At 45.9% G+C, this 57671-nt stretch carries 58 protein-coding genes and 1 riboswitch (1 of these 59 running past the window's edge); of the genes, 10 read left to right on the forward strand and 48 right to left on the reverse strand.

Going from position 1 to position 57671, the window contains the following annotated elements; translation table 11 throughout:
• Positions 1-248: hypothetical protein (locus ACSNJE_RS11490; protein ID WP_495252706.1), on the forward strand; the 248-nt coding region annotated here is incomplete at its 5' end.
• Between the two features lie 346 nt (positions 249-594).
• Here ACSNJE_RS11490 and ACSNJE_RS11495 read toward each other — a convergent pair.
• Positions 595-852 carry a hypothetical protein gene (locus ACSNJE_RS11495; protein WP_052216836.1) on the reverse strand — a complete coding sequence of 86 codons (258 nt, stop codon included), beginning with the start codon at positions 850-852 and terminating at the stop codon, positions 595-597.
• 131 nt (positions 853-983) lie between these two features.
• Here ACSNJE_RS11495 and ACSNJE_RS11500 point away from each other — a divergent pair, with 131 nt between their 5' ends.
• Genes ACSNJE_RS11500 through ACSNJE_RS11510 form a run of 3 tightly spaced genes read left to right on the forward strand, consistent with a single transcriptional unit; the run spans position 984 to position 2027 of the window.
• Positions 984-1253 carry a hypothetical protein gene (locus ACSNJE_RS11500; RefSeq protein ID WP_052216837.1) on the forward strand — a complete coding sequence of 90 codons (270 nt, stop codon included), beginning with the start codon at positions 984-986 and terminating at the stop codon, positions 1251-1253.
• Positions 1250-1486 (forward strand): hypothetical protein, encoded by a 237-nt coding sequence (locus ACSNJE_RS11505; RefSeq protein WP_013120980.1) that lies wholly within the window; start codon positions 1250-1252, stop codon positions 1484-1486. The genes ACSNJE_RS11500 and ACSNJE_RS11505 overlap by 4 nt, the downstream gene beginning before the upstream one ends.
• Positions 1487-1493: 7 nt before the next feature.
• Positions 1494-2027, forward strand: coding sequence for an Hsp20/alpha crystallin family protein (locus ACSNJE_RS11510; RefSeq protein WP_052216838.1), 534 nt, complete (start codon positions 1494-1496; stop codon positions 2025-2027).
• A 161-nt stretch (positions 2028-2188) separates the two neighbouring features.
• Here the strand turns inward: ACSNJE_RS11510 and ACSNJE_RS11515 are convergent, their stop codons facing one another.
• Both ACSNJE_RS11515 and ACSNJE_RS11520 read right to left on the reverse strand, forming a co-directional pair.
• Positions 2189-2629, reverse strand: a complete 441-nt coding sequence (locus tag ACSNJE_RS11515) for a hypothetical protein (protein ID WP_474774319.1) — start codon at positions 2627-2629, stop codon at positions 2189-2191.
• A gap of 181 nt (positions 2630-2810) precedes the next feature.
• Positions 2811-3587: a cell wall hydrolase gene (locus ACSNJE_RS11520; protein WP_474659178.1), complete on the reverse strand. Its 777-nt coding sequence runs from the start codon at positions 3585-3587 to the stop codon at positions 2811-2813.
• A 6-nt stretch (positions 3588-3593) separates the two neighbouring features.
• A riboswitch (cyclic di-AMP (ydaO/yuaA leader) is annotated at positions 3594-3743 on the reverse strand.
• 257 nt (positions 3744-4000) lie between these two features.
• Between ACSNJE_RS11520 and ACSNJE_RS11525 the strand changes: the two genes are divergently transcribed.
• Positions 4001-4240 carry a MoaD/ThiS family protein gene (locus ACSNJE_RS11525; RefSeq protein WP_052216840.1) on the forward strand — a complete coding sequence of 80 codons (240 nt, stop codon included), beginning with the start codon at positions 4001-4003 and terminating at the stop codon, positions 4238-4240.
• 36 nt (positions 4241-4276) lie between these two features.
• Here the strand turns inward: ACSNJE_RS11525 and nrdG are convergent, their stop codons facing one another.
• Positions 4277-4789 carry an anaerobic ribonucleoside-triphosphate reductase activating protein gene (gene nrdG, locus ACSNJE_RS11530; RefSeq protein WP_474774318.1) on the reverse strand — a complete coding sequence of 171 codons (513 nt, stop codon included), beginning with the start codon at positions 4787-4789 and terminating at the stop codon, positions 4277-4279.
• 98 nt (positions 4790-4887) lie between these two features.
• Here nrdG and ACSNJE_RS11535 point away from each other — a divergent pair, with 98 nt between their 5' ends.
• Entirely contained in the window at positions 4888-5133 is a 246-nt protein-coding gene (locus ACSNJE_RS11535; protein WP_052216841.1) for a hypothetical protein, read from the forward strand.
• A gap of 348 nt (positions 5134-5481) precedes the next feature.
• On the opposite strand, the gene ACSNJE_RS11540 is transcribed toward ACSNJE_RS11535, so the two are convergent.
• The 29 genes from ACSNJE_RS11540 to mraZ form a co-directional block, all read right to left on the reverse strand.
• Entirely contained in the window at positions 5482-7509 is a 2028-nt protein-coding gene (locus ACSNJE_RS11540; RefSeq protein ID WP_052216842.1) for an anaerobic ribonucleoside triphosphate reductase, read from the reverse strand.
• A 24-nt stretch (positions 7510-7533) separates the two neighbouring features.
• Positions 7534-7989, reverse strand: coding sequence for a transcriptional regulator NrdR (nrdR, locus tag ACSNJE_RS11545; protein WP_013120988.1), 456 nt, complete (start codon positions 7987-7989; stop codon positions 7534-7536).
• Between the two features lie 215 nt (positions 7990-8204).
• Entirely contained in the window at positions 8205-8732 is a 528-nt protein-coding gene (locus tag ACSNJE_RS11550; protein WP_495252707.1) for a YpiB family protein, read from the reverse strand.
• Positions 8733-9030: 298 nt separating this feature from the next.
• A complete protein-coding gene (gene cooS / locus ACSNJE_RS11555) occupies positions 9031-10944 on the reverse strand; it encodes an anaerobic carbon-monoxide dehydrogenase catalytic subunit (RefSeq protein ID WP_495252708.1) in 1914 nt (637 codons plus the stop codon).
• Between the two features lie 257 nt (positions 10945-11201).
• On the reverse strand, positions 11202-11462 hold the full coding sequence (locus tag ACSNJE_RS11560) for a YlmC/YmxH family sporulation protein (RefSeq protein ID WP_083436747.1): 261 nt from the start codon (positions 11460-11462) through the stop codon (positions 11202-11204).
• A gap of 53 nt (positions 11463-11515) precedes the next feature.
• The gene (locus ACSNJE_RS11565) at positions 11516-12349 is read right to left on the reverse strand and encodes an SDH family Clp fold serine proteinase (RefSeq protein WP_474774314.1); all 834 of its coding nucleotides are present in this window, start codon (positions 12347-12349) and stop codon (positions 11516-11518) included.
• A 91-nt stretch (positions 12350-12440) separates the two neighbouring features.
• Complete coding sequence (gene spoIIR / locus ACSNJE_RS11570) at positions 12441-13208, reverse strand: stage II sporulation protein R (RefSeq protein ID WP_474774313.1); 768 nt, start codon at positions 13206-13208, stop codon at positions 12441-12443.
• Between the two features lie 58 nt (positions 13209-13266).
• Positions 13267-14040, reverse strand: a complete 774-nt coding sequence (gene sigG, locus ACSNJE_RS11575; protein WP_013120994.1) for an RNA polymerase sporulation sigma factor SigG — start codon at positions 14038-14040, stop codon at positions 13267-13269.
• A gap of 627 nt (positions 14041-14667) precedes the next feature.
• The gene (sigE, locus tag ACSNJE_RS11580; RefSeq protein ID WP_052216846.1) at positions 14668-15396 is read right to left on the reverse strand and encodes an RNA polymerase sporulation sigma factor SigE; all 729 of its coding nucleotides are present in this window, start codon (positions 15394-15396) and stop codon (positions 14668-14670) included.
• Positions 15397-15411: 15 nt separating this feature from the next.
• Positions 15412-16344: a sigma-E processing peptidase SpoIIGA gene (locus ACSNJE_RS11585; protein ID WP_495252709.1), complete on the reverse strand. Its 933-nt coding sequence runs from the start codon at positions 16342-16344 to the stop codon at positions 15412-15414.
• A 205-nt stretch (positions 16345-16549) separates the two neighbouring features.
• Positions 16550-16837 (reverse strand): anti-sigma factor family protein, encoded by a 288-nt coding sequence (locus tag ACSNJE_RS11590; protein ID WP_495252710.1) that lies wholly within the window; start codon positions 16835-16837, stop codon positions 16550-16552.
• Positions 16838-17053: 216 nt separating this feature from the next.
• Entirely contained in the window at positions 17054-18109 is a 1056-nt protein-coding gene (ftsZ, locus tag ACSNJE_RS11595) for a cell division protein FtsZ (protein WP_013120998.1), read from the reverse strand.
• Positions 18110-18172: 63 nt separating this feature from the next.
• The gene (ftsA, locus tag ACSNJE_RS11600) at positions 18173-19369 is read right to left on the reverse strand and encodes a cell division protein FtsA (RefSeq protein WP_495252711.1); all 1197 of its coding nucleotides are present in this window, start codon (positions 19367-19369) and stop codon (positions 18173-18175) included.
• Positions 19370-19507: 138 nt separating this feature from the next.
• Positions 19508-19837 (reverse strand): small basic family protein, encoded by a 330-nt coding sequence (locus ACSNJE_RS11605; protein WP_013121000.1) that lies wholly within the window; start codon positions 19835-19837, stop codon positions 19508-19510.
• Between the two features lie 2 nt (positions 19838-19839).
• Complete coding sequence (locus ACSNJE_RS11610; protein WP_052216851.1) at positions 19840-20544, reverse strand: DUF881 domain-containing protein; 705 nt, start codon at positions 20542-20544, stop codon at positions 19840-19842.
• 36 nt (positions 20545-20580) lie between these two features.
• A complete protein-coding gene (locus ACSNJE_RS11615) occupies positions 20581-21327 on the reverse strand; it encodes a cell division protein FtsQ/DivIB (protein ID WP_160315516.1) in 747 nt (248 codons plus the stop codon).
• Positions 21328-21426: 99 nt separating this feature from the next.
• Positions 21427-22683, reverse strand: coding sequence for a UDP-N-acetylglucosamine 1-carboxyvinyltransferase (murA, locus tag ACSNJE_RS11620; protein ID WP_052216853.1), 1257 nt, complete (start codon positions 22681-22683; stop codon positions 21427-21429).
• Positions 22684-22703: 20 nt separating this feature from the next.
• Entirely contained in the window at positions 22704-23612 is a 909-nt protein-coding gene (gene murB / locus ACSNJE_RS11625) for a UDP-N-acetylmuramate dehydrogenase (protein WP_474774309.1), read from the reverse strand.
• On the reverse strand, positions 23613-24992 hold the full coding sequence (gene murC, locus ACSNJE_RS11630; protein ID WP_474774308.1) for a UDP-N-acetylmuramate--L-alanine ligase: 1380 nt from the start codon (positions 24990-24992) through the stop codon (positions 23613-23615).
• 132 nt (positions 24993-25124) lie between these two features.
• Positions 25125-26231: an undecaprenyldiphospho-muramoylpentapeptide beta-N-acetylglucosaminyltransferase gene (murG, locus tag ACSNJE_RS11635; protein WP_474774307.1), complete on the reverse strand. Its 1107-nt coding sequence runs from the start codon at positions 26229-26231 to the stop codon at positions 25125-25127.
• Positions 26232-26242: 11 nt separating this feature from the next.
• Positions 26243-27346 (reverse strand): stage V sporulation protein E, encoded by a 1104-nt coding sequence (spoVE, locus tag ACSNJE_RS11640; protein WP_013121007.1) that lies wholly within the window; start codon positions 27344-27346, stop codon positions 26243-26245.
• A gap of 4 nt (positions 27347-27350) precedes the next feature.
• Positions 27351-28715, reverse strand: coding sequence for a UDP-N-acetylmuramoyl-L-alanine--D-glutamate ligase (gene murD, locus ACSNJE_RS11645; RefSeq protein ID WP_495252712.1), 1365 nt, complete (start codon positions 28713-28715; stop codon positions 27351-27353).
• Between the two features lie 13 nt (positions 28716-28728).
• A complete protein-coding gene (gene mraY / locus ACSNJE_RS11650; RefSeq protein ID WP_083436752.1) occupies positions 28729-29697 on the reverse strand; it encodes a phospho-N-acetylmuramoyl-pentapeptide-transferase in 969 nt (322 codons plus the stop codon).
• A gap of 21 nt (positions 29698-29718) precedes the next feature.
• Entirely contained in the window at positions 29719-31095 is a 1377-nt protein-coding gene (locus ACSNJE_RS11655; RefSeq protein WP_495252713.1) for a UDP-N-acetylmuramoyl-tripeptide--D-alanyl-D-alanine ligase, read from the reverse strand.
• An 11-nt stretch (positions 31096-31106) separates the two neighbouring features.
• Positions 31107-32594: a UDP-N-acetylmuramoyl-L-alanyl-D-glutamate--2,6-diaminopimelate ligase gene (locus ACSNJE_RS11660; protein WP_495252714.1), complete on the reverse strand. Its 1488-nt coding sequence runs from the start codon at positions 32592-32594 to the stop codon at positions 31107-31109.
• Between the two features lie 196 nt (positions 32595-32790).
• Positions 32791-34911 (reverse strand): stage V sporulation protein D, encoded by a 2121-nt coding sequence (locus ACSNJE_RS11665; RefSeq protein WP_495252715.1) that lies wholly within the window; start codon positions 34909-34911, stop codon positions 32791-32793.
• Positions 34912-34935: 24 nt separating this feature from the next.
• Positions 34936-35475, reverse strand: a complete 540-nt coding sequence (locus tag ACSNJE_RS11670; protein WP_052216859.1) for a septum formation initiator family protein — start codon at positions 35473-35475, stop codon at positions 34936-34938.
• 2 nt (positions 35476-35477) lie between these two features.
• Positions 35478-36437: a 16S rRNA (cytosine(1402)-N(4))-methyltransferase RsmH gene (rsmH, locus tag ACSNJE_RS11675; protein WP_495252716.1), complete on the reverse strand. Its 960-nt coding sequence runs from the start codon at positions 36435-36437 to the stop codon at positions 35478-35480.
• A gap of 23 nt (positions 36438-36460) precedes the next feature.
• Positions 36461-36898, reverse strand: a complete 438-nt coding sequence (gene mraZ / locus ACSNJE_RS11680; protein WP_013121015.1) for a division/cell wall cluster transcriptional repressor MraZ — start codon at positions 36896-36898, stop codon at positions 36461-36463.
• Positions 36899-37513: 615 nt separating this feature from the next.
• On the opposite strand from mraZ, the gene ACSNJE_RS11685 reads away from it, so the two are divergent.
• Complete coding sequence (locus tag ACSNJE_RS11685) at positions 37514-38068, forward strand: NYN domain-containing protein (RefSeq protein ID WP_495252717.1); 555 nt, start codon at positions 37514-37516, stop codon at positions 38066-38068.
• A gap of 432 nt (positions 38069-38500) precedes the next feature.
• Positions 38501-38650, forward strand: coding sequence for a hypothetical protein (locus ACSNJE_RS11690; protein ID WP_495252718.1), 150 nt, complete (start codon positions 38501-38503; stop codon positions 38648-38650).
• A 306-nt stretch (positions 38651-38956) separates the two neighbouring features.
• Here the strand turns inward: ACSNJE_RS11690 and ACSNJE_RS11695 are convergent, their stop codons facing one another.
• The 5 genes from ACSNJE_RS11695 to ACSNJE_RS11715 all read right to left on the reverse strand — a co-directional run bounded on the left by ACSNJE_RS11695 (position 38957) and on the right by ACSNJE_RS11715 (position 44631).
• Entirely contained in the window at positions 38957-39919 is a 963-nt protein-coding gene (locus ACSNJE_RS11695; RefSeq protein ID WP_052216862.1) for a metal-dependent hydrolase, read from the reverse strand.
• Positions 39920-40021: 102 nt separating this feature from the next.
• Positions 40022-40825 (reverse strand): histidinol-phosphatase, encoded by an 804-nt coding sequence (locus ACSNJE_RS11700; protein ID WP_052216863.1) that lies wholly within the window; start codon positions 40823-40825, stop codon positions 40022-40024.
• 2 nt (positions 40826-40827) lie between these two features.
• A complete protein-coding gene (locus tag ACSNJE_RS11705; protein ID WP_495252719.1) occupies positions 40828-42267 on the reverse strand; it encodes a VWA domain-containing protein in 1440 nt (479 codons plus the stop codon).
• Positions 42257-43396 carry an AAA family ATPase gene (locus ACSNJE_RS11710; RefSeq protein ID WP_052216865.1) on the reverse strand — a complete coding sequence of 380 codons (1140 nt, stop codon included), beginning with the start codon at positions 43394-43396 and terminating at the stop codon, positions 42257-42259. Before ACSNJE_RS11710 ends, ACSNJE_RS11705 begins: the two co-directional genes overlap by 11 nt.
• 158 nt (positions 43397-43554) lie before the next feature.
• Complete coding sequence (locus ACSNJE_RS11715; RefSeq protein ID WP_474774662.1) at positions 43555-44631, reverse strand: uroporphyrinogen decarboxylase/cobalamine-independent methonine synthase family protein; 1077 nt, start codon at positions 44629-44631, stop codon at positions 43555-43557.
• A gap of 168 nt (positions 44632-44799) precedes the next feature.
• Between ACSNJE_RS11715 and ACSNJE_RS11720 the strand changes: the two genes are divergently transcribed.
• On the forward strand, positions 44800-45162 hold the full coding sequence (locus ACSNJE_RS11720; protein ID WP_052216867.1) for a diacylglycerol kinase family protein: 363 nt from the start codon (positions 44800-44802) through the stop codon (positions 45160-45162).
• Here ACSNJE_RS11720 and nagA read toward each other — a convergent pair.
• The 4 genes from nagA to ACSNJE_RS11740 form a co-directional block, all read right to left on the reverse strand.
• Positions 45159-46343, reverse strand: coding sequence for an N-acetylglucosamine-6-phosphate deacetylase (nagA, locus tag ACSNJE_RS11725; protein WP_052216868.1), 1185 nt, complete (start codon positions 46341-46343; stop codon positions 45159-45161). The genes ACSNJE_RS11720 and nagA overlap by 4 nt on opposite strands.
• A 1-nt stretch (position 46344) precedes the next feature.
• A complete protein-coding gene (gene sfsA, locus ACSNJE_RS11730; protein WP_474774661.1) occupies positions 46345-47055 on the reverse strand; it encodes a DNA/RNA nuclease SfsA in 711 nt (236 codons plus the stop codon).
• Between the two features lies 1 nt (position 47056).
• Positions 47057-47383 carry a hypothetical protein gene (locus ACSNJE_RS11735; protein WP_152908953.1) on the reverse strand — a complete coding sequence of 109 codons (327 nt, stop codon included), beginning with the start codon at positions 47381-47383 and terminating at the stop codon, positions 47057-47059.
• A gap of 95 nt (positions 47384-47478) precedes the next feature.
• A complete protein-coding gene (locus ACSNJE_RS11740) occupies positions 47479-47724 on the reverse strand; it encodes a hypothetical protein (RefSeq protein WP_013121024.1) in 246 nt (81 codons plus the stop codon).
• A 486-nt stretch (positions 47725-48210) separates the two neighbouring features.
• Between ACSNJE_RS11740 and ACSNJE_RS11745 the strand changes: the two genes are divergently transcribed.
• Entirely contained in the window at positions 48211-48819 is a 609-nt protein-coding gene (locus ACSNJE_RS11745; protein WP_013121025.1) for a YdcF family protein, read from the forward strand.
• A gap of 3 nt (positions 48820-48822) precedes the next feature.
• Here the strand turns inward: ACSNJE_RS11745 and ACSNJE_RS11750 are convergent, their stop codons facing one another.
• The 6 genes from ACSNJE_RS11750 to ACSNJE_RS11775 all read right to left on the reverse strand — a co-directional run.
• The gene (locus tag ACSNJE_RS11750) at positions 48823-51243 is read right to left on the reverse strand and encodes a sugar phosphate nucleotidyltransferase (protein WP_495252720.1); all 2421 of its coding nucleotides are present in this window, start codon (positions 51241-51243) and stop codon (positions 48823-48825) included.
• A 95-nt stretch (positions 51244-51338) separates the two neighbouring features.
• A complete protein-coding gene (locus ACSNJE_RS11755; RefSeq protein ID WP_495252721.1) occupies positions 51339-54173 on the reverse strand; it encodes a 1,4-alpha-glucan branching protein domain-containing protein in 2835 nt (944 codons plus the stop codon).
• A 32-nt stretch (positions 54174-54205) separates the two neighbouring features.
• A complete protein-coding gene (locus tag ACSNJE_RS11760) occupies positions 54206-54700 on the reverse strand; it encodes a DUF4912 domain-containing protein (RefSeq protein ID WP_474773656.1) in 495 nt (164 codons plus the stop codon).
• A 690-nt stretch (positions 54701-55390) separates the two neighbouring features.
• On the reverse strand, positions 55391-56374 hold the full coding sequence (locus ACSNJE_RS11765) for a CBASS cGAMP-activated phospholipase (RefSeq protein ID WP_495252722.1): 984 nt from the start codon (positions 56372-56374) through the stop codon (positions 55391-55393).
• Positions 56375-56520: 146 nt separating this feature from the next.
• On the reverse strand, positions 56521-57159 hold the full coding sequence (locus ACSNJE_RS11770) for a LysE family transporter (RefSeq protein ID WP_013121030.1): 639 nt from the start codon (positions 57157-57159) through the stop codon (positions 56521-56523).
• 37 nt (positions 57160-57196) lie between these two features.
• Positions 57197-57671, reverse strand: the 3' portion of a protein-coding gene (locus tag ACSNJE_RS11775) for a beta-class carbonic anhydrase (RefSeq protein WP_495252723.1). 92 nt of this gene lie beyond the right edge of the window; only the last 475 of its 567 coding nucleotides appear in the window; its start codon lies beyond the right edge, outside the window; the stop codon is at positions 57197-57199.

Genomic DNA, 57671 nt, shown 5'->3' on the forward strand with positions numbered 1-57671 from the left:
GGGGCCGGCTTCGCTTCTACGGCGGGCGCTGGCTGTACCTCTTCGGCCGGGGCCGGCTTCGCTTCTACGACGGGCGCTGGCTGTACCTCTTCGGCCGGGGCCGGCTTCGCTTCTACGGCGGGCGCTGGCTGTACCTCTTCGGCCGGGGCCGGCTTCGCTTCTACGACGGGCGCCGGCTGCGCTTTCTCATCTGGTGCCTGCTTGGCCTCGTCAGCAGCTTTCTGCTTAGGGTCGCCGGTCGAAGCTGACTGAACTTGGTCCGCAGAATCAGATAGTGTTATACTTTCGTGCACTGGCACCGGATGATTAATACCCATCGCTTCTGCCTCAGCGGCAAAGGTTTGGGGCATTATGGTCTGCGGCATGACACCATAACCCATAACTACCAAACCTAACGCCAGTACAGTGGTCAACCTTTTCAGTTTTCACTCCCCCTTTCCGCAAAAATTTTTTCGGGATGCGGGGCAATAACAAAACCTTAGCATATATCATTATAACTTAGGCAACTAGGCCTTTTCAGCAAGTAACATCTGTATGCTCTAGCATCTAACCTCCAGTCCGGTAAAATATTAACAGAGAACTGCCAAAGGGTCTTTAGATAACTTCAATGATTGAAGGTCCTACAGGAGATTTCAACCCTGCATCGGTAATAACGGAATCAATCAAATCTACATCATTGATCAGATTGACCCCCGTTGGGAATGTGTTCAGGTTACCGGCCACCTGTCCAACACTAATATTTGCTTTAGCCATATATGTCCATGAATCAAAAACGCCTTTACCTTGTGATAAGTTAGCATTATTGCGCAACTGGTTTATTTGATTAAAACCTGTAATAATGGCTACAGCCATAGGTCTTTCCCTCCCTAAAATTAATGAACCTAATTATAGTCTATGCCGGTAAAATTATATTGTGCTTTAGACCCAATCACGAATTTAGTATTTCAGACATAACTTAATAAATAAAAGGCAGGTGATAAACTATGATGGTGGGTTCCCTGCAAATTAATATCAATACATTACGAATAGCTGATGTCGATACCGGTTCTGCTGTAGCAATTGGCAGCAATTATTTTAATGACTGGCGAACCCATAGCAAGGTGAACAGCGGCTTCGGCAGGCTATCCGGAGACTGTAATGCTTTTCATGATCTTATAGCAAGTGTCGAAGACCCAGATTCTGTTGATATGTTCAGCAAAGAGTTTATAGGCGAATCTTACGGACACCCATTATTAGAAAGGAGCCAAAAATGAAGACGGAAATATATATAGGCAACTCTCATTTAACAGTTGCTCAGAATAATGCCGTACTAAATTACGGCGAAAGCAGCCTTCAGGGATGGCGAACACGGTCTAAAACCAATTATTCTTTTGGGCGGGTTAACGGAGACGGCAACTTGATTGGCAGCCGCCTCAATTTACTGAGTGACCCGGATATCTTCGACATGACTGTTAAACCGCTAAATTGTCAGGTGAAAAAGGGGTAATTTGCCTATGAACAGTTTTAATCCTTTTGATGGTCAAAATTTTAATCCCTTTGATGTATTAAAGGAAAGAAATATACCTAGTGTTTCTATGTGGTTTGAACAAATGAAACAATTCCCATGGCTGGAAAAATACATAAACGATATACTGGGACCCAATTTTTGGCGTCAAATTACCGGAGGAAAACAGCAATCTTTTTCCTCCAAAACAGAAGTATTCGAAACTTCCGACGAAGTTATTGTTAAATTACCGATACCGGGTCTCGAAAAAACGACGGATATAAGGGTTAAGTTAAGCGGAGTAACTTTGTGGATTGAAGCAAGTCCACCGGCAAATATTGTTGAACTTGACCATGACAGGATAAAACTGCACAAGGATGCCGAACCTGTCTCGCCGCGGAAAATATCGCACACTGTGAAATTACCGGCACCGGTAAATTATCTTGATGCTAAAGCCATCTATAAATCCGGCACTCTGGAAATTAGATTGCCTAAGGAATTCAATTCGGAAGACACGCATGATATCAGAGTAAATTTTCTGTAACACAGGTAAGAAGGAAAAAGTTCACCCATTTAAAAATTGGTGAACTTTTTCCTGTGCAAAATACTGTCGCTCGCTGGCCAGCTACTGTAATGGTGAAACAAGGCAACGATTGTTTCACCATTACAGTAGTCATCACTGGCCATGGCAACCGGTCATAAATTTTATTGAGCCCTGTAGCTCATTCTCACTTTTGGAATATAATTTTTTTTGACCTCCATTCCCTGCACTTGCTCCGCTTCTTTATTTTCCCCTTGTTTAACTGATTGCTTGTTTTCATGCAGCGCCTTTTTTTGGCTTTCCCCCTCTTGAGATTCCATTTTAATCACTTTGCCGCCGTAATTTAGTCCCACGCTTAGCACTCCGCTCAATTCTTTAACATCAATTGCATCCAGGTTTATTTCGAACTTATCTGTATGCATATGTTCTATTATTACCTTCTCTATGGTCCAGCACTTATTTTCTATGACATTACGTAATTTCTTTTGTTCCTTTTCCAAGTCAGTTAATCTTTCACGTAGTTCGGCCAGGCCATTTGCTTTGGAAAATGCGGGTGAATTGTTTTTATGCGGTTTAAATATGTTGTTTAAGTAATCCCAGAGCAAAAAACAACCCCCCGAATTAATTTTTAACTACCAATATTTTGCCTAAAATAGCAACTTCTTCGGCACATCTTTTATTTCTTTTACATATTATATAGTATGCACTTTTGAGAAGTATGTGCTCATAACCTACCAGAGAAAATAAAAGAGACCCTTGCAGGTCTCTTATGTATTGGAGCTCAAATTATTTTGCAAAAACATGGTTACCGATTTTTTTGGTGATTATACGTGACCAAACCCATTTACTTGTTGCGGTAGAAGGATTCCAGTAATAAAGAGCCCCACCCGTTGGATCCCAACCACTCAAAGCATCCTGAGCCGCTTTATAGGCCGTCTGGTCCGGACGCAAATTGATCTGCCCGTCAGCCACACAACTGAAAGCCAGTGGTTCATAAATAACTCCGGCTATTGAATTGGGGAAGTTTGGGCTTTTTACCCTGTTCAGAATAACTGCAGCTATAGCCACCTGCCCCTCGTAAGGTTCGCCCCTTGCTTCAGCATAAACAACTCTGGCCAGCAGGTCCAGGTCAGAACGTGATGCACTCCTGGATACGGTAACGGTAGGACGGCTGAACCGCTGAGGAATTGTTAAAACTTGTCCCACATATAAGGTATCCTTCCAGTAATTGCTGGCAGACTTAATCGCCTCAACGGTGGTACCAAATCTTTTGGCAATCAGATACAGGGTATCACCTTTCTGCACCACATAGCGGTTACCGGAACTAACTGACGAACTAACAGGTATGTTTAACCTCTGGCCAGGGTAAACGGTATTACTGGTTAAACCGTTACTGGCTTTAAGAGCTGCAGCCGATACGCCGAAGCGTTGCCCTATCAAGTAAAGGGTATCACCCTTCTTTACCGTATATGACACGGCTGCCTCAGCTTTGAATACAAAAAAGCCTCCCAATGTAACCGCCAACAACAATACTGCTAAAGTCAACGCAACAGACCGTTTCATAAAATTTCCTCCTTTCTTAACGCCTCCGGAGTTAGCTGACGGGTTCGGGTGGAAAGGACAACCCTACACATAAGTGAACCTTATGCGATTCACCCCTGGCTGGAATAGCCTTAACTGGTTCCTCCGTACCTAAAATGGATTCGGCTTGACAGGGACAAGTTAATTATACCCTCTTTTGGCAGGGAACAGGATACCTTAAATATTCCCATAATAGCCAACAAATACCTTACAGCCAAAAAATAAAGAATTAGCTATTTAAACTGAGGAAAAGGGTTTCGTCTGAATTTTTGTTCTTCTTTTCATTTTGAAACTTTCTCCGACTAACCACCGTCAGTAAACAGTATAATATCTTTAAAGGCCGGAAACATGCTATAATAAGACTAAAATGATAGTTTTGAAGGAGGAAGTGTATTATGGAATTGGAAGTCAGGCTCTTTGCAGGGTTGCATAGATATGTGGAGGGTACGAAAAGCGGCGAACCTTTTACTGTCCATGCAGGCGAAAACGCTACCATCACTGATCTGCTTAAGCAACTTGGCATACCGGAAAAAGCGGCCTTTGTTACCCTGGTTAACGGAAGCGCTTCGCCCGCCTCAACAGTTTTAAAAGATAGAGACAGGGTGGGCATTTTCCCGCCTGTAGGAGGAGGTTAAAGTACAAAGTAAATCTGTTTTACCGGAACTGCAACGTCAATTAAGTTCCATTTCAACTATTTTATCGCTCTCCAGGCTTTTCTTCACGTCAATAATGCGCTGGTTTCGTGAACCACGAAAAGCCAGGTTCAAGTCTTTTTCCGCCTCAATAAAGGGGCCGTCAATAATGATATCTGAAAGCTCGATTAATTTTTTCACATTTTTGTCGCGTTCCGATAATGCAAGCAATTCTTCCCAAGTGTAACCGGTAAAGGTTAATATATTTAACCCCCGGTCTTTTAATTTACCTGCCAGTGCGGCAAAGCCGGCTGCCTGTAAAAAGGGGTCACCCCCTGAGAATGTTACCCCTTTGACCAAGGGGTTTTTAACTATCGTGGATACTATTTCATCAATATCAACTTCTTTCCCTCCATCGGGATCCAGAGCGTCGGGATTATGGCAACCGGGACATCTTCTCGGACAGCCCTGGGCAAAGACTACCGACCGCAGGCCCGGACCATCGACCACACTTTCCTTTGCCAATCCTGCCAGACGTATTTTCATAACCATTTGTCACCTCTTTGCTTGTTACCATCCATTAAGATATAATAAATATACGTGCAATTATAAATAAAAGGCGGCAAGAAACACGCAAACGGAGGAAAATTATGCTTACAAAATTTGTTTTACCTACGGCAATCATTTTAGGGCTAATAACTTCTTTCTATCAGTTACGCAAAACCAGGGACAGGTCCTTCCTGCCCAGCCTGTTGATTTTTATTGTCCCCTTTGTCGTTGATATATTGTCCGGGGAGCTCGATATGCCGGCAGACAGACGTCTGATACCTGTAAAATTAGCCTTTATTGCCGCCGGGTGGATAGCTTGGACAATCCCTTACCTGAAAAGAAAATAAATCACAAGGGTTTAAACTTTTTCAGAGTCATTGGTGCCAAAAGCCCGATACAAAACTGCCCGGCTTTTTACCGGGTAGTTTTATTTTGTCTTAAAACATTTGTACAGGGAAAAGACCGTTGTACAACGTGCACACTTTTTTTGTACGCCGCATAATATACAACATCAAAAATTAGAAATTGATCAAAACTCAAAGGAGGGATAGTCATGGTAGACGGTTGCGCAGGGTGGAACCCCAGAGCAGCTTTTATCCTTTTCCTCATTTTAATCCTGTTGTTCTATGGTAATTAACCCTGACCCCCAAAAAAGGCTGCACAAAAAGCGCAGCCTTTTCCCTTTCCGTCAGGTCCTATTCCCTTTCCAGTAACCTGTGCGGCACCCTGTCGTATAATTCGGCCCGTTTGGCATCGTTAAACCTATCGACGGTGCTGAGATAACCCGTTATCCGTCTGACCCTTTTTATATCTATCGAACCGCACATGGGGCACTCATCTTTATTAATCACTCCTATATAACTACAGCTCATGCAGAAATCTACGGGGAAATTTATACCGGCATAACCTATATCGCTGTTTTTCATGTGCCTTAAAATATCTTCTACGGCCTCCACGTTGTGAATCGGCGGGGCAGAAAATTCCACATAACTTATATGCCCGGCATTGCAGTATTTATGGTACGGCCCTTCGATACTTATCTTTTGGAAGCAACTGATGTCCTGACCGACAGGTACATGGAATGAGTTAGTGTAGTATTCTTTATCGGTTACTCCCGGAATTATTCCATATTCTTTACGATCCAAGCGAACAAACCTGCCCGACAGGCCTTCAGCCGGAGTAGCCAGCAAAGTATAATTTAAATGGAAGCGTTCTGTCGCCTCGTCCATTTTTTCCCGCATATGGGCAACAATCTGCAACCCCATCTCCTGGGCTTCCGCAGATTCACCATGATTTTTGCCGGTTAGTACTTTTAAAGTCTCAGCCAGGCCAATAAAACCTACGGACAAAGTCCCGTGTTTGATAGCCGGTTCTATTTCGTCACAGGGTTTCAGGTTTTCAGAATCCAGATAAAGGTGTTGTCCCATCAAAAACGGCATGTCTTTAACTTTCAGCCTGGCCTGAACCCGATACCTGTGGTACAACTGATTTATGCATAATTCCAGGATACGGTCCAATTCACGATAGAATTTGTCAATGTTGGTGCCCGATTTAATAGCTATACGGGGCAAGTTAATAGTGGTAAATGAAAGATTACCACGTCCTTCTGTCACCTCGGGACCGTTAACATTGGACATAACCCTGGTACGGCAGCCCATGTAAGAAACCTCACAGCCATAGGGGCTGTTAAAAGAAGAATCCATAAAGCTGAAAGTAGGATTTAAGCGGCGGGAGGCAACCCTTATGGCCAGTTTAAATAAGTCGTAATTGGGATCCCCTTCATTTAAGTTAATTCCTTCTTTAACTCTGAAAATAATATTGGGGAATATCGGGTTTTCTCCCCGGCCCAACCCTTTTTCATAAGCCAAAAGCAGGTTTTTTACCACCTTCCGGGCTTCAGGCGATGTATCAGTACCAATGTTCAAACTGGAAAAAGGAACCTGAGCGCCGGCCCTGGAATGCATGGAATTCAGATTATATATAAAGGCTTCCATAGCCTGGTATACTTCGTCGTCAGAGGCGTCTTTCACAAATTGAGCTATATCGCGGTCAAAAAAGGCAAAAGACTGCCCGCCATGCATATCGTTCTGAGAGCTTTGCAGTATTATGGCAGCTAATGCTGTTGCTGAAGTAGGCCTTTTTGGCGGCCTGATATAGCCATGTCCGTTATTAAATCCTTCGCGCAGCAGCCTTCCGAGAGGAATCTGTATGCATGTAAGCGTTTTACCATAAAAATCCAAGTCATGTATGTGTATATCACCGTTAATATGTGCCTGGGCCTGCTCTTCCGGAATCATCCTGGACAAGTAAAAGTTTTTGCTGGCCGCACTGGCAATTTGCAGCATTTTTGCTGAAGGGGAATTACTAATGTTGGCGTTTTCCCTGTTGGTTTCACGCAATATTTCCTGAACAGCGTCCATCAGTTCCGACCTTGCTTCCCGTATTCTGGTACGGTGAGCTCTATACAAAATATAAGCTTTAGCCGTCTTAGCATGCCCGTTTTCGATCAATATTTTTTCTACAGCATCTTGCACATCTTCTACAGAAAAAAGTTGGCCGTTATATTTTTGCTTTAAATACTTTAATACCTCCAGGGTTAATTCCATTGCAATCTGCCGGTCTTCGCCACCCACAGCCTGAGCTGCTTTAAAAATTGCATCAGTAATTTTCGTTTCATTAAAATCAACTACTCTTCCATCTCGCTTTTTAATAGAAGTAAACATCTACAGGCCCCCTTAAGCTAACCATTAATTCTTTTTCAACAATTTCTCCAGTTCCTGAATAAAATTGTTTACATCTTTAAACTGGCGGTATACCGAGGCAAATCTGACATAAGCTACTTCGTCCAAATTCCGCAGCCGTTCCATTACCATTTCGCCGATTTGCACCGAACCTACCTCCATTTCCATCTTGTTGCGCAACTCTTTCTCGATTTCTTCTACCACTTTTTCCATCTCCGTGAGTGGAATCTGTCTTTTTTCACAGGCTTTGATTATACCGCCGAGAATTTTCCCCCTGTCGAACACCTCCCGCCTACCGTCTTTTTTTACAACAATCAGCGGTATTTCATCCACTTTTTCATAGGTCGTAAATCGACGGTTACATTCGCCACATTCCCGCCTCCTGCGGATGGCATTTCCGTCGTCTGCCGGCCTGGAGTCTAAAACCCTGCTTTCAGAAAAACCACAAAAAGGACACCGCATTTTCCATCCCACCAAATTGTCAGAATAGTGTTTCGCAGGAATATAATGGTCCCGTATAGAATACCAATGTTAATTCCCCAAGAATCATTCACTATACAATATCTTGGGGCATATTTATTATATAACACTATATATGGTATAGTCAAGGAAAAATATGGTGGCAGCATATTAACAAAAAATTTTAAGAGCACGGTAAAATATCTTCCGTGCTCTTTTTAACCAAAAAATTTTTTATACAAATCAGATAAATAATAAAACCTGTCCCGATCCCTCTTTTCCAAAGCATCGTCAATTTCAGCCTGTAATTTCAACCTTTTTTCTTCCTTCATAAATGCTATTCTGTTTAGTTCGCTCTCTAATTTTTTTAGCCTCTCGGAAAACTCAACCTCCGGCTCTTCGGCCAACTGTTCAATACAGGGACAACATATTAATTCCCGGTCAAAGGCAAGTCTGATATATAGTTCTTCCGGCGGGTTGTTAATTAAAACCGCTGTTACTTCAGCCACATTTTCGTAATAAATGCCGTTTATTCGGCATAGGAAAGACACCGTAGGTGCGCCTTCTGCCGAAATAATCAGGGCATTTGGTAAATACCTGACATCATCCACAAAATGACTTATCCGCAGCAACTGTTCTTCATGGAAAAGCAGTTGCAGAATTTGGTATGTATCAGGTCTTTTGAGCTGATTTTTTTCCATAAACCAGGCCAAAAACTTCTTTTTTCTAGCCATAATTTCGTCCATATTACCACCCGATTGGTTTAAGTTTGTTAAAACAATAAATATGAACCTTTATTAGACAAGGACGTAAAAAATCCTTTTAAATTATGGGTGGTAATTAATGGTGTAACATAAAGTCCACCGGCTGCCACTACCGCCAGCGCAGTTTCACCGCCATATAAAAATGCGGTAAACCGCCGGTTCTTCCGTAGTGCGCCGGTGGACTCCCTGGCTGTTAGACTTCAAGTCTGCTTCCAGTTAACTGTTAAGCCCGTTTTAGATTAACTACCAGACATTACCGGTCTTAATTTCTGTCAATCATTTAATCTAATCCCAATTTAGCCCGCTTTTTGAGAATATGGTTTTCAATACCTTTTGCTGCTTCTACCGGATCATCTCCCAATGCAACCTTACCGCCCGTATATCCTTCCAACTGCTCAGTTAGAAGCTTGACTAATTCGGGGCCTCCTGCTACGGGAGGAGTAGGTGACAAATGGGTATAAAGCCCGTAAGCTAAAGCGAACATCCCGTCAATGGTAGCTTTTTGTTCCAAATACTGGGGGGCGGTTACTGCGATAGGTAAATCTGCTGAATCAACCCCAAGGTGATTTGCCAAGGCCGTCGTCAACATGGAAATCCTCCCGGTATCTGTACAGGTACCGAAACTCAGAACCGGCGGAATATTCAGGCTCCGGCATATTTCCTGTAATCCCGGGCCCGCCATATTAATGGCGTCAAGGTTACACAGCCCGGCTACTTCCAGGCCATGATTACCACACCCGCCACTGACAATCATGATGTCTTTTTTAATTAATTCCTTGGCCAAATTTACGGTCATATAATCATGGGGACCAGTAGACAATGTGGTACAGTTGACCAAGGCCACAACACCTTTAATTTTTCCCGCTTTAATGGCGCTGACCAGCGGATCGGGAGTACCTCCGAGGGCCTTTAAAACTGCTTCCGTCGAAAAACCGGAAATAGCCTTGGTTATTTTTTGCGGCACTTTGGGAGTTACTTTACCTTTACGTGCCTTAAAATTGCCAATGGCCAGATCTATCAATTGATTGGCAATATGTGCAGCTTCCGGCGGCTTGTAATCGAAGTTTTTATCTACTCCGGGAATCCTCACCAGGTCATTGACACTGACTAATGTAACACCGTACTTTTCCTCATAAGGTTTCAGGTAAGGTGGTGAACAGTTTTCATCCATGGCAAAAACATCAATGGCGCCCGTTGCCAAAGCAGGCTCGATAGCTAACCAGTTGCCGGTTAAGCCCCGAAAAACCTCATCCATTGGTAGACGCTGTAGCATTTCCTGCCCTGTTTCAATGGAACCGATAACCCGCAGCCCTCTCGCGCCGGCTTCCCTCGCCCGCTGCTGGACCTGCGGGTTTTTGGCAGCCAGGTAGGTGGCCATACCGACCCATGGCTCATGACCGTTAAAGACAATGTTCACGTATGCAGGGTCTAAGATCCCCAAATCAACTTCCACTTCATGGGGCATCGGTGTGCCAAAGAGAATATCCTGAACCATTTCCAGCCCGATCTGTGCTCCGTAAATGGTAGCAATTCCCAAACGTAATGCTTTTCTGGCCATGGACAGGAAATCTCCATCCACATTGGTTAAGCAACTGGCTACAGCATCTTTAATTTCATGTAAGGTACCCGCAGGATAAATGGCCAAATCCTGCCATTTTTTCTGCCTGGGTGGGGGCGCGAAGGCAGCAATAATTTTACTGGGCTCATCATAACCACGGTGTAGTTCATACATCAGGAAGTCTGCCAACCACGAAGCTACCTGTTCGGGACTACCGTTAGTACTTACCCCACATTGTCCGGCAAACCAGAAAAGCTTGTCACGGTCAGTAATTTTAAACGGTGTCTTGCCTTCAACGGTGGACTTTAAAGTTCTGAAAGCTTCATAGGCATGATGGGCGTAGGTTGACGCGCCCATGGCATTTCGGAGCAGCATATCCCGCATGGCCATCGCGTCGGGGGTAATGCCACATACCCCAAGCATAGCCCCTGCTTGGTCGGAAATACGGCAGGGACCGTTAGTACATAGTTGGCAACTGACCCCCGCTGAACAAAAACCACACCTGATCTTCTCCTGAGGGTCAAACCGGTCAAAGGTATTGCTCATGCCGTCTTTATGCAGGCGCTCGTACATTTCCTGAACCGAGTCATGAACACTCACCCGATCACCTGTACGATGCCTAACCATTCGGTTCATAATCATTCCTCCTTAACAGATTTTCTAAAAGAACAAACGTTTCTATCGAAACCTCAAGGAAACTTTTGTTGATATCCGGAAATCATGTTTTGAGGTGATCCAAATTTTACCTCAAAGCATAATTTCCTAGATATTCAGAAAGTAGTGTACCTCCATAACAGCACTTTATACCATTAAAGAGAACTATTTTGGCAAAAATAAAAGGCTTCAGCCTCTCCAGGCAGCAGCCTTTCCATACGTTTGATATATCCTGGCCTTTAATATTCTTCATACCGGGTATCATTAAAATCATTGAGTTCAACCAATATCACATCTAACCCCATTTTTTTTATCTTATGCCATGGAATCACTATATCATCATTTTTACCCAGCAACCCGAGAACCTTATTACCTCCCGGTAAAATAATGGATTTTATCTTGCCCTGGTCCAGATCAAATTCAATATCTCTGATTAGCCCCAATTTTTTGCCGTTGTAAACGTTGATGACTTCCCTCAAGCGCAAATCAGATACCTTCATCACGGCCTTCCACCTCCTCACTCTATTATATGTGAGGGGTTGTCAATATGTTACTATCTATCTTGTCTGTCTTTATTTTGATTGTAAGGTACGGGAATATACTGGACCGACGGTCTCCGTTGCGTCGGCTGAGGGTAAAGTTCCATTAACCGGTAAATTTCAATGGGCAAATCATTGGTCACCCGCAGGCCCATCTCTTTCAATGTATCGTAAGTTATCGGGTAATCATGGGTCCAGCGGCCCTCCGTAAGTATTTTCGCTAATTCCCGTCCTTTTTCTTCTCCCAGGTTGTCTTTTAATAAACCGTACACAAAATCCTCTACCTGCTTTAATGCCTTTTTGGCCACATCGGCCAGGATAATGGTTTTGTCGTCAATTTCATTTCTTTCTTTTTCTTCCAACACTTTCACGATTGATGCCGCCGGGTATTCTCCAATCTGGGGGTCAACAGGGCCAAGGACAGCATTTTCATCCATCACAATTTCATCGGCCGCCAAAGCAATTAACGTTCCCCCAGACATGGCATAGTGGGGAATATATACAGTAACTTTAGCCCGGTGTTTTTCCAGAGCATGCGCTATCTGCTCCGATGCCAGTACCAAACCTCCGGGGGTGTGCAAAACCAGGCTGATGGGCATATCCTGCGGAGTAAGTCGGATAGCTCTCAAAACCTGTTCTGAATCTTCTATGTTTATAAAACGGCCAAATAATATTCCCAGCAAATTAAAAGACTCCTGCCGGTGAATAAGTGTTATTAACCTGCACCCCTGTTTCCTTTCTATTTCATGGATGAGATTGTACCTGGCTCTGGTAATCTTCTGTTGATTAATAATCGGGACAAGTGACATAACTATAAATATTGCCCAGAATAAATCAAAAAACGACATCTCTGTTACTCCTTCAATCTCACGTATTAATTAAGACCCTGCAGAACAGAGTCTTAATTAAGGCAACCTACAATGGCATGTTTTTACTCAATTAGTAGTTTTTAGCAGTTATACTGCTTTTGCCAAATTCATTGCGCAAAATCTCAAGAATTTTGAACTTTACCCTTACTTCAGTCTCAAATTCCTGTTTATCTTTATTCTTTTCTGTATTGGTAATGTTATCCCCTTTATGGCCGGGTATTTCTCCCGGCAAGGTCTCTGCAGGCATTTCCTTTGAACCGCTGATAAAACAAAGGGGAGGAAATAATACACACCACCAGTTGGCTCCCGCACCTTCGCCTAAAACTATCCGTACAGCCTGGTATTCACCGGCCGGCAGGGTAATACTGCCGTAGGTTTTGGCGGGAAAAGTAAATTTACCCAGTAATGCCTTCACTTTGTATTGGGCTCCCCAACGATAAACCTCCTGTTGGGCAATTTCCTGCATTTCGTCGAGGTATTGGGCAGAAATTTTTCGGGCTTCAGCCGCGTTTTTCGCCTGTTCAAACTTGGGTGTCATATAGTTGACAATTACATCCCTGACCCTGCGCTTTAAGGCCTGATCCCTGACACTGTCGCTATTGGCAATAACATGAAAACGAATCAGGTTATTCTGGTTATAGGCCTGCACGTAAAGCTCGCCCGCATCGTTAAACCCACCGGCTGCAGCAATACCTAAAAAGAAACCGCCCATCAGTACGCCGAAAGCTGCCACAGCCAGGGCTTTCCGCGGGGTCCAACCGGCCGCATACCCTTTGGTACAGTCCAACAATGTTCTCTTTGCAGCCTTATTACATTCTTGTGTTTTTATACTCCGCATTTTGATGTCTACCTCCTTAACAATGGCCAGTGACCAAATTCCGTTGCTCCGAGGGCAACTACATATATTTTCTCATGTGTTTTAGGGCCGCTTTTTCCAAGCGGGATACCTGCGCCTGGGAAATTCCTATTTCTTCGGCAACTTCCATTTGGGTCTTTCCTTCAAAAAACCTCAGGGTCAAAATCAGTTTTTCCCGTTCATTCAGTTTCCTCATGGCTTCCCTTACCGAAATGCCTTCCAGCCAATTACCGTCGAGGTTTTTCTCATCGCCGATCTGGTCCATCACATAGATGGGGTCACCACCGTCGTGATAAATGGGTTCAAATAATGAAATGGGTTCCTGAATAGCATCTAACGCAAAAACTACTTCTTCCCGCGGCATTTTCAGTTCACTGGCTATCTCGTTAATGGAAGGTTCACGAGAATACTTATTAACCAAAGCGTCTCTAACCTGCAAAGCCTTGTAAGCTACATCTCTGAGGGAACGGCTTACCCTGATCGGATTATTGTCTCTTAAATACCGCCGGATTTCTCCAATAATCATAGGCACTGCATAGGTTGAAAACTTCACATTCTGGCTTAAGTCGAAATTATCAATGGCTTTCATCAAGCCAATGCACCCTACCTGAAAAAGATCGTCAACATATTCTCCTCTGTTTGTAAACCGTTGAATCACACTGAGTACCAGTCGCAAGTTGCCATTTATTAATTTAGTCCGAGCTGATTTATCCCCGGCTTGCATCTGTTCGAAAATCTTGCGCATTTCACTACTGGACAAAACCGGAAGCTTTGAAGTATTTACACCGCATATTTCTACTTTGTTTATCATCATGTCTGTGCCGTCTCCCTTCCAGGTTTGCAGTATTCGGTTTTTACTAGGATTATTGCCAAAAGAAAATGGGTTTATACATTTAATTGCCGCTGCGCCGGTGGATCAACCGTTGCTTCGAGGCTCCGGGCAGAGACAGTGTAAACTCCGATCGGTTGAAATCACTGAACCCGGCCAAAAGGTTGGTTTGCACGGCAAACCTCTTAAAAAAATATCAGGGCTTCCGTAAAGGAAGCCCTATTTGCCCGTGTCCTATTATGTAACTTTATCTTCAATCTGAGGGGCTGTCTAAAGGCAGCCCCTTAAGGAGCGACTGCGCCCGCAAAACCGCAACCGGGCAGGTAGAGAGTTCCCGCATATCCGAAGATGGCGAAGGCCGCCGGGAAGTCCGGCGCTCAACGTATGTTGAGTGTCCGGACGGGAGGCGGCCTGACCTGTAAGAAATTCAGTATGAGCCATCGAGTTCGGGAACGCTGCCTGCCCGGCCAGGTTTTGCAGCACAAAGCTCCGTGGTAGCCGGGACACCCCACCCACCCTTCCAGTATTACACCCTTCCAGTATTACACCCTTCCAGTATTAGATGATGATGCTGCTGTACGGTGCCGCTGTGGAGGCAAAACAACCGTTGCCTTACTCCATTTTATGTATCTCTTTGCGCAGTCTTTTCAAAATACGCTTTTCCAATCTGGATATGTACGACTGGGAAATGCCCAGCATATCGGCAACTTCTTTTTGCGTCTTTTCGGTCCCGTCAATTAAGCCAAATCTTAATTCCATTATCCTGCGCTCACGCCCGTTAAGTTTCTGCAATGCCAGAGCCAGCAACTTACGGTCAACCTCTTCTTCTATAAATTTATAAATAATATCGCTTTCCGTACCCATAACATCAGACAACAAAAGCTCATTTCCGTCCCAGTCAATGTTGATGGGTTCATCAAAGGAGACCTCAGCCCTGGTTTTATTGTTTCTGCGCAGGTACATGAGTATTTCGTTTTCTATGCAGCGGGAAGCATAAGTGGCCAGTTTTATCTTTTTGGCCGGGTCAAAAGTATTTACAGCTTTAATTAATCCGATTGTACCGATAGAAACCAGGTCCTCAATACCAACCCCGGTGTTTTCAAACTTCCTGGCAATATAAACAACTAGCCGCAAGTTCCGTTCAATCAGAACACTTCTTACTGCCGCATCGCCGGTGGCCAGCTTGGATATAAGATAGTTTTCTTCGGCATTAGATAAAGGTGGCGGCAAAGCTTCGCTGCTTCCCACATAATGAACTTCTGCCCGCAGCCCAAGCCTCAGCAGGAGCTTGATCAGCATCAGCCGCAAGTTCCATTTTACTCGCAATAACCGATTACCCATCAGCTTTCCTCCTAACTAAGCTGAAATTTCCTCCAAAATATCCGGATGCAACAAAGCTTTGTATTTCCCGTCCGGACTTAACGTCTTGTTATAGATTCCCACAATTACGTTTTTCCGGGTATAGATCTGTTCCCCCTTTCTGACTTCTATTTGGTCCGGTCTGAAACCGACCAGCATTCCGTTGCTTCGCCCCAATGAAGTAAAAGGAATAACCCGAAACCTGGCCGACCAGAATTGGTCTGTTATGCCTCCGGCAATTTTGGCCAAATCCGGTTCTTCCGCTTCAAAGTAATCGCGCATTTCGGCCGGTAAATATTCACTTATGGCCGCATACTCCACTACCAGGACGGGCGTCAGAGAAATAGGGTCCTGCAGTTGATTACCCGTATCCAGTAAAGCCTCGACTTCAATCTGCCGGTTGCCAAAAAGCACCTTCACCGGTACCTTTAACACTCCATGCAACCCATTTTTTTTAAAGAAAGGGAGACCCCATTTTATTAGCATACCCGCCACAATGGAAGTAAAAATAATACTAATACCAAATTTAGACTGAATTAAAGACGCAAGACCGGTGAATAACTGGGCGCTCAAACCCGAAGAATTGAGCAAAAATATAATACCAAAAAATATGCCCCCAATACTGAAGGACACCAGGAAGAAATATAGCATTCCGAAAATAAAATCTTTTGCCGTTAGTGGGAAAAAGACGGTAAGAAACATAATTGTGCCAAAAACCATTTTTATGCCAAAGGAATACAGAAAAGCCAAATTGGGATAAGCCGCGGCTGCTGAATACAGGGCTCCAATGGCAGCGCCCGTAACTAATCTGAGTTTCCCAGCCCTCAAACGGGCTATCCTGTTGGTACCCCACAGAATTATCAGATTCATAATAAAACTTATGGCAAAAACTAAATCAGGATATACATAGATAACAGTTTTGGAGGACATGGCAAAGCACCTCCGCAACAAACCCGGTTATCATATTAGCAGTATATGCCAGGAATAAGCCCTATATGACAAGTTATATGCCCATTATACTACGACTTACCCGGCAAAATCTGTCACATAGGCTGCACCCACAAAAAAAACCTCCGTCAATTTACGTCCGAAATTGACAAAGGTTTGATTTCAGTCCATAATTTGGGACAATTAGCTAAAAAATAAAATTTTTAAAATGTAGGTAAGTAAGTATGGCAAATAATAACGCTGTTAACAAAGAGGCAATAATAAATAACCTTTTGAACCCCCCGGAAGGTTTAAAAAGGTAAAAAAACATTCCGGATGCTTGTTCCAGCTCCTCCTGCCGGACCTGCAAAGCTTCCAACCGGGCAGCACATTCGGGGCAAACCTGTAAATGCTCGTCGATAATTTCTTTTGTATCGGGAGTAAGCTTATTGTCCACGTAATCGAATAACAGATACCGACATTCTTTACAGTTCACCCCTACATCCCTCCCACAAAAACCCCAACCATTCTCTTGCTTGTGACAACCGACCGAAAAGTTTTCCATACCGTTGGCAGGTAAATTGAGCAAAGCTTTTCATGCATTCTGTCGCAAAATAATCCTATCATAAACTCTTTATGCGGGTTAGATAATTTCCATGCATAATTTATTCAAAAATACCCTCTACATAACGTAGAGGGTATGGTACCTCAATTATTTTCTCCGTAAAAAAGCGGGAATATCTAATTCATCTACAGCCGTAAAAGGTTTAATATCTATACCGGCAGTATCGCTGGAAATGCCCCGGCGGGGGTTCCTGTTATCGAAACCTGTGGCAATTACTGTGACCCTAACTTCATCCTGCATATTGTCGTCTATTACCGCACCAAAAATTATGTTGGCTTCCGGGTCAGCAGCTTTGGCAATGATTTCGGCTGCCTCATTTACTTCAAAAAGCCCCAAACTGGTTCCGCCGGTAATGTTAAGCAATACGCCGCGTGCTCCTTCGATGGAAGTTTCCAGGAGCGGGCTGGATATAGCCAGTTTCGCAGCTTCCGCAGCCCTGTTTTCCCCGGAGGCAATGCCTATTCCCATAAGCGCTGAACCTGTGTCAGTCATAATTGTCTTTACATCGGCAAAATCCAGGTTTATCAACCCGGGTACGGCAATGAGGTCCGATATGCCCTGTACACCCTGCCTTAGCACATCATCGGCGATACGAAACGCTTCAACAATGGAAGTATGTTTGTCAATCACCTGTAATAACCTGTCGTTGGGTATCGTAATAAGGGTATCGACTTTTTCTTTCAGGTTGTTTATCCCCGCTTCAGCCTGTGTAAGACGTTTCCGCCCCTCAAAAGTAAAAGGCTTGGTCACTACACCTACAGTCAATGCCCCTACTTCCTTGGCTACCTCCGCTACAATAGGCGCAGCGCCTGTTCCGGTTCCACCGCCCATACCGGCAGTAACAAACACCATATCGGCGCCCTTCAGGGCTTGTACAAGTTCTTCCCTGTTCTCTTCTGCCGCTTTCTGCCCAATTTCAGGATTTGCGCCGGCCCCTAATCCCTTGGTAAGTTTAGCTCCTATCTGAATTTTTTGCGGCGCCTGGGACAGGTACAAAGCCTGGGCATCGGTGTTTACGGTTATAAATTCAACTCCTTTCAGGCCAGCTGATATCATCCGGTTAACAGCATTATTTCCTCCGCCACCTACCCCAATAACTTTTATGTTGGCGAACTGGTCCAATTCCATATCAAATTCGAGCATGCTCCGAAAGACCTCCTTTAAAACTTTGAAATGCTCATGATGCAGTTATTTTCCGGAAAACCTTCATACGAACTTTTTAAAAATCCGGATAATTCTCGCAAGGAACCCCATTGATTCATCTTTAACACTGGCCGTCTGTTGCAAACCTGCAACATTTTGGGAGTGACACAAAACCAAGCCAAGGGAACAACTGTAACGGGGGTCGCCCAAGTAAATTCCGTCATTGTGGCCCAGACACACAGGTACTTTTAGATATTCATGGGCTCTTTCCAAAAAACCCGGAACTTTGGTAACACCACCGGTAAAAATCAAACCTTTTCGCACCCTGTCATTGTATCCCGACTGCAGAATTGCCTGTTTAATTAAATCAAATATTTCAGTAATGCGGGAGTCAATTATTTCAGTAACAAACTGCCTGTTAATTTTCTTTGGTCCGTCACCTTTCAGTCCCGGAATGGTGAAAACTTCATGAAAATCATCCCGGTTTAAAGAACCGAACTGCAATTTAATTTTCTCAGCCAATTCCTTGGGTACCTGTAACCCAAAAGATATGTCCGATGTTATGTAATCTCCTCCAATGGGTAAGCTTGTCAACCAGCATAATCCCCGCTCGTCGAAAATACCAATTTCCGTTAAGCCGGCACCAACATCCACTAAAGCGACACCGGCGTCTTCCGGTGATAAAGCTGACCCGGCCGTAGCAACAATACCGGCGTTTACGGAATCAACCTTCAGTCCAAGCCTATTAGCCAGATCCAGCCTTTCTTGCAGCAAATCAGGCGGCGCCAATATGAGCATCGTTTCCACTTCCAGTAGGCGCCCTCTCAACCCAACCGGGTTAGGGGTATAGTTCCCATCAACAAAAAAACTCCGGGGTACTGTACAGATTGTTTCTTTTCCCGTTGGAACGATATTTTGGCGAGCCAATTCCAGAACACGTACCACGTCCCACTCGGTTACCCGGTGACTGGATCTACTTATCAACAAAGAACCCGTACTTAATATACCCTGCACTTCCGGACCGGAAACGTTAACAATTATGTCCCGTATTTCGGTCCTTCCCGCCTCTTCAGCGAGACGAATTGCATTTTCCAGGGACTTTACCGCCCTGTCTATATCTATAATACGGCCTTTTTGCACCCCTTGGCTGGGGTACTCAGCCATGGCTTTAATCACAAAGTTATCTGTACTGTCGGCAACAGTTATCTTTATCCCGGAAGTCCCAATGTCAATTCCGACCAGCACATTTGGCAGGGACAACCTTCCACCTCCGTATGGGAAATTATTTACATATGGGAAATTACTTAACATATAGGAAATTACTTAACATGTGGGAATTTACTTAAAAGGAAAATTCCACATAGAAATCAAATTCCCTCTTTTTACTGGTGAATTTTTTTATTTTTTCAATATATGGCGTCTTATTATGGCCAAATTTTGGAAAAGTCTGACGCCGAAGGCAAAAATGGCAGCCGTGTATAACGCCACCCCCAGCCTTTCGCCAATATAGGCCAAACCCGCCGCCAGTAATGTATTGCTAAAAAATCCCGTAATAAAAACAACATCGTCAAACTTTTTTTCCAAACCGGCCCGCGCCCCGCCAAAAACCGAGTCAAGAGCCGCCAGCACAGCTACGGACATATATTGCACATAGGCCTGGGGCATGCTGATAGGAACAATAAGCCCGATAATCAGCCCCAAAGCCAATCCCAAAACAGGTAGCCACACAATTAATCACCCTCTTTTACCGATTTGGAATACTGAAATACCACAGGTCCGTCGTAAGCAGGTATTTCTACTTTTTGTTTTTGTTGCACATCCGCCTGTAAGCCCCAAAACCTCAGGGTCTCCAGGATACCTCCCTTTATTTCCAGGGAGCTTTGCAGAGCCTTAGGGTCACCGGTAGCCAAGATTGTAATCGGGGGTACAATCTTTTTCGTATTTACCAAAATAGTAGTACCTGCACACCTGATCTCCGAATTGGCAAGCAACCTTTGGCCATTAATCGAAATAGCTTCAGCTCCGCCGGCTCTTAACTCATTCACTACTTTCAGCAAATCTTCTTCATGTAAAATATATAAATTCGGGTCTTCGCCCGGTTCCAGTTTTTTCGGGCTATCATTTAGAACTACTTCCACACCGGGCCCTTCTACCGGGGTAAGACCGGCCACCATGCGGGCCTTATCCAGTTCGTCGCTGATGGCTTTGCCGGCCCCGCCCTTCCGGCCCGTTTGTTCCAATTTTTTTCTTAAATCCGATACCTCGATAAGCAGGCTATCTCTTTCCTCCGTAACATCTTTGAGCCGGGCTGTTAATTCCTGTGCCCTGCTGATAGGTGCGTTCTGTTGGATATCTTTGGTAGTACGAAACTGTACGGCCAGCATCATGCCTAAAACGAGGAGCACAATGGCCACATACAGTTGACCTCTTTTCATTGGTGCATCCCTTACCTTTCTCTGCTATTAAAATTACTACGGCTTGGAGTAAAATTTTACAACAGGTTTGTTATGATAACTCAGATCAATATACTGAATTTTTTGTTGAAATTTTTGGCTTGCTACCTGCCTGTAGATTTCCAGTTTTTCTGTCGCGTTTTCCGTATTTCCCAAACGTACCTCTACCCCATCAATGGTATACATAATTATGTTTTCCGGATCAGCACAGTTAATTTCAGAAACAATGGTGGAAATTTCAGGGGGCATAATGGCCAAATAATCAAGCGCACTCCTTAGCCCCTCCGACTTTATTTTTTGGCCGGTCTTAATTTTACCAAACCGGACTCCGGTAATTATCGGCAAATTTATTTTTTCTATGCTGTCTACAGGGTATAAAAATACCCCCTCACTATCGATTACATAAAATCCGCCGTCTTTGGGCAGTAAGCCTTGTCCAACCCGTTCCTCCAGGTCTATTTTAATTTTCCCCGGCAGCAAACGCTTGACCGTTACCTTTTTCACCAAAGGATGCAGCAAAATTCTCTTTTCGATTTCGTCTATTTTTAACTTGAAAGTATTGGTTCCCAATGTAATGCCTGAAAGATTGACAATCTCCTGGGTTTTAAGTTGCTTGTTCCCGTCTACGATAATCCGGGAAACAGAAAAAAAAGAAGAGTTTAAAAGAGCATAAATTCCACAAATTAAAAGTAAAATAAAAAAAAGTCCCTGCAAAGGCAAACTTTGTCTGGTATGTCGAGGCCTTCCCGAACGTATGTTAGGCACCTGGATCACCTCACGGTTATATTATACCAAAACTGAAAGGAAAAATATATCACAACTTGTCCCTGCCTAAACCAAAAAAAGCAGCTTCCTGCTGCCAATTCAAACACTGTTCACCCGCATTATCCGTGCCCCTAGCGCGGAGTATTTTTTTTCCAAATCCTCATAACCTCTGTCAATGTGCCATATGTTTTCTATTACTGTGGCATCTTCCGCAATCAGGCCAGCCAGTACCAAAGCTGCTCCCGCCCGTAGATCCGTAGCTTCAACAAAGGTCCCGCTTAGCTTTGAGGTGCCTTTTACAATAGCTGTACGTCCCTCGATTTTGATATCAGCTCCCATCCGGCGAAGTTCATCAACATGCTTGAACCTGTTTTCAAAGATACTTTCTGAAATTATACTTGTCCCCTGCGCCACAGTCATTAGAACCATTAACTGCGCCTGGACATCGGTGGGAAACCCAGGATAAGGTAAAGTTTTGACATCTACGGCTTTGAATTTCCCGTCGCTGGCTACTTTGATCCAGTTCTGGCCCACCTGAATGTCTGCTCCTGCTTCACGCAATTTAGCAATTACTGAATCCAGATGTTCGGGGATAACATTTTCCACAACAACTTCGCCAGCCGTAATTGCCCCGGCTATCAGGTGGGTAGCTGCCTCAATACGGTCAGGAATTACGGTATGTTCGGCAAGCTCCAATTCCCCTGCGCCCTCAATTTTAATCACATCAGTTCCGGCGCCGCGCACCTTTGCTCCCAGGCTGTTCAAAAAGTTTTGCAAGTCAACAATTTCCGGTTCTTTTGCCGCATTTTTGATTACCGTCTGGCCGCGGGCCAAAACAGCTGCCATCATCAGATTTTCTGTGGCTCCGACACTTGGAAAATCCAGGTGTATTTCGGCGCCTTTCAGGCAATTTGCTCTGGCCTCCACAAACCCATGTTTTTCCGTAATTTCCGCCCCCAGAGCGGCAAAACCTTTTAAATGCAGGTCCATAGGTCTTGACCCGATGGCACACCCTCCGGGATAAGCAGCTCTCACGTGGCCGAATCTGGCTAACAGGGGGCCCATAACCAGGTTGGAAGCCCGCATACGGCGCATCAAATCTTCGGAAATTTCCTTCGAGCAAACGCGGCTGTTATCTAGCTTAAGGGAAGAACCCCGGCATTCTATCACAGATCCCAGATACTTGAGAACCTCTTTCATCACATCGATATCCTTGAGCTTTGGAACTTCATGAATCAAACAGCCCTTATCGGTCAGTAAACTGGCAGCCAACACGGGAAGTGTGGCGTTTTTTGCTCCGCTTACCCTGATCCTGCCATTAAGCCGCTTGCCTCCGATGACAATGAACTTCTGCAATTTGTCACCTCCAGTTTCGGCTACTCCCCTACTACCTGTACTTCCAATTCCAACATAACATTAAATTTTTTATAAACCGCGTTTTTGACCTGTTCAATCAAGGTCAAAACATCGTGGGCAGTAGCGCTGTCCAGGTTTAGAATAAAATTGGCGTGCTTTTCGGACACCTGAGCGTCTCCAACGGTCAATCCCTTGCAGCCGGCTGCATCTATCAACCTCCCTGCAGAAGTCCCGGCCGGGTTTTTAAAAACACTGCCGGCATTAGGTTTGCCTACGGGCTGCAATTGCCTTCTCTTTTCCAAAAACTCAGTCATGCGTTTCTTTATTTCCACAGCAGGAGCTCTTGCTAACAAAAATACAGCTTTTGTGACAATGAAATTCTTTTGGAATATGTTGCTGTACCGGTACCGAAAATCCAGGTCTCTTCCCGGCAAAACCAACAGTTCGCCGTCGGAGTCAAGAACATTCACCTCCTTAACAACCTCACCGATACTTTTGCCGTGTGCACCGGCATTCATAACAATGGCCCCGCCCACGCTTGCCGGAATGCCGACAGCAAATTCCAGGCCGCTCAAAGCATGGTCGGCAGCGACCCTGGCAACAACCGGCAACAGAGTTCCTGCAGGAGCAAAAATTAAATTCTGTTCCTCGTCAACCTTAACTTCCCCCGCGGCCATTTTTATGACCAGCCCCCGGATACCTCTGTCCTTGACCAGCAAATTGGAACCATTGCCCATAACTAAATATGGTATCCCATATTTTTTGGCTAGTTTTATAGCGGCCCAACAGTCTTCAATATCTTCCGGAATAAGCATGAGGTCTGCCGGCCCGCCTATCCGCCAGGTGGTATGTAATGACATCGGTTCGTTTACGAGGATTTCACCGGATATGAGATTTTGCAGTTCCTCTCTGAACCTGCAAATGCTCATTTACTTTCCCTCTTTCAACCGTCTGACCAACTCAACCCCTACGGCCCATATGTTCCCTGCTCCAAGGGTTAGAACCAGGTCGCCCGACCTGGTATTAGCCAGCAAAAATTCGAGAATATCTTCTTCAGTCTTTAGAAAATAAACCGGCGCCGTAGTATGTTTTTTGACTTCATCGATGATCAGTTGGGCGCTGACCCCGGCAATAGGTTTTTCGCCGGCGCTATATATTTCAGTAATAATGATAATATCAGGACCATGGAATGCTTCACCAAATTGTCTGTACAGGAATTTGGTCCGAGTAAACCGGTGAGGTTGAAACACACTGATTATCCTTGTAAAACCTGCCTTTCGGGCGGCTTGCAAAGTAGCTTTCAGTTCGGTAGGATGATGGGCATAATCATCAACAACAGTTATGCCTTTTACCTGTCCTATTAATTGAAACCGCCTTCCCACACCGGTAAAGCTGGCCAGAGCATCTGCCACCTGCTCGAAGCTTAAACCTACCAGCCGACCAACAGCCAAAGCGGCCAGGGCATTGGCTAAATTATGCTCGCCGGGAACATTAAGCCGTAACTTGCCCAAATATTCGTTCCTGTAAAAAACGTCTACAGAACTTTGCGTACCCTGGCATAATACATTTCGACCTTCATATTCAGCCGGCACTCCAATACCGTAGCTGATAAAAGGCTTCTTTAATTTGTCGGCCAGAACCTTTACTTTGGGACTGTTGAAGCATAAAATGCAAAAACCTTCGTCGGGAATTTTTTCGGTAAACTCCTGGAAGGCTGCATCTATTTTCTCCGTTGAGCCATAATAATCCAGGTGATCGTCTTCAATATTGGTTATTACTTCAATATAAGGAGACAGCTTCAAAAAAGACCCGTCACTTTCGTCCGCCTCAGCCACCAGGTATTCTCCCTTACCCAGCTTGGCATTGCTACCTATATCGAATAATTCCCCTCCGACGACTACCGTAGGATCCAGGCCGTTTTTTTCCAGCACAAGCGCAATCATTGAAGTGGTGGTCGTTTTTCCATGAGCTCCAGCTACTGCAATCCCTTTTTTCTCTGCCATTAAACCGGCCAGCACATCGCCCCGGTGTAGTATCTTCAATCCCTTCTTCCTGGCTTCCGCCAGTTCCTCGTTATCCGGGGATATTGCGGAGGAAACTACTACGACTCTAATTTCTTCCGATATATTTTCCCGACTATGGCCGAGATAAACCTTTGCCCCAAGTTCTTTTAATTGAGAAAAAGTGCGGCTGCTCTTGATATCAGAACCACTTACTCTCATACCTTTTTGCAGCAAAATTCTTGCTAAACCGCTCATCCCGGCGCCGCCGATACCGATAAAGTGAAATTGTGTCTGGTCCTTACCCAATGACTTGTTCAGCTCCTTCCCGGCAAAAACCTTATCGTATCAACCGAAAGCTCTACCCTATAGTATGCAGATATTGATTAGAGGGTGAATGAACTTGTCCTTTTTAATGATACAACTTGTCCAATCGAAGCTCTATTTTAAAAGGTTTTGCGCTAATTTGACTATATTTTGCAAGGCATCTGGCCTTCCCAGTGCCTTTGACTTTTCCGCCATTTTATGCCAAAGTTGTATATCCTGGCGTAGGAGTTCAACGTTTTCGATAATCTTACGCCCCGTCAATTCGGCGTCTTTAATCATAACTGCCGCACCCTTGTCCACAAGGGCTCTCGCATTGTATTCCTGGTGGTTTTCCGCCGCGTAGGGATATGGAATTAAGATGCTTGGAATTCCTTTGGCTGTAATCTCGGCTATCGTAGTGGCGCCGGCCCGGCATACAATGAGGTTTGCGGCGGCGAGGGCCGCGGGCATATTATGCAGATAAGGCCTAATGATGATATTGTTGAGCTTGGCCGGGTCCAAGCCCCGCAGCTTCAGCCTGTCATTTAATTCGTGATAACCCGATTCGCCGGTGACCAGCAATAGCCGGACACCCGCATGGTTATGGAAATGTTCCAGAACTTCCACCATAGCCAGGTTGATAGACCTGGCTCCTCTGCTGCCGCCAACAACCAAAACATTGAACCGGTCGGGTGCAAAACCCAGGTCTGTTCCATCCTCCGGCCTGGCATTAAGGATTTCCGGCCTGACAGGCAGACCGGTGACAACAACTTTCCCGGGATTTTTAAAATACTTGACCGATTCCGGAAATGTGGTTGCCACCCGATTAACTAGTCGGGCCAGCAGTTTATTGGTTATGCCGGGGAAAGCATTTTGTTCATGAATGAGCGTCGGAATTTTTTTCAGTACAGCCGCCAGAACTACAGGGCCGCATACATAACCTCCGGTGCCGATAACAATGTCAGGCCTGAATTCGTCCATAATCTGCATGGCCTGAAAAAAACCTTTGGTCACTTTAAGCAAAGAAGAAAACAACCGCACCCCTATTTTCCTCGGCAGCCCTTCAACCGTAACAGTTCTGAAAGGGACCCCGGTCTGCGGGACAATCCCTGCTTCCAGGCCTTTGGCCGTGCCCACATAGAGGACTTCAGTACCCGCTTCGGCTTCCTGAAGGCCTTTGGCTATTGCCAAAGCCGGATATATATGACCCCCTGTTCCTCCCCCGGAAACGATAACCTTCATTTGTTATCCCCCTAACGGACTGAGCCATACTTGGAAATATTGAGCAAAATACCTACACCGATTAAGGTAAAGATCAGGGATGAACCGCCAAAACTGATCAGTGGCAGCGGAATTCCCGTTACCGGCATGGAGCCGGTAACCACGCCAATGTTTATGATGGCCTGCAGCGCCACCATTGTAGTGATGCCTACGGCCAGCAAACTGGAAAAGGAATCAGGCGAACTTAGGGCAATCCGGAAACCCCGCCATACAAAAAGTATGAAAAGCAGCAACACCAGACTTCCGCCCAAAAATCCCAACTCCTCACCCAATACGGCAAAAATAAAATCAGTGTGTTGTTCGGGCAAATAGAAAAACTTCTGGTGGCTTTGCCCCAGGCCCAAACCAAAGAGTCCTCCGGAACCCAAGGCATATAGCGACTGAATAATATGAAATCCGCTGCCCAACGGGTCTGCCCAGGGATCAAGAAATGCCAGGAACCGCCGCAGTCGGTAAGGTTCAAAAGCTATTGCCAGGCCGACTGCCCCTATCCCCGCCAGGGCCAGAGCAGATAAGTGCCTAGCCTCGGCTCCCGCTGCAAACAACATGACGAAAACTGTGCCGGCCACAGATACTGCTGTTCCCAGGTCTGGTTGCAGTAATATAAGACCGCAGGCCAAACCGAGAATCAACAAATTGGGCAGTAGTCCCTGGGAAAATTTTTTTATCTTGTGTTTTTGCACTGATAACCCATAAGACATAAAAATTACCAGGGACAGTTTAACCATTTCTGAAGGTTGTATCGTAAACGGTCCTAAACCAATCCAGCGTTGCGCGCCTTTAACGGTTTTCCCAATGCCGGGCAGGAGTACCATAACTAGCAATGAAAAAGCCAAAACCAGAAAAGGAATCGCCATTTTCTTGTACTTCCAGTAATCTATCCCCATGGCCAGCATCATAGCACCAATCCCGACGCTGGCCCATAAAAGCTGTTTCTTGAGGTAATAATATGTATCGTGCAACCTTTCATGGGCTGTAACCTGGCTCGCGCTGTAAACCATAACGATACCTATAACCAGCAGTAAAATTGTGGCCATAAACAGCAAAAAATCCGGTGATTTTTTACGCAGGGTCAAAGCGCTACCTCCTTAAACTCAGGACAACCTCCTTGAATTTTTCCCCGCGTTGTTCGAAATCTTTGAACATGTCCCAGCTTGCGCAGGCCGGTGACAGCAGAACTATCTCTCCGGGATTGGCAACTTCAGCAGCTTTTCTCACCGCTTCTTCCAAAGTATGAGCACGGTAGATATTACTGAAACCGACTTTATTCATGCTCTCTATAATCTCGTCGGCACACTCGCCCAAAACCACCAGCGCCCTGACCTTTTCCCTGACTTTGGCCGCAAAAGCAGTGAAGTCACTGCCTTTATTGCGGCCTCCCGCAATTAACACCAGGGGTTGATCATAAGAATCCAGGGCCTTCATGGCTGCATCCGGATTTGTGCCTTTCGAATCATTAATATACACCACTCCGTTGATTTCAGCAACATGTTCCATCCGGTGCGGGACACCCCTGAAGGTACGCAAGACTTCCGCTATAACCTCCGGTTCCACGCCCAGGGCTGCTGCCGCCGCCGTGGCCGCCAACGCATTTTCCAGGTTATGGTTGCCCCGAATAAAAATATCTTTAACCGAACAAACATCTTTGGAGCCCTGGCCCAGGTCAATAATAATTCTGTCCTGCCGGACATAGACTCCTTTTTCTAACTTATGCCGGCGGCTGAAAAATATAACCTGGGCTTTAACCTGTTCTGCCCAAGCAGCCACCTTCGGGTCATCAAAATTCAGTACCGCAAAATCTTCGGGGCCCTGGTTTTCAAAAATTCGCGCTTTGGCCAAAATATAATTTTCAAAGGTGCCATGCCTATCCAAATGGTCAGGCGTAAAATTCAGAATGATGGACACCTTCGGTTTAAACCGGTGGATGCATTCCAGTTGAAAACTGCTTACTTCGGCAACAATGATGTCTTCCCGTGCATATTTTTCAACCTCCGCCACCAGCGGCAGCCCAATATTGCCCCCGACCAATACCCGCCGGCCCGCGGCCTTAAAAATTTCCCCGGTCAGAGTCGTGGTGGTGGTCTTTCCGTTGGTGCCGGTAATGGCCACGACCGGCGACCGGGCAAACCGGTATGCCAATTCCAGTTCACTAAGCAAAGGTACTTTGCGTTCCAACGCCTGCCGCAGGGGTTGTTCCGTTAAAGGAACTCCTGGGCTGGTGACAACCATGTCAAAGCTATCAGGCGTCACCTCGGGGTACGCCCCCGCTGCAACAGTCACTTCCTTTGGCAGGCTGTTTACAGCCTGCCCCAGGTCCTGCCTCGCTTTTTTGTCAGTGATGGTTACAGAAGCTCCCTTGCCCGCCAAAAAGCCAGCCACCGCCAATCCGCTTTTGCCAATCCCTACCACCAGTACTCTCTTATTTTTTAAGTTTAAAGCTTCCATACCAATTCACATCCTAACCTGACTCATACATTCCTAGTATTCCCAAAACAGCCCCTGCCACAGCCAGCAGCCAGAAAAAAATAACTATTTTCCATTCCGACCAGCCCTTCAATTCGTAATGATGATGTAAAGGACTCATCAGAAAAACTCTTTTCCCGGTAGTTTTAAAAGAAATAACCTGAATGATTACGGACAAAGTATCCAGCACGTAAACAATACCAATAATCGGTAAAAAAAGTTCTGTTTTAGTGACCACAGCCAGTCCCGCCAGCGCTCCTCCCAAAGCAAGGGAACCTGTATCTCCCATAAACACTTTGGCCGGATGAGCGTTATACCTTAAAAACCCGATACAGCCACCGGCAACAGCCGCTGCTACAACAGCAACCCCTGTTTTACCCATCATTAGAGCGACTATTATATACGCAACCGCCGCCACAGCCGTGACTCCGGCTGCCAATCCATCCAGCCCATCGGTAAGGTTTACGGCATTAGTTGTGGCAACTATGACCAAGGAACCCAGCAACAGATAAAGGGGCACCCCCAAATTCACCCGGAGCTGGCCACCGAAAGGAATAATCAGGTCCGTTCCCCGGTTTAACACAAATACTGCTACAGTGAGCATCAAAGCTGCCGAAAAAAATTGGCCGACCAGTTTATGCCGGGCCCTAAGCCCCAGGTTTCTTCTCATAACCACCTTAATATAGTCGTCGATAAACCCTAATAGGCCGAAAAGGGTTAAGCCTGCCAAAACTAATAAAACATCGCCCGTCTTATCCGCAATGAGCAGAGAGGCAGCTCCGATGGCCGTAAGAAACATTATTCCCCCCATGGTGGGAGTGCCGGCTTTTTTCAGGTGCTTTTGCGGGCCTTCGGCCCGAATATATTGCCCGAATTTTAATTTGTGTAAAACAGGAATCAGTATTGGCCCCAACATTATAGAAATTAGTAGTGAGACCCCTAGTCCTGATACTACCTTTTCCACTTTCTCTCCCCCTACCCCCGCTTAGGCGCAGGTAATTCCTTCCACAATTTTTTCCATTTTCATTCCCCGCGAACCTTTTACCAATACCAGGTCGCCGGCTTTCAATATATTATTAAGAATCTCCAATGCCTCATTGTTATTTCTACTCACATAAATATTTTTCCTATCCATACCCGCCGCTTTAGCCGCTTCTGCAATGTGCAGTGCTAATTCCCCAACAGTTACCAGGATATCAATTTTTAAATTTTGCACAGTTTCTCCTACTTCGCGGTGTCCCTGTACTGTCCGTTGTCCCAATTCATACATATCCCCTAAAACGGCAACTTTTTTCCCTGCACAGGGCATCTCCGCAAGTATGCGGACAGCAGCTTTACTTGATGCAGGATTGGCATTATATGTATCATTGATTATTTTCAAGCCATTGCAGTCAATAATCTGCAGCCTCATACCGCTAAGCACAACATTCTGCAAACCTTCCATGCACATTTCCCACGAAAGCCCTTCCTGCAAACCGACGGTAATAGCCGCCAGGGCATTATAAATGTTGTGCCTGCCAGGTACCGGCAGGTGGAAAACCTTTGCAATGTTGTCGCGTATTATGGTGAAACTCGCACCGGCGCCCATGTTACATTTTATGTTGTCGGCATAGACGTGATTGGAATGATCCATACCATAGAATATTACTTTTGCCCTCGTCAGGTGCGCATACTTTCGCTGCCAGGGGTCGTCACCGTTCAAAACTGCATACCCGCCGGTAGGAATATGCGGCAGCAGCTCAGTTTTCGCCCGGGCAATATTTTCCACTGTACCCAATCGCTCCAGGTGGGTTTCGCCGATATTTGTTATTACCCCGGCGGTAGGACAGGCAATCCGGGCCAGGAAATCTATTTCCCCGAGCCCACGCATGCCCATTTCCACAACCACGGCGCCATGAGACTCGTCCAAACCCAAAAGGGTCAGGGGAAGCCCAATTTCGTTGTTAAAATTACCCAATGTTTTCAGAACCCGGTATTTTGTCTCCAACAAAGCAGAAATCATATCCTTGGTGGTCGTTTTACCGTTGCTGCCTGTTACGGCCACAACCGGCCCGGAGAACTTCTTTCTGTTATACCGGGCAAGTTGTTGCAAAGCTGTCAGAGTATTATCGACCAAAAGGATATCACCGTCGGGAAGGTCTTGCTGCATCCGGCTCACAATTACTCCATGCGCCCCAAGCTGCAAAGCCTGCCCTACAAAATCATGGGCATCAAAACGCTCCCCTTTTAATGCCACAAAAAGGCTGCCCGGAACTATCTGCCGCGAATCGGTACAAACCTGTGTATAAACGCGGTCCGCATTTCCTTTTACCATGCGTGCCTTGATAGCGCCGGCAATTTCTCCGAGTGTCATTTTATACATAGTTCATTACCTCAGGAAAACTTTTCTTTTAATATTTCCATAGCGACCTCACGGTCGTCAAAGGGTAGCACCTTTGTCCCGACAATCTGGTACGTTTCATGTCCCTTACCGGCTATAACCACCACGTCACCCGTTTTAGCCATGTTCAGGGCATGCCTAATAGCCTCTTTCCTATCCTCGATAACGGTATATTTTTCCGGCCCGATAATAGGTTTGACGCCTTCCTCAATATCTCTCAGGATTTCTGCCGGATTTTCGCTGCGGGGGTTATCAGAAGTAAGTACGGTAAAATCACTGAGCTTCGCCGAAACTTGACCCATGATAGGACGTTTTGTCCGGTCCCGGTCTCCCCCGCACCCAAAAACCGTGATCAGTCTGCCTTTCGTAAACTCCCTGGCTGCACTAAGTACATTTTCCAAACCATCCGGTGTATGAGCATAGTCAACCAGCACAGCGAAAGGCTGGCCTGCTTCCACTTTTTCCATCCGACCCGGTACCCCTTTTACCTCCTCCAGAGCTTCCTTGATTACCGGCAAAGCAATATTTTCGCCCAGACCGGAAGCTACCGCCGCCAATGAGTTGTAAACATTGAACAGGCCTGTCAGGTTTAGCTTCAAATCAACGGAACCCCTGGGAGTAACAGCGGTGAAGCTGACCCCATCGGACCGCAAGTCAATTTTCTCTGCCCGCACATCAGCGGCTGACTGTATTCCGTATGTAATTACCTGACCATGTGTAACTTCCAGAAAGCTCTGCCCTTTGGAATCGTCAATATTAATTATGCCATACTTATTTCTGCTCTTCCTAGAATTTTTTCCTAAATTAATGAATAATTTTTGTTTGGCCGCCAGGTAGTTATCCATAGTTTCGTGAAAGTCCAGGTGGTCCTGGGTGATGTTGGTAAAGATGGCCTGGTCATATTCGCAGCCCGCTACCCTGTTCAATTCCAGGGCGTGGGATGACACTTCCATCACAGCGTAATCTACTCCCGCATCAACCATTTCTGCCAACAAAGCCTGCAAATCCAGAGATTCCGGCGTAGTATTGGTTACCGGAAGCACCCGGTCAATGATTTTATTTTTAATAGTCCCGATTAATCCTACTTTCTTACCGGCCTTGACGAGTATGTTTTCTATGAGATGAGTAGTGGTGGTTTTCCCATTGGTACCGGTTACGCCGATAATATTCAGCTTATCGCCAGGATAATCGTAGAAAGCCGCCCCCATATAGGCCAGTGCTTCCCGCGTATCCTCCACCGTTACCACTGTGACAGAAGACGGCACGGTAATAGGTTTTTCCGCAATTATAACGGTCGCCCCGTTTTCCACCGCATTTTGGGCAAACAAATGGCCGTCGGTCTTGTACCCTTCTATGCATATAAAGGCAAAGCCAGGCTGCACTTTCCGCGAATCATAAGCCAGCCCCTCAATTTGCACCGTCAAATCTCCCTGCACCCGGGCGCCGTAAATATTCTTCAGCAGGTCCGTTAATCGTCGCATAATTATCCCCCCTGGTCGTACATTCCCACAAATTTCCTACAAGTTTTATTATTAACGGGAATATAACTGTTTATCCTCTATATTTTTGCGCTGTCTCAGGAACAAAGTAAGGTTGGAGCATGACGATTCCCCTGCTCCAACCTGATTTGTGTTTAAAAAGAGTTGCCTATGTCCTTAAACATGGGCAATGTCTTTTTTACGGAAAAGGCTCGGGCGCCGGTGGGAGGAAAATCACTTTGACTGTCGTCCCGGCTTTCACCTTGGTTCCGGGCTCTATTTTCTGGCTGGCGGCTACCCCTGACCCCTCCGGGTTCATTTTTAGCCCCAGGGCCCCTAACAGCTTACCGGCTTCTCTCATGGTTAAACCCGTTAAGTCGGGTACTGTCACCTCCGTACCCTCTGGAACACTCTTGGCTTCCGGGCCAACATAAAGTATCACCGGGGTTTTTTCCAGCACTTTGGCGCCGCCTTTAGGCTGCTGGTTCAAAACCCATTGGCCGGAACCTTCTAAATTGCTTGCCAAACCTGCCTTTCTCAGAATATCCTGGGCTTCAGTCAAAGGCATGTTAATTAAATCAGGTACTATAACTTCTTTACGTTTTTCTTTTTCTTCCAGTTCAGTTTTGCTGACCCGCGGCCTGACGTTCAGGTAACGAAGTACGTCGCGGGCCACGTTTTTAAATACGGGTGCAGCAATCTGACCGCCGTAATAGGTTCCTCCCTGTGGTTCATCAATAACCACAAGTATTGCCACCTGTGGGTTTTCAACAGGGGCAAACCCTGCAAAGGATGCAATATATTTGCCGGAGGAATATCCGCCTTTACCGGCTTTTTGGGCAGTACCGGTCTTGCCGGCGGCAGGGTATTCTTCCATATAAGCATTTTTTCCGGTACCCTGACTTACAACCTTCTCCAGAATCCCAGCCAACTGGCGGGCCGTTGACCTGGAAATCACCTGGCGCACTGGTTCAGGTTCAATTTTCCGGACCAAATGCCCTTGACTGTCCCGGATTTCTTTGACCAGTTGGGGCTTCATGAGTACCCCGTCGTTAGCAACTGCCGATATAGCGGTAATCAGTTGAATCGGCGTCACCGAAATAGATTGCCCGATAGATATGGTGGCAAGGTTAATGTTCTTGACCTGTTTTTCCGGGATAACAATTCCTTTGGCTTCTCCGACCAATGGTATGCCGGTCTTTTGCCCAAAACCAAAAGCCTTTATATACTTGTAGAAGCGTTCCCTCCCCAGATCAAGCCCAACCTGAATGAATCCAGGGTTACAGGAGTTTTGGGCCACTTCTTCAAAGGACTGGGAACCATGAGCTCTGGGATACCGCCAACACTTTATCCTTTCACCGGATACTACGACATAGCCGGGGTCATAGAACCTGCTTTCCGGTTTCACAACCCCCTCTTCCAGAGCAGCGGCGGCTGTAATAACTTTAAAAGTGGAACCCGGTTCATAGTTCAGCCAAATGGCCGGATTTCTCCAACTGGTTTGCGGATATTCGCCATATTTATTCGGGTCAAAATCCGGCCGGTTGCCCATAGCCAGAATGCCGCCCGTTTTGGGTTCCATTACTATAATGGTGGCGCTTTTCGGGTTATAGGTTTCTACGATATTATCCAATTCACGCTCTACGAAATATTGAATAGTTTCATCTATGGTCAGCACCAGGCTGTTTCCGGGCTGTGGCGGTTTGTACTGATGCAGGGCCTGCGGTATTTCCCGGCCCAGGGAATCCTTTTCGACCAAGATTCTCCCCGGAACACCGGCCAGTTCTTTTTCCATTGTAACCTCAATACCGTTCAGACCATAGTTATCAATACCCACAAACCCCAATACATGAGAGGCAAGGTTGCCGTTCGGATAGGACCGCTGACTTTCTTCCACAATATCTATCCCTGGCAGTTCCAGCTTTTTGATTTTTTTGCTAATTTCCGGATCAACTTTTCTCTGGATATATACAAAGTTGCTTCTTTTCGTTATTTTCTTATATATCTCCTCATATTTAAGGCCGAGAATCTCGGCCAGCTTTTTCGCGGTTTCTGCAGGTTTTTTTATTTCCGGCGGAATGGCGTAAACTGTATCCGAACTGATGCTGATCACCAGTTCCTTTCCGTTCCGGTCGTAAATGGTCCCTCTTTTCGCAGGTACTTTAATATCGTCCATCCTGTTTTCCAGGGCCTCGGTGCTAAGTTTATCCCCGTTAACAAACTGAATCCATGCTAACCGACCAATCAAAAATAGCAGGAATGCTCCCATGATCAAGAATAGCTGGGTTATACGCTTTCTCATTAAAACATTGGTGGTCACATGAGTTCAACCCCTCAAAATATACTAATTGGATGCCGTAGTTGCCTCGGCCTGCGCTACCCTCCCCGTCCAGTTGGCCAGCAGCCTACTCAATACGTCTATAAGAGCCATCGGTCTGTGTTTTTCTTTTTGTGGTTTGAGTTGCTCTTCCTTTTGAATTTTTTGCGCCGGTACCTGTTCTTTGCCAACTGAATCTTTTGATTCGACAGCTACAAATTGGACTCCTGCAGATGTATCCGGTTTAACCATACCAAGTTTTTCCGTAGCTACTGCTTCAATTCTCTCTAAGGACTGCAATTGGGCTATTTTCATTTCTAATGCCTGGTTCTGTAGCTCCATTGCCTTTATCTGTTTTTTCATTTCCACAATTTTGTACCCTGTAGCAGCAATTTGGGCGTACTTGGTGGCAAGCAGCAAAAATACAGTGAAGGCTATCATCATGATGCCAGTATAAACCAACCTGGACTTGTTCCGCATCCGGCGGACTTTGCGGGTGCGCCGCGGGCGAACAGCCGTTTGTTCCTGGTAGCGGTAATAATCATGACTTTCTCTTGCCAATATCAAAGTTATTCAGCCTCCCCGTTTTTTAGAACCAAGCGTTCTGCCACCCTGAGCTTTGCACTGCGCGCCCTGGGGTTTCTTTCAATCTCTGCCGTCGAAGGTTCAATGGGTTTATTGGTAATAATTTTGAGCAAAGGAACGGTCCCGCAGGTACAAACAGGAAATTCCGGAGGGCAAACGCATTCTTTGGCCAAATCCCTGAACATTTCTTTGGTTATCCTGTCTTCCAGGGAATGGAAAGAAATGACACAGATTCTCCCTCCGGGCGCCAACACCTCTATTGCATCCCGCAAAGCGGATTTAAATTTACTTAATTCATCGTTAACGGCTATTCTTAACGCCTGAAACGTCCTCTTAGCAGGGTGCGGGCCTTCTTTCCGGGCCCCCGCCGGAACAGCGTTTTTAATAATTTCCACCAACTGCCCGGTCGTCGATATTTCTTCCCTGGCCCGGGCTTCCACAATGAATTTGGCAATCCTTCTGGCCCAACGTTCTTCGCCATACTCCGAAATAATTTTGGCCAACTCGTCTTCCGTGAGGCCGTTCACCAAAATACGGGCTGTAACCGGTTCCAGGGGGTTCATACGCATATCCAGCGGAGCGTCTACTTTATAACTGAATCCGCGTTGAATCTGGTCAAGCTGGTAAGAAGAAACTCCCAGGTCAAAAAGCACCCCGTCCACCCGGTATATTCCCAGTTCTTCCAGAATATCTCTGATGCGGTTAAAATTACTGTGCACCAAACGGTAGTTGAACCCTATATTTTTTAACCGCTTTTCAGCCGCTGCTATGGCATTGATATCCTGGTCTATGCCTACAAGAAATCCGTTTGGTTGAATTTTTTTCAAAATTTCTGCCGAATGTCCTGCTCCTCCTAACGTGCAATCAACATATACGCCATCGGGCTTTATATTCAGGTGGCTGATACTCTCATCCAACATAACCGGCACGTGATGAAAATCCATCTATGTTCACCTTCCGGAACTTTTTAGATTCCCAAATCAAAATCCACAATTTTTTCCGCCAGCTCCTCGTAGGTCGATTCAGATTGCCGGCTGTATTTTTCCCACTCTTCCCTGCTCCAGATCTCTACCCTGGTGGAAACGCCGATAACAACTACCTCTTTGTCCAACCTGGCATGACTTCTGAGATTGGCGGGGAGTAATATTCTGCCCTGTTTATCTACCTCGCATTCGGTAGCCCCGGAAAAGAAAAACCTTACAAAGGCCCGGGCATCAGCCCTGGTAAAGGGAAGTGATTTCATCTTTTGTTCCAAAAGCCGCCATTCTTCCATGGGATATAAAAACAAACAATTATCCAGGCCCTTGGTGGCAATGAACTTGTCACCAAGCCCTTCCCTGAATTTGGCCGGAATAATAACCCTGCCTTTAGCATCAATTGTGTGTTGAAACTCTCCCATGAACATGACGGTTTCCACCTACTTAACACACCCGCTGGGAAATAAAAGGCTATTCCCCCACTTCCCACCACTTTATACCACTCTATTCTCTATATTCGTGAAAAATCCTTCTAAACTTTATACCAAAATGAAAATTTTTTCCGTGAAATCTCTTTATTTCTCGTGTTTTTTCGTTCTAGCTCCGTTTTACACAATATATAGTGCCCCCTCCACTTTGGCTGCACAATTTGTTGTGCATTCGCAATGCAAAGGCGGTCGGCATCCGACGACCAGTAGTCAACCGCCAGAATGACCAAATAACCGGTACTCCCAAGTCACGAGGGAGAATCTTTTCTCAAAGACAGTAGAAATACCGTTTACCACTGAAGAGTTAGACATAGAAGGTACAGAGAAGAGAAGTACTGAAAAATTAGTGAATCATAGAAAAAAGTATACATATTCAGGCTATGAAAAATTTTTTTTAACCGTTTGGCCTCATCCGCAAGCGCTAATATGCTTAATCAGAATTAAACTAAATTGTGTTTTGTCCATTATCAGGCATAAAATAACCTCTTGATGGCAGGAATGGTAAAAATTTTAACGAACATAAAATATAGTTTTTTGTAAAAAAGGAGGTGTAAAATGTCAGACAAAGTCGGGATTTTTATTGACGGCGCTTATTTAGATCGAATTTTTCAAGATGAATTCAATTCTCCAAAAGTTGACTATGAAAAACTGGCCATATGGATGAGTCAAGGCATACCTATTTTTAGAACTTATTATTACCATTGTCTCCCATACCAAAGCAACCCCCCTACTGATCAAGAAAGAGAAAGATTTTCTAAGAGGCAAAGTTTTTATAACCGTTTATCCCAATTACCCCGCTACGAAATTAGATTAGGCAAACTTGAGCGGAGAGGTAAAACGGAAGATGGTACGCCGCTATTTATACAAAAAAGAGTAGATATTTTATTGGGCGTTGATTTGGTTTTATTGGCCGCCAAACAAAGAATTACTCACGCCACTATATTTGCCGGTGACAGCGATTTTCTCCCAGCTATTATGGTGGCAAAAAATGAAGGTGTCTTAATAACCCTTTGTCACGGAACTGCACACCCGCCGCATGACGATTTATGGCAAAGTGCTGACGAAAGAATTCCTTTAACTCAAGAAGTAATCACATCAATTTTAAGATAAAAAGTATTGACACAACGAAAAATGGTTATTATACTTGTAGGTAGAATATTTACTGACGTTCGCGAGGATGTCAGGCAGAATACTACCAAACCCCGCTTTTAATGCGGGGTTTTTCCTTTTCTCCAGTCTTTACGTCTGGAAGGCAGGTAGTTCCCGCATGTCCGAAGATGGTGAAAATACCGTTTCGAGGCTTTACTACTGCATTTACTCTGCAGGATGTCAAAAAACCGCTGCACATTAAAGTGATGAGTTGCGACTTAGTGGAACACGGGCCGGCTGCCCTCCACCAAGTCGCAACTTATTGTTTCACCGGACAGCGGCTACTTTTTCTCTTACCCCGCAGGGTAGGCAGGGTTCTCCGCCTACCATTTGGGAGCGACTGCGCCCGCAAAACCGCTGCCGGGCCGACAGAGAGTTCCCGCATGTCCGAAGATGGCGAAGGCCGCCGGGAAGTCCGGCGCTCAACACAGGTTGAGTGACCGGACGGGAGGCGGCCTGACTTATCAGAAATGCTATATGAGCCATCGAGTTCGGGAACGCTGCCTGCCCGGCAAGGTTTTGCAGCACAAAGCTCCCAGGTAGCGGAGACACCCTCCTACCCTGCCGCCATTCTCCAGCACAAAGCTCCGGAGTAGCCGGGACACCCCACCCACCCTAATCATTACGATTATTCTCTTTATGGCAGGAGGGCATATTATTCTGGAGCGGGGACTAAAATCGTTCTCCGGCCCGCAATCCACGAAGTGGGAGCGGTTGCCGGAGGAGATTTCGTCCGTGAGCGGAAGAATAATATGCCCTCTTTTTTCAATTTCGCCCAGAGCAGAGGAATCATTTAACCTCCGCTTAGTTCCATGATGAGGTTTGGTGCGCAGCAAGCAGGGGCTGTCTTTAGACAGCCCCCGATTTCTTCTTGCGCCTAACCGGCTTTTTTATTTGCAGTTTTTCTTCAATGATTTCCCCATTCCCGTCTAACTGTACGACCACCCCGTGAACACCGCCTAAATTGGCCAGGTGTACGTCGCTCCATTCAACAGTATAAGTCTGGTCGGCTTTTCTGGTCACATTATAAAAAGGAAATCTTGACCGTTTAAGAAATATATCTACATAATCAGAATCGCGGGATGATTTTACACAGCGGTGAAAGGCGCCGGAGCAAAACTCCTCCTTGCTCAGAATCTCTTTGCGCCGGGTATCAACGCAAAAATGAATGTACCTGTTCCTTTCTTTAACTATAACATCCCAGAGAAAAGGACTGACGGCCGAAGGAAGAACGAAGACAGCCGCTCCTTTATCCGGCCCCAATTCCTCCAATACAATCTTCCGCGCTTTTCTTTTTTGCCTGACCCGGTAAGCCAGATAGGATATAACAACGGCGAACGAAGCCAAATAAGAAAAGGCGGAATTTTCCGGGACCTGATAGCCAAGATAAACCCCGGCTACAAGGCCGGAAATTACGACCGGGTCAAAAAACCAGATCAAGTCCAGGCTGTATTTCTTTGATTTAAACGGGTAAAACAAAGGCAGCCCCCAGGGGGTAAGGATATCCATGGCCAGGTGGGATAACAATCCTGCTCCGACCATGGCTAAAACCGTAGCCCAATCATGCACAGGCGTAAAAAGACGGACACCAATGGAAATTAACAACCCCAAGACTACCGTACCCAACAAAGAATGGGTAATCTCCCGGTGGTACTTGTAAAACGCCTTCGGCCCCTTCAAAAAGGTGATAATATCAAAATCATGGGCTACACTACCAACAATTGTTGCCACGTAGCCAAGGAGCCTATACTTTTTGCCGAAACTCAGACCGGCAATCATAGAACCCAGCAGACCGTGCGAAACCAAATCCACTTTATGCACCCCTTTAATCCTATACCCAAGATAAGGACTGTAACTTTATAATGAAAGTATAGCATAGAGCCGCCTTTATTTCATCTGCCATTTTGTAACGAATTAAAGGGGAAGGAGTCGTCTTTTCCTTTGACTGAAAACGGCAATCTTATCATAGCCAATTTCTAACAATAACTGTTTCGCTTCAGGGAAACACGCTCCCACCTGCTCCGGAGTATGAGCGTCAGACCCCAACGTGACAGGCACCCGTCTTTTAAAGCACTCACGCAGGAAAACTGCCGATGGATATATCTCTCCAACAGGAGCCCTTAAGCCCGCGGTATTAATCTCAATGCATATGTCGGCGTCGGCAAAGCATTTGGCCAAGCGTTCATATATGTATGTAATATCCTTCCGCGGGCGAAAATTCAGTTTTTTGACCAGGTCCGGGTGAGCCAGTATGTCAAAATGGCCGGAAGCGGCAGCCTTTTCCAGCAAGTTAAAATATTCAGCGTAGACTTCATCAATGTCTCTTTTTTGATATTCATCAATAAACCGGGGATTGTCAAAACCCCATCTGCCCAAGAAGTGGATGCTCCCTAATACATAATCAAAAGGAAAGGCATTGATGATTCTTTTAAGTTCCGCTTGGCAGTCCGGGTCAAAATCCGCCTCAATACCAAGCTTTATATTGTAAGGATAAAATTGCTTCTGCAATTTTTCTACCGCCTTAACGTATATAGGCAGCTCTTCCTCAGCCATGGCAATGGAAGGGTCCCTTTCAGCCGCCGGAAGAAAATACATGGGTATATGGTCCGCAACGCCTATTTCCACTATACCCTCCCTTTTGGCTTTTAAGACATATTCCTCCATCTCCCCTTCGGCATGACCGCACATTTTAGTGTGCATATGATAATCTATCAGCATTATTATACCTCCGCTTCCAGTAGTTCCCTGCTGAAAAAAATATACTGCGCAAAGCCCCGGACTTCTTTTCCTTCTTTTTCAGCGCCATCAACAATTATCGCCCATGTAAACAGCCGGCCGCTGTTTTGCAGGTGACTAAATTTTTCCAGGGTCTCAGTATTTACCGTACCTAACCCATCGCTGATAAAAAGCATATCCAATTGGTCTTTTGCGTGATTGGCCGCTATCTTCATTACCTCTTCCAGAGGCCGGTTAAAATCTGTAGTCCGGGTGCCAAAAAAGGTCAGTAATATATTTAATATATCACTTTCACCGTAAAATCCTTTAAGGCAACTAATCGTTTCGATGGTCTCGTGGTCGCCAAACAAGATCACTATGCAATCACGCCTGCTCAACCGGGCCTGTTCCAATACTTTAATGGCGATAGCCTTTGCTTTTTCCTCTTTTGGCCCCTGCATAGACCCCGAACAATCAACACAAATTACCAGTGGTCCACGCTGCAGCCGGTCACTGAAATCCAGCATCCACAACTGCTGTTCGATTAGCCTGGCATAAAACCTTCTTTTGCTGGACGGATGAAAAAAGTCCCGCCACTGCTCTGTTAATAAAAATTCTGTCAACCCCCCGGTACAAACCCCCTGTAAACCCCCTTCACCCTCTGCTATACAGGGAATCGCACCCGACCATTTTAAAGTTTGCGCCCGGTTGGCAATGTTTTTTAACTTCTGATTACCCGAATACCTGGCCATATAAACCAGGTATCCCCGGAGGCCATTGGAAAGAAAGCGCTTACTTTTTTCCCCGTGCACCAAATCACCTGCCACCGGCACCTGAAACCCTTGCTGAAATTCTTGTCCCAATCGGGAAGCAGAGCCGGAAAACCACAGTCGCATCAGCTCGGCCAGCAAAGAACGTTGTACCCGTAAAGCCTTCTCCAGTTCCCTTACTGTGCGCATGTATGCCCGGTAAAGCAAATGGCTGGAAGGCAATTCCCTGTTGGTACCATACCTTCCCTTTCCCAGGAAATCAGCTTGTGTTTTGAGCCGGTTGACAGTAAAACTTACGGATTTTACCTTTAGGGCCACATCAATTAATTCAGGCGGTAAAACCTTTACTATTAGAGCCAGAATTTGAAAGGCAGCAAAAAGAGACTTTTGCCTGCCGCCTCTAGTCACCTGGCGTAGCTGCTGGAACTCCCGACTTTGTAACAGCCTGTTTATAACGAGGATGTTTAACCTGGCAGCAGCGGGAACCAAGTGCATGGGTGAAACCTCTATGGTACCGGAGTAAAGCAGCCAGAATAATTCAGGAATCAGTTCGGGACCGAACGGTTTCGTCTGAAATTCCGCCAGAATTTCCTGCCAGCCAGGCCATTGGGACAATGTTTCCCAAAATATATCCCAGTGATAGGGAGTTAGGTTTAAGGCCTGTTCACGATTCATAGCGCTGAGTTCCTCCAGCGGCAGCCAGATTTTTCAAAACCGTTGTCATCAAGCTGTCAATGTTGTCAACCCTGCTGCCGATTTCCCTGGCCAACTCCAAATCGCTGCCATAAACATGCAACAAGCTTTGTAATTCCTGTTTCAGTTCCATCAATCTGGCGCCTTTTTCGGTTCCCTTGGCGAAATGCCAATTACCGCCCGTTAAATCGGCATAAATTTCCCAGGCTTCGGCAGTAATGCTCTCAAGGCGTTCAAGGACCGGTTTTTGCAAAACCGTCCATATCTCGGCGAATATTTCCCGGTCTCGCGGCGTGTTCCAGAAAATATCCCTTAATATATATAAATCTTCCAAACAGGCCCTTGTCCTGCCTTCCAGCAGAGCCTCAGCCTTAACTACTAAACAACTTTGCCGCACCCGGCGGTCCGAAACAGCCACCCCCTTTTGGCGGACCCCCATAACAATGGCTACCAGCCTTGATATAACTTCCAGGGGCAGTTCTATGTCCAAAACCCGGTTTTGTAGAAAAATAATGTCCTCAATGGACATGAGTGGAGTTTTATTTGCACCGGGTTCTAAGTTAATTAAATTTTTCAGCTCCTGGGCAGTACTCAGATACCCAAGCTCGTACCTCAACAAAAACCGGTCATAAAAAGCACTTAATTCACCCGTGGTTTCCACCGGCAATGAATTAGACGCCCCAACCAGCATCATCAACGGTACCTCCGTTAGCCTGGTACCGTTTAAAATTTTCTTTTCGTTAATAATATTCAAAGTGGCATTCAGGCATCCACTGTTAGAATTAAAAACTTCATCGAGAAACCCAATATGAACATCCGCCAACCGGCCATCCAACACCCGGACAAATTCATCCTTTTCTAACCCTTGCAAGGAAATAGGGCCTATTATTTCATCGGGCCGCGTAAACTTGGTCATCAGATAGGAGAAATATTTGACTCCCGCAATCTTTTGGACCATGCTGTTCACCAACAAGCTTTTGGCTGTTCCCGGAGGTCCAATGAGCAGGACATTGCTTTTCGTTAGAAGCCCTAAAAGCAAACCCCGTATTACATCGTCACGCTGCCGGAATTCCTGTTGCAGCGCCTGTACTATATCAGTTAACGGTCCCATGGCAAATCGCTCCTTGTCCATTATCATTAGTTAATATGAATCAAGGAGCAATAATTTATGATTTCAGCTCTCCAGACCAGTTTTTGGTACCGCTTTATTATAGCTTGGCAAGAGATAAGGCTTCCACCTTAAGCGTAATGCTTTGGGGAAGCCATAGTTTAGAACCCTTTGCGGAATTTTTCGGATACCCGAACGGTAATGTCGTAAACTTTGTTGGCCAGTTCTTCCGTCAAAATCCCCGTTCCGCAGCTAGGCGTAATCAGAGACTGCCTTAATAATATGTCTCTGTCTAAACCTTTTCCTTCCAATGCCTGCAGCCGTTCTCCCAGCAAAGAAGCAAGGGTTTCCGCCGATTCCTGGTACAGTTTCTCCGATGTGGGAACGATTCCCCAGGCGAGAATACCGCCACGGTCCATATACTGTTTCAGTTCACTGCTGTAACTGGCCAACGATACGAAGTATTCATAAGCATCAAAACTGATAATTTCCAGGTTGCTTTCCATTAAAATGGTCCAGTCCATACCGGCGCAACTATGTACCCCTACAGCCGCACCTGCCGAATGGATCTGTTCAAATATGGCATTAAGTTCATCTATTATTTCCTCCCGTTTTAGAGTTACATGGGTAGACATGCCGCAGGCATACAACCCCGGGTCGTCTACGAAAATTATTACCGGCAGCCCGAACTCAGCCAATTCCCTGGCCTGCAGCTTCCCCTGCATGGACAACACTTTTATTAGCACATCCCTGATTTGCGGGTCGTAATAGGCAGCCCGCCTGTTTTGGTCTGTCAAAGCAAACCCCACCGATAACAGGCCACTGATTTGCCCCTTCAGGCACCTGGCCGAGCCGGTACCTTTTTCCGTGAGATATTTGTGGAAATCATAATACCCCTTGGCTGAATCCGGCGGAAAAGCAAAATACTGCAGCGCCTTATCGTCTCCCTCGGCCGCTGCGAGGTATATGGCGTAAAACTCTCCCAGCCTGGCAGCCCAATCCTGGTCATCGGTATTAAAGTAATATTTTGCACCATGCACACTAATGAGCCCCACTTTGGTTAAAGGCCCGATAAACTGGTTTATAAAACCTTCCTGCTCCCCTGCCCTGGGCAACTGGGCCCAGTGCGGAATATCCGCAAACTTCTTCATTATAAATTCTGTAGCTTCTCTCGGGTCGGTTAATGGTAAACTGCCGATACCGGTCGGCAGGCCTGAATAATCAAAACCTAAATTCATCTCCTGGCTCCTTTCATATCGTCTTTGGTATAAGTTTTCTTACATGCATTAATATTAATGTTAGCCTTTTTAGAAAGAAAAATCAAGTTACTCTTGATAAAAGGATTTTCCCTGTCTGCTGCGAATAATTTAACGATGGAATAAAAATATATATGGCGGTGATAAACGGTGAGGGAAATACTTAGGTTAATGCAGGCTCTGCAGTATGCCCTGGAAGGGTTGGTTTACCTGGTTAAGGAACAGAAAAACACCCGCCTCTTAATGGTTATAATGGCTTTAACCCTGATAATTTGCCCTTTGTTGGGTTTTTCGGGTTTCCAGACAGCAGTAGTCTTTCTAGCCGTCACCATAACAGCCGTTGCCGAAATAATTAATACTGCCATCGAAATCACCCTGGACCTTATCTGCAACGGCAAATTTCACCCCAGAGTAAAAATCGCCAAAGACACGGCCAGTTGCGCTGTCTTATTCTGTGTCTTCGCTTCTGTAGTTGTTTTCCTGATTATTCTTGCCCAAAACATATTCGCTTAAGCAGAGTAAACAATCTTCCCACCAACTATCGTCATCAGCGGGCGAAACTTTTTGTCAAATACAGTTATATCTGCATCGAAGCCAGGTAACAGGCTTCCTTTTTTGTTGGCCAATCCCAGCAGCCGGGCAGGATTCAGGGAAGCCATGCCCACCGCTTCCTCGACAGTTAAACGCACCTGCTCAACCAAATACTTTATTCCTTCAAGCATAGTAATGGCGCTGCCTGCCAAAGCCCCTGTCAGCAGCCTGGCTGTATTGTTTTCTACCACCACTTCCATGCTGCCCAACGGATAAGTTCCGTCCTTCATGCCTCCTGCGCTAATACAATCGGTAATGACCGTAATTAATTCCGGTCCCTTTAATTCATAAGCCAGGCGAAAAGCCAGCGGGTCCACATGGTGGATTTCCGGTATGATACTCAGGTGCAGGTTTTCCAATAACAGCCCTCCACCCACAGTCCCGGGTTTGCGGTGGTGAAATCCCGCCATAGCATTGTAAAAGTGGGTGATACCCCTAACCCCCCACTGCATTGACTGTTTTAACATCATGTGATCAGCTTCCGTATGACCTGCAAAAACAAGGACTCCACTGCTGGCGGCTTCCCGGACCACCCTTGCAGCTCCGGCCATTTCCGGAGCAAGAGTAATCAACCGTAAGCTACCGGCGGCCATCCGGTTTAAAGTTTGAAAATACTGCTCATCAGGCTCGGTAATAAACCTGTCGTCCAATGCCCCTTTCCAGGCCCGGTTTACAAAAGGTCCTTCCAGGTGTACGCCCAGGACACAGGCTCCATAGCCGTCCTGTTTTTTAATAAACCCGCCCAAACTTTTGACACATTCAGTCAGCTTCCCTCGCTCCAGGGGAACCAGGGTAGCCAATAAAGAAGTGGTTCCGCCGCTGGCGTGAAATTCCGCCACAGTGCGGAAGGATTCCTCTTTTCCGTCAGCAAAATCAGCTCCGCCCCCGCCATGTACATGCAAATCTATGAACCCGGGGCAGATGAACCCGTCAGCAAAGGCAATGACCTGACTCTTTGCAACGCCTGCCGGTGAGAACCCCGGTCCGCGGCCGGTAATTTTCCCTTCGGCAAAAGAAACAAACCCCTCTTGCACACCGTCCATAGGATCTACTATGTTACCGTATAATACAGTTGCCTGTTGAGCACTCGCTGTATTTGCCATGCTAACCTCCCAAAACGGGGATTTCCCTTCCCAAAACTATTTGTGTCTTTTGCACCACACACCTGAAGGCGTGCAACTCAACACCGCACTCGGCAGCCAATTGCAAGTTTTCGGCAAAAACGGGGTCTGTCTCGGCATTGGGGGCAAATGTTTCCGCATCAGGCCTTTGCACTACAAAAATTACCATACCTCTTAATCCCTGCCGTACCGCCTGAACTAATTCTTGCAGGTGTTTGGAGCCCCGTTCGGTGGGAGCATCGGGAAACATGGCCGTATTACCTTTAACCAGGGTAACAGACTTTGCTTCAATAAAGGTTTCTTCCCACCTGCCCCTGCCTGCATCAACAGAAACTTTAAAGTCAAAGCGGCTTTTCCCGAAGGTTACTTCTTTTTTTAGGTCCGTCAATTCTTGGCCCTGCCAAAAAGGCAGGTTGCCTTTTTTTAAAGCCTCCATAATGATTAAATTCGGGACCCTGGAATCAACCGATACCAAAGTCCCGTGAAAATCCACCAGCAGCAAATCATATTTAGTAGTCCTTTCCGCTTTAGGACTCTCCGCCAGGTATACCCGTCCCCCAGCCGTGAGCAGTTCCTGCATCCGGCCCGAATTAGGAACATATACCTTTTCCTTTTTTTCGCGCACCAGAACCAGGGCGCTGAACCTGCTGGTTCTCTGCAAAAAAATACCTTCAACTAAAGCCGGCAGACGCAAATTAATTACCTCCGTTGTCCCAATCGTCCAAGTTCCATATGGGAACCCGGTCTTTGGCTGTTTCTACTGCTTCCCTTCCCAGGCCGTGCAACGTGACCACATAAAAATATACAATACCCAAAACAAGGCTGGCCGCATGCATAACCACCAGAATCATGGGCACTGAATGATAGGAAACATTATCGCCGATGCGAATTAACCCTTGCAGCAAAGAAATGGTAGTATAATCGCCCATGGTCTCAGCAATTTTCAAAGCCGCGGAAACAGAAAGATATTCCATAAAAATGATCAGTAAAGGAATTAAGTGCCAGCCGAACTTTTTTGACATAATACCAGCCCTTTGCAACAAAATTAGACAAATCTACCTAATTTCATTATAATTCCTGTACACACCTGTGGCAACATGCAACCGATTAAAACCTATCAAAGTGGTATCCTTTGAACACCGAGTCTGATATCCTCCCCGCAATTGGGGCAGGAAACCAGGTGGATACAACGAGCCACATAACCATCATTGTTCACCATATGGAATAAATCATGCTCCTCGTAAGGACTGTACGGGCCAAGATAATTATCCAGACTGCCGCCGTCCTCCATAATTTCCGCACACCTGGGACAGCGTAGTGATAAAGTTGTTAATCCGTTGCAAACAGGACAGCCATACTCCATGAAACCAACTCCTCGATTATTTTAAATTTATCTTTCCTCCAAACCTGGAATTAGTTGCATAAATACGCGAACCACGGAGTACACAGCGCAGCCAAGCTGCAATCAAAATTTAAAAGACCAGAAACCCTTGATAAAACTGAAAAAATAACGCAGAGATAAAAAAGAAAGGTACTCTCAGGCACTACTTAACGGTCTGAGAACACAGAGAAAAACATAAAACCAAGAAACAACATAAAAAAATCAACAAATCAAAATAAAAAGTAGTCGTTTTCGTTTCTATATAATAACGGCTTTTAATCAAGATGAGAGCCCATAAACTGATTGCTAAAATACCACATTCCTTTCGCTATACTGTGTGTGTTTTCTCTGTGTTTTCTCTGTTTTCTCTGCGTCCTCTGCGGTGGCTATTTAAGCGTTTAGACAGAAAAAGGTGTTTCAGTAAATTATGTAGAAAATAAATACCAGTAACTAACCGGCGGTGAAGTTATGGTGAATATTTTCAGAAACCTGGTCATCACTTTATTTACCGGCTTTTTAATCTTGCTTTATACCCCCCTTATCCAATATGCCGCTTCTCCACTTATCGTAAAGGACCCGCTCCAAAAAGCCGATGCCATAGTGGTGCTGAGTGGAGGTTGGAAAGCAAAAGGGGTACTCGGCACGAGTACCCTTGAACGTTATCAGTATGGCATTAAACTATTTCAGAAAAAATTTGCTCCAGTTATAATATTCTCCGGCGGTAATCTGCTTGGCAGGCCCGCGGAAGCCGATGCTATGGCAGATATGGCTTTATCGGCCGGCTTCCCTTACGAAGCTGTTATTTCTGAAAATGCCAGCGCATCAACCTATGAAAACGTTCTGTTTACAACAAAAATATTGCAGGAAAAGCGCCTCAAATCAATTATTTTGGTCACTTCACCATACCATACTTACCGGGCCAAAAAAATGTTTGAGGATAAGCAAGTCAAAGTAACCGCCGCCCCTGTTCCCAACGGCGAATTTGAGAAAGCCAATGGCCTGGAGCGGCTCAAACTCGCCAAAAACATCGTACTGGAATACGGTAAACTGCTGGTTTACGAAGTATTCAAAATATAGCGGTTAAATCGCCGACCGGTAGTTTTCGATTTTATGGGCATAAGTTGCGGCAATCTCTTCTGCAGTTTTATCATTGTTTGCCTCGCTTAGCACCCGGAACACCGGTTCCTCGTGGTCGGGCAGAATCAAGGCCCAGCCGTTTTTGTGATAAATTTTAATGCCATCTATCAACTCCACTTGCTCCCCTTTAATCTCTTCTATTAAACGGCGCATAACCGTGCCTTTGGCTCCCCACGGGCACTGCACCAACTGCTTATGCAGGTGCGGCTGCGGAATGGCCCGTAGTACTTCAGAAAGTTTTTTATTCTGCATGGCCAGAAACTCAATCAACTTGATACCAATATATAACCCGTCAAAATAAGGCTGAAAGAGACTGTCCTTGGTAACTTCCATCATGGCACGGGGGTTAGCCCTGGTACGAATTATTTCACCGTTATATTGTTCCGCAATGCGTTCAATAATCGAAGGCGCCGTTATGGGAACACCCAACATCCTGCTCTGCCCCGATTTAAAAACAATGTAGGTCCACAGGCACAGCAGATTCTCATCAGTGATAACCTGTCCGTCATCACTTATGAAGACAGCCAGATCGGCATTACTGTTCAGGTAAATGGCCAAATCCATGCTATTTTGCAGGACCAGGGACGACAGACTTTCCGGAGAATAATCCTCGAAATGCACGGTTGTTAACCGGCAGCCCAGTTTTTCCAACACTTCCGGCAGGGAGCAGTTGGTGTTTTTATTGTCATAGGCCAGCAATACTTTGTACCGGCGTGCCCTGATCTGTTCTACCGCTACACTTTGCAACATTGTATCTATGTAACCGTCGCACAATCCGGTCATGTATCTTATTTCCCCTAACTGTCGGGGAATTGCCCGGCGGAAATCTTCCTGGTAAAAAGCATTTTCGATTTTCCGCTCAACATCCTTGCCGATATTGATGCCGTTTTCGTCCAGGATTTCTATGAGAATTTTATGGTTGGCAACGGGCGGGAGCATCCGGATATGCAATCCTCCTTTGGCCGCCAATTGCTTAACGGCAAACCTACTGACCGGCGTCCGGCAGATGCCGATATCATGCACTGTAATCCCTGCAGCCAGGAGACCGGCTTTAATGGCCTTCTTCATAACCTGTGAAGCCGAGTGATAATCTGACCCTACGACTACCCTGGTGTTCACCGGTATGGACGCCCCGTAAGCTAAAGCCAGTTTAACTGCCATATCCGGTGTAACCTCAACGTTAACAATACCGCTGATGCCGTTGTACGCAAACAGGTTACGTCTGTATACGTCACTCCAAATCAATGAAGTATTTACCACCGAGTTGTCTTCCACAATTTTTTCCGGCCATAATTTCACCTGGGGTTTAATCATGACCCTGTTACCCAAGAAACAATCGTCTCCAATCACTGCCCCTTCAAATACTGAGGTGTTGGACTGCACCCTGTTATGATGGCATACTACCGCGCCTCTGAGTTCCACATTTTGGTCAATATAATTGTAATCCCAAAGAATACTTCTTTTGATAGAAGCTTTATTCCTAATAGTATTATTGTTTCCGATTATGGTATACTCTCCCAGTTCCACATCCTGGTCTATATAACAGTTATCGCCTATATAAACTGGGCGCCCGGTAAATTTTACGCCAGGATGGATTTCCGTGTTTTCACCGATCCATAAACCATCTTCCACCATGCGCACTTTCAGCGGCACATTTACCAAACCGTCCAGCAAATCGAAATGAGTCTGCCGGTACTGTTCCAGACTTCCTATATCTGACCAGTAACCCGTGGCAATATACCCATAAAGTTCTCTGCCTTTTTCCATCAACAGCGGAAACAGGTCTTTACTGAAGTCAAAGAAAATATCTTTATCAAAGTAATTGAAAATTTCCGGCTCAATGACATAAATTCCTGTGTTTACCGTGTCACTGAATACTTCCCCCCAACTGGGTTTTTCCAGGAAGCGGATAATTTTCCCACTATCATCGCACATTACTACCCCGTATTCCAGAGGGTTTGCCACCTTAGCCAGGACCAGGGTGACGATGCCCTTTTTTTCTTTATGGTAAGCAACAGCTTTGGTCAAGTCATAATCAGTTATACCGTCGCCGCTGATAACCAAAAAGGTTTCGTCAAGAAATTCAGCGGCATTTCTCACGCTTCCTGCCGTTCCCAGCGGAATGGTCTCCTCAAAGTAATGCAATTGAACTCCGTATCGTGAACCATCGCCAAAATATTCTTTGATTTTATCCGGCAGGTATTGCAGTGTGACGGCTATCTCCGTAATCCCGTGCTTCCTTAGTAATTCAATGGCATACTCCATCACCGGCTTGTTCAGTACCGGCACCATCGGTTTTGGTTTGTTGCAGGTCAGCGGCCTCAGCCGCGAGCCCTGCCCCCCAGCCATAATAACAGCTTTCATGTCTCCCACCATCCCTTTCTTTTTTCTCCCTAAAGGCTAAGCAAAACAGAAATAAAAGCTTTGGAAAAAACTCTTCAAGGGCTGTCAGCAGTTTTTTAAGAAATATAACCGGTGGCCCTGGCTAAACGGAGAATCTCATGGTAAACCTCCATAGTATCCCGGGCAATTATATCCCAATTATAAATTTTGGTAACCTTATCCCAGGCATTGTTGTCTAATCTTTTGGCCAGGGCTTCATCCTTCAACAGAGTTACTATATAGTGGGCCAGAGCCCGGAAATCACCGGGGTAAAATTTCAGTCCATCCACTTCATGTTCTATTACTTCACCTAGCCCGCCGGTTTCCGATACTATGACGGGCGTGTGCGCCGCCATTGCTTCCAGAGCAACAATGCCAAAAGGTTCGTAAAGGCTTGGAAAAACAGCCACATCAGCAGCGTGCAGGAGTTTATTCCGCGTATCGTCATCAGTGAAACCCGTAAAAAACACTTTACCGGCAACCCCCAGTTGGTCAGCCAGCCACTTGAGATGGTCACCGTACGGTCCTTTGCCGGAAATAATAAACTTGGCATTTGGATATTGATTTAACACAGCAGGAACGGCTTCCAGCAATACCTGCACCCCTTTTTCCGGAACCAGTCGCCCCACGAAATAGACGATTTTTTCTTCCGGCAGAGCGTACTTGTTTCTAAAACCCGGCTCTATAATCGCTGGGGTTATATTGGCCACGTCTACGCCATTTGGAATTATCCTTATTTTATCCCCCGGCAACTGGAATATCTGCGCTAATTCGGCAGCCATGTACTTACTGCAGCATATTACCTTCCAGGCCTCGTAAGTCAACCCCCATTCCACATCGTTAATATACCTCTGCATATCATTGTGCAGGCCATGATTACGCCCATACTCAGTAGCATGCACCGTCGCCACCAGCGGGATATTAAATTCATGTTTCAAGGTCTTACCGGCATGGGCTACCAGCCAGTCATGGGCATGTATCAAGTCAAACTTGCCAACACTCTTTATAACCTGGGCCGCTTTTTCGGCCATGGCTTCGTTCATCTTAAAAACCCAGCGCAAAAAGTCTTCCTGTTCGCCGGGAATGTGGTCAAGCCTGTAAACGTGCACTCCTTCCACCACTTCGTAATCCTTGCAGCCCGGAACATGGCAAGTAATTACATGCACTTCCTGGCCGTGTCTGACCAAAGCCCTGGACAGATCGTAAACATGCCGCGCTAAACCGCCCACAGTTTTAGGCGGAAATTCCCAGGACAGCATAAGGATTCTGTCGTGTCGCAGGAATATATTTCTGGTGCGTAGAGGAAAGGGAATAATTTTTGAGCTGTGATGGGAATACATACGGTAGTCTATATTGCTGAAAATACTGTCTTGCGCTTCTAAGGCGCTGATTTCTTCTTCATTGAGGCGTTCTTCTTTGATGGCCCAGTAAAGACGGTTAAACTTCGCGATGTGGTCCCTGGTCCTTCTTACGGCGTAATCTACCGCTGTCTGCATTTTCATAATAAAGGCCCAGTCGCTGCTTTGAGCCAGCAATAGTTCCCTCGCAGCCTGGTTTAAAGCCCGTTTATATAAGCCGCCCGCCTGCGGGAACATATTAGCCAGTTCCAGCATCCGCTCCTCGGCCTGGTGAAGATGCCTGTAAATCCAATCGTTGGCCGGGTCAAGCCAAACCTCGTTAAATCCCTTGTGTCCCCAACTGGACATAGGTAGCTTTGCCACCTGGTTGTTCGGGTATTTATTTAAGTATTCCCAGGGAGTAATTGTTTTGAAAGTGTCCTGGTCGTAACAAATTTTTCTCAGCAGAAAATCCAGCCACTGCGGACCTTCGTACCACCAATGGCCGAAAAGTTCCGCGTCATAGGGAGCAACTATGATAGGCTCACGGTCCATGTTCGCCGCCAGATGTTCAATTTGCTTCTCCCGGTTAAACATAAAATTTCCGGCGTGTTCAGCCGCTTTATCCCGGGCAATATCCGGCTGATAAAGCTCTTTGTAATTTGTTTTGCCTGTAATCCGGTAATATTTAATACCGGTATCTATGCGAATACGGTTTTGAAAAATATACGGGCCTATATAATCAATATCCAAGTCGTAGCCAACATCGCGGTAAAATTCCCGGTAATAAAAATCTCCCGGGTAACCCGTCTGCATATCCCAAACCTGTCGGGAGGTTTCCACATCGCGCCCGAAAGCCGCCACTCCGGCAGGAGTGTACAAAGGCGCATGTACCCCATAATATGGTCTGGGCGTGGCATAAAGCAGGCCATGGGTATCCACAAAGAAATACTTGATACCGAATTCCTTCAGAATCTCATCGACGCCGGGGTTAAAACCGCATTCCGGCAGCCATATACCCCTTGGGCCTGTGCCAAATACAGAAACAAATAGGTCTATAGCTGTTTTAACCTGGGCCCGTACAGCCTGCTTGGTAAGCATAAGGGGCAGGTAACCATGGGTAGCACAACTGGTAATGATTTCGACCTTGCCCGAATCCCTCAGTTGCTTAAACGCTTTAACCAAATCCATCCGATATTTGTCAACATAGGTTTTTCGGATGCCCTTAAATTTTTCCAGATACATTTGGGCAACCCTGTGATACTCAGGCTGCCCCTCTGTTCTTATTACTTCTTTCTCGGCCAGTTCAATCAGTTTATGCAAACGTTTTAAATACCGGTGCTGCAGCATAGGATCCGTCATCATACAAATTAACGGCGGTGAAAGAGATATGGTAATACGAAAATCAACATTATCCCTGATTAAGCCGTCAAAAACATCAATTAATGGTATGTATGATTCCGTAAGGGCTTCAAAAAACCAGTTTTCTTCCAGGTAGGTATCTTCTTCCAGATGCCTTACATAAGGTAAGTGGGCATGAAGAACCATTGCTAAATAACCTTTGGCCACGGGCATTTCCTCCTCCGGGTCATGGTACTGATTGCGCGTTAGATTCCAGTGTTAACTTTTTTGAATAAATTATAGCTGCTCAATGTTTCAACCTTAACCAATTCTGACCTGTCAAGCAGGTCGGCCCAGACTAACCCGCTGCCGTCGGCCAGAGAATCTCTTGGCGTAGTCACAGTATTTGACCTTAATATAGTAATAAAGCGTCCATCGGGAGTAATAACTCCCAAATCCACACAATAAGAAGTATTCGCCTTCATGTGATGCAGGTACCAGTTATCCGCCATTGCATGGATAGCTATATCAAAATAGCTGTGAGCATTTCTTCCGTTAAAGTTGATCCCTGTTACATCGTAGACCCGCATAATGAGCGGGACTTCTCCCCAGGAACAGTTATATTCCTCAGCCAGAACACTGCGCTGCTTTTCGGAAAATTCCCAGTAGGCAAATAAACAATAGGGGTCTCTTATTAGTAATACTAAGTGATTCTTGTTATAATTGTGCGGAAAATAACTGTCCGTGCTGTGTGAAAGCAAGTTCCTCTCCCCCTTTACCGTTAACCGCGTAAACCTTATGCCGCGGTACTCAAAGCATTTAGCTTACTTAGTAAAACTTTTCTCCTCTTAAGAAAATTTTCCTTCAGAAAAATGGTAAAAAATACTGTAATCACTAATAGTCATAATAGTGCGAAAATTACACAGGGCAGTCAACAACATCTCATGCGGTAGGCCCACGCTGATAATTTTATGCAGTAAGGGTGAAAAAAATCCGGTAAATCAAAAAACTGAAGAAAAAGATTGGCCGTAAATTTTTCTGACCTTGAATTATGTAAAAAAAAAGCATGCCTTGTGCGGCATACTTTCTGAAGGACTGTCCCTGCTTAAAAAACAAGGTTTTCAAGCTCAGGACCTGCAAGGCTGTTTTCATATATTTCACAAAACCCTGATAACGATGAAGATGTTTTCTTACACATTCCTTAGTCCATTTCAACCATAACTCCTCTATAAACCGGACATTCCGGAGCATGGTCTGCGCCCCTGTCTTTCAACAAGTTTGCCATCAGCAGATAAGCATATGCAGTTATTACCTGCTACAAGTTCAGAAACAGACTAAAGCTCATGTCACGATACCTTTGAATCATGGTTAAACGTCGGCTCCAATCTACGGTTTGTCCAATGCTTTGTTATTATATTGTAGCATGCCCCGGTAAAGCATGTCAATATTTGTCATAATTTCAACGCTGTCAACCGCTCACACAGGCGGTCTATTTCCCGGCTTTGCCCTTGAATAAGCGTTTCCGCCAACAACTGCAATACACGAAGGTTTGTATTGCTTGCATCATCCAGGTCATCATTGCCCTCGTCGAGCCTGGTCTGAAAACGATAGTACCTTTTCTGACCGTTTCTGTCTGGCAGCAACTGCTGCAACTGGTAGTCGATGGTGTCGCTTACTCCGTCAAAAACCACGTTCAGAATAGGCTGCGCCCACCGGAACAGGCCCCATCCCTTTACCTCTTCGTAGGAAAGCGGGCGGGTCAGCTCTCCAGTGCCCAGTGAAACCAGAACAAAGTCCTCGGCCCCGGGGAACATCCTGATAGCCTCCGCATAAGCACACAGGGCCGGGTTATTGGCAAATACGCCGCCATCAATCAATGCGTAATAGTCCAGCCCGTCATCGGTAATAATCTGTACCGGCTCGAAATAGGTCGGCGCTGCCGATGTAGCCCGGGCCACAGTTTTCATGGGAAAATCGTACTCCGGTTTCTCTTTGGCGTATCGGCTCTTAAAGAAAAAGGGTACCCTTCTTTCTATTTCATAACTGGGCACCAGCACCTCTGTCAGCGCATCCTTCAGCCTGGTCGTTCCGAAATACCGGTCAAGCACACTTTCTATACCGTCAGCCGGATACTTCTCCTCGACAATACTGCCCATAGCCCGGATGCGGTGCCATACGGACCGGGAAAAAATAACCGGCCCCTCGGTTTTATATAACCGGACCAGGTCTTCCGCCCGGTAAGCCGGCTGCCCCGTATCATCAGGTCTGGTCAGCCCCAGGGCCAAAATGCCGCCGGTAGATGTGCCGGCAATCAAATCGAACATCTGACATATGGGTTTACCGGTACGCTGTTCGATTTCAGCCAGAATCAGGGCCGGGATGATGCCCCGGATGCCCCCGCCGTCAATGGACAGGATTTTTATGGTTTTGGACATATCTCTCCTCCCACTAATTGTCGATTTCCATCAATGTCATTACCTTCTTCAACACCATGAGTGCAGCATCAAAAAAAGTAATGCCCCAGCCAGCTCCGACTTAAAATAAACCATTCCTTGCCTGTTTTATTACCTTTGAGTTGACGTTAAATAAAATACCTGATTCCGCCCCACAAAAAATCCAACGCGAGCCCCAGGAGGAATAGACCACACACCGCTATAATTCCCCGGTACACCCTGTTGCTGATAAACCGCCGTCCCCCGGCGACAGCGCCCGAAACCAGTGTATACCAGGCAAAGTCAGCCAATATATGCCCTACAAAAAACAAAGCCACGCCAGCCAATCCAAACTTCCGGGCCATCGTCAGGTAACCCAGCCCGATAGTCGCCCACCATAGCGACCAGTAAGGGTTGGAAAGGCTGGTGAGAATTCCGGCCATAACAGGACCAAACCCCTTCTGTTCCCCTGTTCCTTCCAGGTTTAAGGAAATAGTACCCCTTACTGCATTCTTCACCATATCAAAGCCCATGAAAAATAGGAAACCCCCGCCGGCAATCCCAATCACTGCTGTAACTGCCGGTTTCTTTATAACCAAATTGAGGCCAAGAATCATGCCAGTAACCAGCACCAGTTCCAAAACAGCATGACCGAGAACCAAAAGAGGACCGGCTTTCGCTCCCCGACGCAGGCTTTCATTTATGGTGACCGTCAATAAAGGCCCCGGCATCATGGCACCCGAAAAACCTACTATAAAAGCAGTTAAAAATATACCCGGTATACCCAAGACTCCTACCTCCTACCGTCCTTCGTATTAGTTTCAGTTAAAGGGGTAACCCCTCAGTATTTGGGGCATATCCGTTCACCACTACTCTGATTTCCCCTTTGTCCGGGCAAAAAAGCAGCCCGTGCACAGGAACTTCGCGGGGAATTAAAGGCGAACGCCGAATGGTTTCGACAGCATGCCGAATGTTTTCTTCCGTATCATTAAAAGAGCCGATCCAGGCAAGGATATTCATGTTTTGAAGTTCTTCTTCCGGCACCCCCGCTTCCCGCATGCGGGTAATCAGAACCCCTTCTTCCACAGTGGCCATACCACAGTCCAAATGGCCAATCACAAGGATTTCTTTTACCCCCATCAGGTAAACCGCCGCCGCCAGACTTCGAATAACATCCGTACAACCGTCTCTGATAGTATTGCCGGCATTTTTAATAATTTTGGCATCGCCTCTGCGAATTCCGAGAGCAGGCTCCAGGAATTCCACCAGTCTCGTATCCATACAGGTAAAAATGGCCACT

The sequence above is a fragment of the Thermincola sp. GK-1 genome, from assembly GCF_059412445.1.

Bases quoted from the DNA above. Each gene is read 5' to 3' on its own strand.
- ACSNJE_RS11495 (WP_052216836.1), bottom strand. From the start codon at position 852: ATGGCTGTAGCCATTATTACAGGTTTTAATCAAATAAACCAGTTGCGC.
- ACSNJE_RS11500 (WP_052216837.1), top strand. From the start codon at position 984: ATGATGGTGGGTTCCCTGCAAATTAATATCAATACATTACGAATAGCT.
- ACSNJE_RS11505 (WP_013120980.1), top strand. From the start codon at position 1,250: ATGAAGACGGAAATATATATAGGCAACTCTCATTTAACAGTTGCTCAG.
- ACSNJE_RS11510 (WP_052216838.1), top strand. From the start codon at position 1,494: ATGAACAGTTTTAATCCTTTTGATGGTCAAAATTTTAATCCCTTTGAT.
- ACSNJE_RS11520 (WP_474659178.1), bottom strand. From the start codon at position 3,587: ATGAAACGGTCTGTTGCGTTGACTTTAGCAGTATTGTTGTTGGCGGTT.
- ACSNJE_RS11525 (WP_052216840.1), top strand. From the start codon at position 4,001: ATGGAATTGGAAGTCAGGCTCTTTGCAGGGTTGCATAGATATGTGGAG.
- nrdG (WP_474774318.1), bottom strand. From the start codon at position 4,789: ATGGTTATGAAAATACGTCTGGCAGGATTGGCAAAGGAAAGTGTGGTC.
- ACSNJE_RS11535 (WP_052216841.1), top strand. From the start codon at position 4,888: ATGCTTACAAAATTTGTTTTACCTACGGCAATCATTTTAGGGCTAATA.
- ACSNJE_RS11540 (WP_052216842.1), bottom strand. From the start codon at position 7,509: ATGTTTACTTCTATTAAAAAGCGAGATGGAAGAGTAGTTGATTTTAAT.
- nrdR (WP_013120988.1), bottom strand. From the start codon at position 7,989: ATGCGGTGTCCTTTTTGTGGTTTTTCTGAAAGCAGGGTTTTAGACTCC.
- ACSNJE_RS11550 (WP_495252707.1), bottom strand. From the start codon at position 8,732: ATGGACGAAATTATGGCTAGAAAAAAGAAGTTTTTGGCCTGGTTTATG.
- cooS (WP_495252708.1), bottom strand. From the start codon at position 10,944: ATGAACCGAATGGTTAGGCATCGTACAGGTGATCGGGTGAGTGTTCAT.
- ACSNJE_RS11560 (WP_083436747.1), bottom strand. From the start codon at position 11,462: ATGAAGGTATCTGATTTGCGCTTGAGGGAAGTCATCAACGTTTACAAC.
- ACSNJE_RS11565 (WP_474774314.1), bottom strand. From the start codon at position 12,349: ATGTCGTTTTTTGATTTATTCTGGGCAATATTTATAGTTATGTCACTT.
- spoIIR (WP_474774313.1), bottom strand. From the start codon at position 13,208: ATGCGGAGTATAAAAACACAAGAATGTAATAAGGCTGCAAAGAGAACA.
- sigG (WP_013120994.1), bottom strand. From the start codon at position 14,040: ATGATGATAAACAAAGTAGAAATATGCGGTGTAAATACTTCAAAGCTT.
- sigE (WP_052216846.1), bottom strand. From the start codon at position 15,396: ATGGGTAATCGGTTATTGCGAGTAAAATGGAACTTGCGGCTGATGCTG.
- ACSNJE_RS11585 (WP_495252709.1), bottom strand. From the start codon at position 16,344: ATGTCCTCCAAAACTGTTATCTATGTATATCCTGATTTAGTTTTTGCC.
- ftsZ (WP_013120998.1), bottom strand. From the start codon at position 18,109: ATGCTCGAATTTGATATGGAATTGGACCAGTTCGCCAACATAAAAGTT.
- ACSNJE_RS11610 (WP_052216851.1), bottom strand. From the start codon at position 20,544: ATGAAAAGAGGTCAACTGTATGTGGCCATTGTGCTCCTCGTTTTAGGC.
- murB (WP_474774309.1), bottom strand. From the start codon at position 23,612: ATGAGCATTTGCAGGTTCAGAGAGGAACTGCAAAATCTCATATCCGGT.
- murG (WP_474774307.1), bottom strand. From the start codon at position 26,231: ATGAAGGTTATCGTTTCCGGGGGAGGAACAGGGGGTCATATATATCCG.
- murD (WP_495252712.1), bottom strand. From the start codon at position 28,715: ATGGAAGCTTTAAACTTAAAAAATAAGAGAGTACTGGTGGTAGGGATT.
- ACSNJE_RS11655 (WP_495252713.1), bottom strand. From the start codon at position 31,095: ATGTATAAAATGACACTCGGAGAAATTGCCGGCGCTATCAAGGCACGC.
- ACSNJE_RS11660 (WP_495252714.1), bottom strand. From the start codon at position 32,594: ATGCGACGATTAACGGACCTGCTGAAGAATATTTACGGCGCCCGGGTG.
- rsmH (WP_495252716.1), bottom strand. From the start codon at position 36,437: ATGGATTTTCATCACGTGCCGGTTATGTTGGATGAGAGTATCAGCCAC.
- mraZ (WP_013121015.1), bottom strand. From the start codon at position 36,898: ATGTTCATGGGAGAGTTTCAACACACAATTGATGCTAAAGGCAGGGTT.
- ACSNJE_RS11685 (WP_495252717.1), top strand. From the start codon at position 37,514: ATGTCAGACAAAGTCGGGATTTTTATTGACGGCGCTTATTTAGATCGA.
- ACSNJE_RS11690 (WP_495252718.1), top strand. From the start codon at position 38,501: ATGGCGAAGGCCGCCGGGAAGTCCGGCGCTCAACACAGGTTGAGTGAC.
- ACSNJE_RS11700 (WP_052216863.1), bottom strand. From the start codon at position 40,825: ATGCTGATAGATTATCATATGCACACTAAAATGTGCGGTCATGCCGAA.
- ACSNJE_RS11705 (WP_495252719.1), bottom strand. From the start codon at position 42,267: ATGAATCGTGAACAGGCCTTAAACCTAACTCCCTATCACTGGGATATA.
- ACSNJE_RS11710 (WP_052216865.1), bottom strand. From the start codon at position 43,396: ATGGGACCGTTAACTGATATAGTACAGGCGCTGCAACAGGAATTCCGG.
- ACSNJE_RS11715 (WP_474774662.1), bottom strand. From the start codon at position 44,631: ATGAATTTAGGTTTTGATTATTCAGGCCTGCCGACCGGTATCGGCAGT.
- nagA (WP_052216868.1), bottom strand. From the start codon at position 46,343: ATGGCAAATACAGCGAGTGCTCAACAGGCAACTGTATTATACGGTAAC.
- ACSNJE_RS11735 (WP_152908953.1), bottom strand. From the start codon at position 47,383: ATGTCAAAAAAGTTCGGCTGGCACTTAATTCCTTTACTGATCATTTTT.
- ACSNJE_RS11740 (WP_013121024.1), bottom strand. From the start codon at position 47,724: ATGGAGTATGGCTGTCCTGTTTGCAACGGATTAACAACTTTATCACTA.
- ACSNJE_RS11745 (WP_013121025.1), top strand. From the start codon at position 48,211: ATGGTGAATATTTTCAGAAACCTGGTCATCACTTTATTTACCGGCTTT.
- ACSNJE_RS11750 (WP_495252720.1), bottom strand. From the start codon at position 51,243: ATGAAAGCTGTTATTATGGCTGGGGGGCAGGGCTCGCGGCTGAGGCCG.
- ACSNJE_RS11755 (WP_495252721.1), bottom strand. From the start codon at position 54,173: ATGCCCGTGGCCAAAGGTTATTTAGCAATGGTTCTTCATGCCCACTTA.
- ACSNJE_RS11765 (WP_495252722.1), bottom strand. From the start codon at position 56,374: ATGTCCAAAACCATAAAAATCCTGTCCATTGACGGCGGGGGCATCCGG.